The sequence below is a fragment of the Bacillus sp. MM2020_4 genome (assembly GCF_011250555.1).
GTDB lineage: Bacteria > Bacillota > Bacilli > Bacillales > Cytobacillaceae > Neobacillus.
The window spans coordinates 1-48,372 of sequence record NZ_JAANMZ010000035.1 but is presented as its reverse complement, the minus strand read 5'-3'; the positions used below and the strand labels follow the sequence as shown (position 1 = coordinate 48,372).

General features: G+C 41.3%; 48 protein-coding genes, 1 pseudogene and 1 riboswitch. Of the genes and pseudogenes, 42 read left to right on the top strand and 7 right to left on the bottom strand.

Annotated elements, in window-relative coordinates; genetic code table 11:
* Positions 1 to 117 precede the first annotated feature (117 nt).
* The 16 genes and pseudogenes from G6554_RS18670 (at position 118) to G6554_RS18595 (ending at position 13,860) form a co-directional block, all read left to right on the top strand.
* Positions 118 to 1,574 (top strand): annotated as a pseudogene (locus G6554_RS18670) (IS1182 family transposase).
* A 280-nt stretch (positions 1,575 to 1,854) separates the two neighbouring features.
* Positions 1,855 to 2,379 carry a CBO0543 family protein gene (locus G6554_RS18665; protein WP_166244604.1) on the top strand — a complete coding sequence of 175 codons (525 nt, stop codon included), beginning with the start codon at positions 1,855 to 1,857 and terminating at the stop codon, positions 2,377 to 2,379.
* 158 nt (positions 2,380 to 2,537) lie between these two features.
* Positions 2,538 to 3,008, top strand: a complete 471-nt coding sequence (locus tag G6554_RS18660) for a GyrI-like domain-containing protein (protein ID WP_166244602.1) — start codon at positions 2,538 to 2,540, stop codon at positions 3,006 to 3,008.
* A 52-nt stretch (positions 3,009 to 3,060) separates the two neighbouring features.
* A riboswitch (cobalamin riboswitch) is annotated at positions 3,061 to 3,254 on the top strand.
* 187 nt (positions 3,255 to 3,441) lie between these two features.
* The gene (locus tag G6554_RS18655; protein ID WP_166244600.1) at positions 3,442 to 4,407 is read left to right on the top strand and encodes an ABC transporter substrate-binding protein; all 966 of its coding nucleotides are present in this window, start codon (positions 3,442 to 3,444) and stop codon (positions 4,405 to 4,407) included.
* Positions 4,373 to 5,434: a FecCD family ABC transporter permease gene (locus G6554_RS18650; RefSeq protein WP_166244598.1), complete on the top strand. Its 1,062-nt coding sequence runs from the start codon at positions 4,373 to 4,375 to the stop codon at positions 5,432 to 5,434. The genes G6554_RS18655 and G6554_RS18650 overlap by 35 nt, the downstream gene beginning before the upstream one ends.
* 3 nt (positions 5,435 to 5,437) lie before the next feature.
* Positions 5,438 to 6,904 (top strand): adenosylcobinamide amidohydrolase, encoded by a 1,467-nt coding sequence (locus G6554_RS18645; protein WP_166244596.1) that lies wholly within the window; start codon positions 5,438 to 5,440, stop codon positions 6,902 to 6,904.
* Positions 6,901 to 7,866 (top strand): adenosylcobinamide-phosphate synthase CbiB, encoded by a 966-nt coding sequence (gene cbiB, locus G6554_RS18640; RefSeq protein ID WP_166244594.1) that lies wholly within the window; start codon positions 6,901 to 6,903, stop codon positions 7,864 to 7,866. The genes G6554_RS18645 and cbiB overlap by 4 nt, the downstream gene beginning before the upstream one ends.
* Positions 7,841 to 8,917, top strand: coding sequence for a threonine-phosphate decarboxylase CobD (gene cobD, locus G6554_RS18635; protein WP_166244592.1), 1,077 nt, complete (start codon positions 7,841 to 7,843; stop codon positions 8,915 to 8,917). The genes cbiB and cobD overlap by 26 nt, the downstream gene beginning before the upstream one ends.
* Positions 8,899 to 9,471, top strand: a complete 573-nt coding sequence (locus G6554_RS18630; protein ID WP_166244590.1) for a bifunctional adenosylcobinamide kinase/adenosylcobinamide-phosphate guanylyltransferase — start codon at positions 8,899 to 8,901, stop codon at positions 9,469 to 9,471. The genes cobD and G6554_RS18630 overlap by 19 nt, the downstream gene beginning before the upstream one ends.
* Positions 9,468 to 10,313: a cobyric acid synthase gene (locus G6554_RS18625; RefSeq protein ID WP_166244588.1), complete on the top strand. Its 846-nt coding sequence runs from the start codon at positions 9,468 to 9,470 to the stop codon at positions 10,311 to 10,313. Before G6554_RS18630 ends, G6554_RS18625 begins: the two co-directional genes overlap by 4 nt.
* Positions 10,310 to 11,101 carry an adenosylcobinamide-GDP ribazoletransferase gene (gene cobS / locus G6554_RS18620; RefSeq protein WP_166244586.1) on the top strand — a complete coding sequence of 264 codons (792 nt, stop codon included), beginning with the start codon at positions 10,310 to 10,312 and terminating at the stop codon, positions 11,099 to 11,101. Before G6554_RS18625 ends, cobS begins: the two co-directional genes overlap by 4 nt.
* Entirely contained in the window at positions 11,059 to 11,670 is a 612-nt protein-coding gene (locus tag G6554_RS18615; RefSeq protein WP_166244583.1) for a histidine phosphatase family protein, read from the top strand. The genes cobS and G6554_RS18615 overlap by 43 nt, the downstream gene beginning before the upstream one ends.
* A complete protein-coding gene (locus G6554_RS18610; RefSeq protein ID WP_166244581.1) occupies positions 11,622 to 12,056 on the top strand; it encodes a bifunctional adenosylcobinamide kinase/adenosylcobinamide-phosphate guanylyltransferase in 435 nt (144 codons plus the stop codon). The genes G6554_RS18615 and G6554_RS18610 overlap by 49 nt, the downstream gene beginning before the upstream one ends.
* 14 nt (positions 12,057 to 12,070) lie before the next feature.
* Complete coding sequence (locus tag G6554_RS18605; RefSeq protein WP_166244579.1) at positions 12,071 to 12,655, top strand: cob(I)yrinic acid a,c-diamide adenosyltransferase; 585 nt, start codon at positions 12,071 to 12,073, stop codon at positions 12,653 to 12,655.
* Positions 12,656 to 13,150: an ECF transporter S component gene (locus G6554_RS18600; RefSeq protein WP_166244577.1), complete on the top strand. Its 495-nt coding sequence runs from the start codon at positions 12,656 to 12,658 to the stop codon at positions 13,148 to 13,150. It abuts the gene before it with no gap.
* Positions 13,147 to 13,860 carry an ATP-binding protein gene (locus G6554_RS18595; protein WP_166244575.1) on the top strand — a complete coding sequence of 238 codons (714 nt, stop codon included), beginning with the start codon at positions 13,147 to 13,149 and terminating at the stop codon, positions 13,858 to 13,860. The genes G6554_RS18600 and G6554_RS18595 overlap by 4 nt, the downstream gene beginning before the upstream one ends.
* Before the next feature lie 17 nt (positions 13,861 to 13,877).
* Here the strand turns inward: G6554_RS18595 and G6554_RS18590 are convergent, their stop codons facing one another.
* Positions 13,878 to 15,980, bottom strand: coding sequence for a transglycosylase domain-containing protein (locus tag G6554_RS18590; RefSeq protein WP_166244573.1), 2,103 nt, complete (start codon positions 15,978 to 15,980; stop codon positions 13,878 to 13,880).
* 188 nt (positions 15,981 to 16,168) lie between these two features.
* On the opposite strand from G6554_RS18590, the gene G6554_RS18585 reads away from it, so the two are divergent.
* The 4 genes from G6554_RS18585 to G6554_RS18570 all read left to right on the top strand — a co-directional run bounded on the left by G6554_RS18585 (position 16,169) and on the right by G6554_RS18570 (position 18,993).
* Positions 16,169 to 16,858 (top strand): ABC transporter ATP-binding protein, encoded by a 690-nt coding sequence (locus G6554_RS18585; protein ID WP_166244571.1) that lies wholly within the window; start codon positions 16,169 to 16,171, stop codon positions 16,856 to 16,858.
* On the top strand, positions 16,855 to 18,204 hold the full coding sequence (locus G6554_RS18580) for an ABC transporter permease (protein ID WP_166244569.1): 1,350 nt from the start codon (positions 16,855 to 16,857) through the stop codon (positions 18,202 to 18,204). The genes G6554_RS18585 and G6554_RS18580 overlap by 4 nt, the downstream gene beginning before the upstream one ends.
* A 100-nt stretch (positions 18,205 to 18,304) precedes the next feature.
* Complete coding sequence (locus G6554_RS18575) at positions 18,305 to 18,571, top strand: phage holin (RefSeq protein ID WP_166244567.1); 267 nt, start codon at positions 18,305 to 18,307, stop codon at positions 18,569 to 18,571.
* A gap of 209 nt (positions 18,572 to 18,780) precedes the next feature.
* Positions 18,781 to 18,993 carry a hypothetical protein gene (locus tag G6554_RS18570; RefSeq protein ID WP_166244565.1) on the top strand — a complete coding sequence of 71 codons (213 nt, stop codon included), beginning with the start codon at positions 18,781 to 18,783 and terminating at the stop codon, positions 18,991 to 18,993.
* Positions 18,994 to 19,022: 29 nt separating this feature from the next.
* On the opposite strand, the gene G6554_RS18565 is transcribed toward G6554_RS18570, so the two are convergent.
* Entirely contained in the window at positions 19,023 to 19,259 is a 237-nt protein-coding gene (locus tag G6554_RS18565) for a YczF family membrane protein (protein WP_166244563.1), read from the bottom strand.
* A 161-nt stretch (positions 19,260 to 19,420) separates the two neighbouring features.
* On the opposite strand from G6554_RS18565, the gene G6554_RS18560 reads away from it, so the two are divergent.
* The 4 genes from G6554_RS18560 to G6554_RS18545 are packed head-to-tail and all read left to right on the top strand — an operon-like array spanning position 19,421 to position 24,514.
* Positions 19,421 to 21,010, top strand: a complete 1,590-nt coding sequence (locus G6554_RS18560; protein WP_166244608.1) for a spore germination protein — start codon at positions 19,421 to 19,423, stop codon at positions 21,008 to 21,010.
* Complete coding sequence (locus tag G6554_RS18555; RefSeq protein ID WP_166244561.1) at positions 21,007 to 22,215, top strand: Ger(x)C family spore germination protein; 1,209 nt, start codon at positions 21,007 to 21,009, stop codon at positions 22,213 to 22,215. The genes G6554_RS18560 and G6554_RS18555 overlap by 4 nt, the downstream gene beginning before the upstream one ends.
* Positions 22,216 to 22,238: 23 nt before the next feature.
* Entirely contained in the window at positions 22,239 to 23,345 is a 1,107-nt protein-coding gene (locus tag G6554_RS18550; RefSeq protein ID WP_166244559.1) for a GerAB/ArcD/ProY family transporter, read from the top strand.
* A gap of 59 nt (positions 23,346 to 23,404) precedes the next feature.
* Positions 23,405 to 24,514: a GerAB/ArcD/ProY family transporter gene (locus tag G6554_RS18545; protein WP_166244557.1), complete on the top strand. Its 1,110-nt coding sequence runs from the start codon at positions 23,405 to 23,407 to the stop codon at positions 24,512 to 24,514.
* Here G6554_RS18545 and G6554_RS18540 read toward each other — a convergent pair.
* The 3 genes from G6554_RS18540 to G6554_RS18530 form a co-directional block, all read right to left on the bottom strand.
* Entirely contained in the window at positions 24,509 to 26,176 is a 1,668-nt protein-coding gene (locus tag G6554_RS18540) for a PAS domain S-box protein (protein ID WP_166244555.1), read from the bottom strand. The two genes, G6554_RS18545 and G6554_RS18540, sit on opposite strands and share 6 nt — an antisense overlap.
* A 102-nt stretch (positions 26,177 to 26,278) precedes the next feature.
* A complete protein-coding gene (locus G6554_RS18535; protein WP_166244553.1) occupies positions 26,279 to 26,782 on the bottom strand; it encodes a GNAT family N-acetyltransferase in 504 nt (167 codons plus the stop codon).
* Between the two features lie 169 nt (positions 26,783 to 26,951).
* Positions 26,952 to 27,104, bottom strand: a complete 153-nt coding sequence (locus tag G6554_RS18530; RefSeq protein ID WP_166244551.1) for a YpzG family protein — start codon at positions 27,102 to 27,104, stop codon at positions 26,952 to 26,954.
* Positions 27,105 to 27,354: 250 nt separating this feature from the next.
* Between G6554_RS18530 and G6554_RS18525 the strand changes: the two genes are divergently transcribed.
* From G6554_RS18525 to G6554_RS18440, 18 genes are all read left to right on the top strand, one after another.
* The gene (locus tag G6554_RS18525) at positions 27,355 to 28,533 is read left to right on the top strand and encodes an acyl-CoA dehydrogenase family protein (protein ID WP_166244549.1); all 1,179 of its coding nucleotides are present in this window, start codon (positions 27,355 to 27,357) and stop codon (positions 28,531 to 28,533) included.
* 45 nt (positions 28,534 to 28,578) lie between these two features.
* A complete protein-coding gene (gene fabG / locus G6554_RS18520) occupies positions 28,579 to 29,343 on the top strand; it encodes a 3-oxoacyl-ACP reductase FabG (RefSeq protein WP_166244547.1) in 765 nt (254 codons plus the stop codon).
* Positions 29,344 to 29,365: 22 nt separating this feature from the next.
* Positions 29,366 to 29,815 (top strand): MaoC family dehydratase N-terminal domain-containing protein, encoded by a 450-nt coding sequence (locus G6554_RS18515; protein ID WP_166244545.1) that lies wholly within the window; start codon positions 29,366 to 29,368, stop codon positions 29,813 to 29,815.
* Entirely contained in the window at positions 29,812 to 30,213 is a 402-nt protein-coding gene (locus G6554_RS18510) for a MaoC family dehydratase (RefSeq protein ID WP_166244543.1), read from the top strand. Before G6554_RS18515 ends, G6554_RS18510 begins: the two co-directional genes overlap by 4 nt.
* Positions 30,214 to 30,334: 121 nt before the next feature.
* On the top strand, positions 30,335 to 31,540 hold the full coding sequence (locus tag G6554_RS18505) for an acyl-CoA dehydrogenase family protein (RefSeq protein ID WP_166244541.1): 1,206 nt from the start codon (positions 30,335 to 30,337) through the stop codon (positions 31,538 to 31,540).
* Between the two features lie 68 nt (positions 31,541 to 31,608).
* Positions 31,609 to 32,382 carry an SDR family oxidoreductase gene (locus tag G6554_RS18500; protein WP_166244539.1) on the top strand — a complete coding sequence of 258 codons (774 nt, stop codon included), beginning with the start codon at positions 31,609 to 31,611 and terminating at the stop codon, positions 32,380 to 32,382.
* Positions 32,383 to 32,415: 33 nt separating this feature from the next.
* Positions 32,416 to 33,585, top strand: coding sequence for a thiolase family protein (locus G6554_RS18495; protein ID WP_166244537.1), 1,170 nt, complete (start codon positions 32,416 to 32,418; stop codon positions 33,583 to 33,585).
* Between the two features lie 114 nt (positions 33,586 to 33,699).
* On the top strand, positions 33,700 to 35,373 hold the full coding sequence (locus G6554_RS18490) for a long-chain fatty acid--CoA ligase (RefSeq protein ID WP_207627682.1): 1,674 nt from the start codon (positions 33,700 to 33,702) through the stop codon (positions 35,371 to 35,373).
* A 114-nt stretch (positions 35,374 to 35,487) separates the two neighbouring features.
* On the top strand, positions 35,488 to 36,351 hold the full coding sequence (locus G6554_RS18485) for a branched-chain amino acid ABC transporter permease (protein WP_166244533.1): 864 nt from the start codon (positions 35,488 to 35,490) through the stop codon (positions 36,349 to 36,351).
* Complete coding sequence (locus tag G6554_RS18480) at positions 36,351 to 37,394, top strand: branched-chain amino acid ABC transporter permease (RefSeq protein WP_166244531.1); 1,044 nt, start codon at positions 36,351 to 36,353, stop codon at positions 37,392 to 37,394. The genes G6554_RS18485 and G6554_RS18480 overlap by 1 nt, the downstream gene beginning before the upstream one ends.
* Position 37,395: 1 nt before the next feature.
* The gene (locus tag G6554_RS18475; RefSeq protein ID WP_166244529.1) at positions 37,396 to 38,163 is read left to right on the top strand and encodes an ABC transporter ATP-binding protein; all 768 of its coding nucleotides are present in this window, start codon (positions 37,396 to 37,398) and stop codon (positions 38,161 to 38,163) included.
* Entirely contained in the window at positions 38,156 to 38,863 is a 708-nt protein-coding gene (locus tag G6554_RS18470) for an ABC transporter ATP-binding protein (RefSeq protein ID WP_166244527.1), read from the top strand. Before G6554_RS18475 ends, G6554_RS18470 begins: the two co-directional genes overlap by 8 nt.
* Before the next feature lie 98 nt (positions 38,864 to 38,961).
* The gene (locus G6554_RS18465) at positions 38,962 to 40,176 is read left to right on the top strand and encodes an ABC transporter substrate-binding protein (protein WP_166244525.1); all 1,215 of its coding nucleotides are present in this window, start codon (positions 38,962 to 38,964) and stop codon (positions 40,174 to 40,176) included.
* Positions 40,177 to 40,369: 193 nt separating this feature from the next.
* Positions 40,370 to 41,314 (top strand): MBL fold metallo-hydrolase, encoded by a 945-nt coding sequence (locus G6554_RS18460; RefSeq protein ID WP_166244522.1) that lies wholly within the window; start codon positions 40,370 to 40,372, stop codon positions 41,312 to 41,314.
* Between the two features lie 42 nt (positions 41,315 to 41,356).
* Entirely contained in the window at positions 41,357 to 42,877 is a 1,521-nt protein-coding gene (locus G6554_RS18455) for a long-chain-fatty-acid--CoA ligase (protein WP_166244520.1), read from the top strand.
* A gap of 24 nt (positions 42,878 to 42,901) precedes the next feature.
* Positions 42,902 to 43,795 (top strand): R2-like ligand-binding oxidase, encoded by an 894-nt coding sequence (locus G6554_RS18450; RefSeq protein WP_166244518.1) that lies wholly within the window; start codon positions 42,902 to 42,904, stop codon positions 43,793 to 43,795.
* 90 nt (positions 43,796 to 43,885) lie between these two features.
* Positions 43,886 to 45,409 carry an aldehyde dehydrogenase family protein gene (locus tag G6554_RS18445; RefSeq protein WP_166244606.1) on the top strand — a complete coding sequence of 508 codons (1,524 nt, stop codon included), beginning with the start codon at positions 43,886 to 43,888 and terminating at the stop codon, positions 45,407 to 45,409.
* Between the two features lie 19 nt (positions 45,410 to 45,428).
* Positions 45,429 to 46,637 (top strand): iron-containing alcohol dehydrogenase, encoded by a 1,209-nt coding sequence (locus G6554_RS18440; RefSeq protein ID WP_166244516.1) that lies wholly within the window; start codon positions 45,429 to 45,431, stop codon positions 46,635 to 46,637.
* A 46-nt stretch (positions 46,638 to 46,683) separates the two neighbouring features.
* Here G6554_RS18440 and G6554_RS18435 read toward each other — a convergent pair whose 3' ends face one another.
* Positions 46,684 to 47,439, bottom strand: a complete 756-nt coding sequence (locus G6554_RS18435; protein ID WP_166244514.1) for a flagellar motor protein MotB — start codon at positions 47,437 to 47,439, stop codon at positions 46,684 to 46,686.
* On the bottom strand, positions 47,423 to 48,220 hold the full coding sequence (gene motA, locus G6554_RS18430) for a flagellar motor stator protein MotA (RefSeq protein ID WP_166244512.1): 798 nt from the start codon (positions 48,218 to 48,220) through the stop codon (positions 47,423 to 47,425). Before motA ends, G6554_RS18435 begins: the two co-directional genes overlap by 17 nt.
* Positions 48,221 to 48,372: the final 152 nt, after the last annotated feature.

Sequence of the window (48,372 nt, the reverse complement as noted above, 5' to 3'; positions counted from 1 at the left end):
GAGGGCACTGAAAAAGTCCACCTAAAAAATGTAAAAAGGGTATAATACCTCATTCATTGAGGGAATTATACCTTTTTTGCTGTATAATTATAGTATCAATTTTAACGGGTGGGTATTATGATACAAAATCAACAATCAATGATTTTTAGTCCATATATGGGTATTTATGATTTAGTTGTTCCAGAGGATAATCTGTTACGCAGATTTAATAATTTGGTGGACTTCTCTTTTGTTTACGATGAACTTAAAGATAATTATTGCCAAGATAATGGTCGAAATTCTATCGATCCTATTCGTATGTTTAAATATTTATTTTTAAAGACTATATTTGACCTTTCTGATGTTGATATTGTTGAACGTTCTAAATATGACATGTCTTTTAAATATTTTCTTAATATGGCTCCGGAGGAGCCTGTAATCAACCCAAGCTCATTAACCAAGTTTAGAAAACTTCGTTTAATTGATATAAACCTGTTGGACATGCTTATCAATAAAACCGTTGAAATTGCTATTGAGAAAGAAATCATCAAAAGTAAATCCATTATCGTGGATGCCACACATACGAAAGCCCGATATAACCAAATGTCACCAAAGAAATACTTACAGACCGTTCTAAAAAACTAAGAAAAACTATTTATCAGATAGATGAATCTATGAAAAGTAAGTTTCCCGACAAAAATACAACCGATGTTTTGGAAGATGAAATCGAATATTGCCAGAAACTCATTGACGTAATTGAAAAGGAAGAAACTCTTATCCAGTACCCGAAAGTAAAGGAACAGTTAAACCTTCTAAAAGAAACAGTTACCGACGATATCGAACATTTGCAGAGCTCTGAAGATAAGGATGCAAAAGTGGGGCATAAAACTGCTGATTCATCGTTTTTTGGTTATAAGACTCACATTGCAATGAGCGAAGAAAGAATTATTACAGCCGCAACAGTTACTACAGGGGAAAAGAATGACGGAAAACAATTAGAAACATTAATTGATAAAAGTATCCAAGCCGGAATAGAAGTTGAAACAGTAATTGGCGATGCAGCTTATTCTGAAAAAGGAAATATCGAATATGCCAATAAAAATGAAATAAAATTGGTAGCTAAATTAAACCCTTCTGTTACTCAAGGTTTCCGTGCAAAAGAAGATGAATTTGAATTTAACAAAGATGCTGGAATGTATGTCTGTAAGGCTGGACATATGGCAGTTAGGAAAGCAAAACAAGGCAAAAAAGGTGAAGGTAGAAATCAAGTTCATACGTACTATTTTGATATAGAAAAATGTAAACACTGTCCTTTTAAAGAAGGATGTTATAAGGAAGGGGCTAAAAGTAAATCATATTCCGTAAGCATAAAATCAAACGAGCATACAGAACAGGCAAAATGTCAAGAAAGTGAGTATTTTAAAGAAAAGTCCAAAGAACGGTATATAATAGAGGCTAAAAATAGCGAATTAAAACACAGACACGGGTACGATGTTACAAAATCCTCGGGTCTAATTGGCATGGAATTACAAGGTGCTATGGCAATATTTACTGTGAATTTAAAAAGAATATTGAAATTAATAGATCAAAAATAGAGGCAAAATAGTCCCTTTGAAAAAGAAAGACGACTTAAAATTCAAATTTATGAATTTTAAAGTCGTCTTTTTTGTGTTGGGCTTTAGAAATTCTTGAAAAACCGAAGGTTTTTCAGTGCCCTCTGTAATGGGGTTTGTTTTTTTTGTGGAGAAAAATAAAAATTCCTCAGGCCATTACTTCATATTTTTGGAAGAACGGCCATTTTTCTAAATGTATATGTAAATAATTTACAGTTAAATGGAAATAATGAAGGTAAGAAGAATGTGAAGGAGACTGCTAGTGAGTCTGAATCTTATCTATGGAGCCATTTTTATTTTTTCTGGACTAAAATGGGGGGATTGGAAAAATTGGCATTCCTTTTACCCTACTTTCCTGTTCTTAATGGTGGGAGATCTCGTCTATCAATTTTTATTTTTTAAGCACAGTATGTGGGAATATGTTCCTGTGGGAAACGAAAAAAACTGGGCAACACACACTCACATTGCCATCCTGATCATGTTAATAAAATATCCTGTTACGATTAGTATCTTCCTAGGACATATGCCCAAGGCAACATGGAAAAAGATCATACATATTCTGGTATGGACATTGATTTATACGATCAATGAATTCATTGATTTGAAAATAGGATCGATGGTTCACAAAAATGGCTGGAATTTGGGATGGTCAACTTTTTTTAGTTTTGTCATGTTTTGTGTACTAGCTGTGCATTATAAGAAGCCTCTTTTAGCATGGATTCTTTCAGCAATCTATGCCACCTTCTTATGGAATGTCTTTGATATACCACAAAGTATATTAAAATAACGAAATGAAGGTATCCGCTTCTTGGGAATACCTTCCTTAATTGTGTAAAACTATTTGAAAATAGAAATTTCTCTTATTTCGTCGAATAATATTAGCAGGAATTTGAGGGATATTATTAGAATAATATAAATATGATGATAGAAAAAGGGGGGATTTGCTTGGGTATCCAAGTGGTTGAGAGAGAAGAAATAAAAGTGGTTGGTATTTCATGGAATGGTACATATTCTGAGTTAGGAATAATCCCTAATTTATTTGAAAAAATGATGGAACGGATGGAAGAGGTTTCCTATCAGACGAAAGAACCGTTTTTAATTGCACCGTTTCATAGCAGGGAAACGGAGGTTACCTATTATGTCACAAAGCCAGTTGAAAAAATTGATGAGATCCCAGAGGGCATGGTTGGCTTTACCATCCCTAGGAAAAACTATGTATTCACTGTCCATAAAGGCAGTCATGAGGACATTGAAAAAACATACCAGAAACTGTCTGTTTGGATGGCCGAATATGGGTATGAAAGGGACTATTCTGCATTAAGTCTGGAAATCTTTAAAGAAGAGAATAAATTGACTAACGCTATAGGCGATCTTCATTATGAAATTTATTTACCGGTAAAGGCCTATAAGGGATAGAAAAAAAATATATACAAATGATTTTTTTTATATGATAATAGATTTAAACAAAAAATAATATTTTGGAAAAGGTGCAAAAAAGTCAGTAGATAGACTTTTTGCTTAAAAGGGAAGTTGGTTAAAAACCAACGCGGTCCCGCCACTGTAAATGGGAGCAACCTATCGAATGTCACTGTCCAAATGGATGGGAAGACGTAGGGAGCGATGAACATGAGCCAGGAAACCTGCCTTTTTCTTTGCGCCAAAAACCTACGAGGATAGGAGGTGTGGAAGACTAGACTATATTTACTTTGTGTTAGTAATTAAATCTAATCATACCCGCATCCCCTTATAATAAGGGGATGTTTTTTGTGTTTTAGGTAGAGTCTAGTGTGGGGCGAGCAATTTTATCTTTTTGTTAGATAGTTAATTATTCAGAAAGCAGGGAAATGATATGAAGAGGATTTATTCACTATTGCTAATTGCCTTGTTAACATTAGGAGTATTAGCAGGCTGTGCAGAAAAGCAAGAGCAGGTTAAAGAGGATAATAAGGCGAATGTTGAAAATAAAACAGAGGCTGCCTTTCCGGTAACGATTAAAGATGCTAAAAGTAATGAGGTAGTCTTAGAAAAAAAACCTGAAAAAATCGTTTCACTGATCCCAAGTAATACGGAAATTGCCTACGCGTTAGGGCTTGAAAAAGAAGTAGTTGGTGTTTCCGATTTTGATAATTACCCTGAAGAGGTTAAGAAAAAAGAGAAAATAGGCGGTATGGAAGTTAATCTTGAAAAAATTATTTCATTACAACCCAATTTAGTATTAGCACATGCCTCTACAGCGGATAATTCTAAAGCTAGCCTGCAGCAGTTAAAAGATGCCGGCATTGCAGTTCTTGTTGTGAACGATGCTCAAAATTTTGACCAAGTGTACGATTCCATCAGTATGATTGGCAAAGCTACTGGAGAATCGAAGAAAGCGGACGAGCTTATTCAAGTGATGAAGGAAAAGTTGGCTGAAATTAAGGCACAGGCGAACGATATCAAAGAAAAGAAAAAGGTATTTATTGAAGTTTCACCTGCACCGGAAATTTTTACAACTGGGAATAATACGTTCATGAATGAAATGCTAACGATGATCAATGCCGAAAACCTAGCAGCCGATCAAGAGGGCTGGGTCCAGCTTGATCAAGAAGAGATCATAAAACGTAATCCGGATGTAATCATTACTACATATGGCGGCTATGAAAAGGAAAAACCGGCCCAGCAAGTAGTAAGCAGAAAAGGCTGGGAAAATGTCAATGCCGTAAAAAATAAGCTAGTAATCGATGTAGATTCTGATCGTGTGACACGTTCAGGCCCTCGAATTGTTGAAGGAGTAGAAGATCTTGCGAAGGCTGTTTATCCAGAAGTATTTAAATAATCCATATATGGCTTTTACCCTGGCAGGACTATTCCTGTTCATTTCCATACTTCTAGGAATCTCCATCGGAACTGTTTCGGTTCCGATGGGAACGATTATTCACATTATGATGGCTAAGCTTTTTGGATTACCATCACTAGATGTCATCGATTCAATGCAAACAAGTATTGTGCTGAATATTCGCTTGCCTAGGGTTCTATTAGCGGGTCTTGTTGGGGCGGCTCTTGCGATAGCGGGAGCGGCATTTCAAGGCCTGTTACGGAATCCATTAGCAGATCCATATACATTAGGGGTCTCATCCGGTGCTTCCGTTGGGGCTGTACTGACATTGTTCTTTCATTTATCCATCCCTTTTATTGGGATGTTCACATTGCCATTATTGAGTATTCTATTTTCATTTTTTACCATATTCCTTGTTCTTGCCTTTGCCAGGAAAATTGAACGATCAATGAGAGTCGAGACGATTATTTTAACAGGAATTATTTTCAGCTCTTTTTTAGGTGCATTTATTTCACTTATGATCGCTTTAACCGGTGATGAGTTACGGCAAATTATTGGCTGGCTCCTGGGCAGTGTGTCAATGAGGGGCTGGGAATACATAAAAATCATCTTACCGTTTTTTATTTTGGGTTCAGCGATCCTCCTTTTTAATGCAAAAGAATTAAATGCGATGTCATTTGGGGAAGAGCGTGCGCAGCACTTAGGTGTTAATGTCCAGAAAAGAAAGCTCATCATTCTTTCTGCTGGTTCTATATTAACGGGAGCAGCAGTTGCTGTATCAGGGACGATTGGTTTTGTTGGATTAGTTATACCCCATCTTTCAAGAATGTTATGGGGACCCGATCATCGCTACCTTCTTCCACTATCCATTTTAATCGGAAGTGGGTTCTTAATTCTCGCTGACCTCGTGTCCAGAACCATTATTTCTCCAACAGAATTACCGATTGGGGTTATTACTGCTTTAATTGGTGCACCAGTTTTTGCGCTGATTCTGCTCCAAAGAAAACGGATGGAAAGAAGTGGATAGAATATGCTTAGCGTTCAACACGTTTCGGGTGGTTATGCAGATGAATCCGTTTTAAAGGACATTTCATTTCAAGTAAAACGAGGGGAATTGTTCGGGATTTTAGGCCCAAATGGAAGCGGAAAAACGACCCTTTTAAAAATGATTAGTGGGATCTTACCGTTTAAACAAGGTGATATTTTCATAAATGGAAAAAGGCTTCAGGAATATGGAATCAAACAGCTAGCACAAATGGTCGCTGTGCTTTCGCAGCATTCTTCACAATCGTTTTCCTACACGGTTAAAGAGACCGTTTCACTTGGTAGATATGCTCATCAAAAAGGCTGGTTTCAAACATGGACCAAAGAGGACGAGGATGTTGTTCAACGAGTAATGGACCAAACTGGAATATCGTTATTTCAACAAAAAAACATTCAAGAGTTATCTGGTGGCGAAAAACAACGGGTATTCCTTGCGCAAGCATTGGCCCAGGAACCTGAAATTCTTCTATTAGATGAACCAACAAATCATTTGGATTTATCTTATCAGAAGGAACTTCTTGACCTTTTAACACACTGGACAATGGAGAAGGGGTTAACGGTCATCTCGATCTTCCATGATTTAAATCTAGCTGGTTTATATTGCGATCGATTGCTGCTGCTTGAAAAGGGAACCATCAATAGTAATCATATTCCGAATGAAGTCTTAAGAGAAGATAGAATTAGAGAGGTTTACCATACCAAGATTCAAAAACAACCCCATCCGAAGGTGGCAGCGCCGCAATTGGTGTTACTGCCGGAAGTGGAACGGAGAATGGAAAACTTTGATATTACTGAAGAAATGATACTGGTTTCAAATGAGTTCATTAAATTGCAATCCCCTGCACCGTTAAGAACCATGTCTTCAGGTGTGGTCGGGGCGGGAACAGGCTGGTATCAGACATTTGTTAATCGCCACGTCAGGAAGGACTATAATTGTGATGACCATCGAAGGGAAATGGCGGCCTTTTTAAAGGATAAGGGCTTTGAACCATCAGCGACTGTTGGGATGATGACAGCTGTGGTCCTTGAGGATGTTGCATACCAAAGGGTCAAACAGGACGACATCTCGGTTTTAGTTGTTGTCACAGCAGGGGTTGGAAATGCAATTGATGCCTCAAAAAGTGAAAGGCATGACCTCATTCAACTTCCAGGGACGATTAACACATGGATTTTCGTAAATGGTGAATTAACAGAGGAGGCCTTTATTCAAAGCATCATAACTGCTACGGAAGCAAAGGTAAAAGCGATGCATGATTTAAAGGTAATGGATAAGGTCACAGGAACGATTGCGACTGGAACGTCAACGGATAGTATTTTAATTGCGGCTACCCAATTTGGGAAGGAGCTAGAGTTTGCTGGAACGATTACCCCTTTAGGCAGGCTTATTAGTAAAGTTGTGTATCAATGTACAACAGAGGCGATTCAAAAGTCACAAAAAAGGAAGCACCAATGATTCTTTATCACTTAATTGCCATTTTGACTGCTTCTATCCTTGATTTGTTTGTAGGTGATCCACCCAATTGGCCGCATCCTGTAAAGTGGATTGGAAAATTGATTTCACATCTTGAAAAGCGTTGGAATTCCGGGGAGTTTAAAAAATGGAACGGTCTAGTCATGCTCCTTTTTGTTTTACTATTGGTCTTCACGATTGTATTGATGGTTGTTTTAATAGGATACAAGATTCACCCCCTTGTAGGAATCGCTGTGGAAAGTATAGTTATATCTACCACCATAGCCCAAAAAAGCTTGAAGGAAGCGGCTCTTGAAGTCTACCACCCATTAAAATCCGGGGATCTGATTGAAGCCAGAAAGAAACTTTCTTATATTGTGGGCCGCGATACGAATGACCTTGATGAAAGTGAAATTGCAAGAGGGGCGATAGAGACGGTTGCTGAAAATACAAGTGATGGTGTGACTGCCCCTTTGTTCTGGGCACTCATAGGTGGTGCCCCGTTAGCAATGGTCTACCGGGCAACCAATACATGTGATTCGATGGTGGGGCATTTGAATGATAGATACAAAGAGTTCGGCTGGGCATCTGCTAAATGGGATGATGTGATGAACTGGATTCCGAGTCGATTAACGGGGATGATCATGCTAATAGGAAAACTCCCATTCAGGAGTGATCATCGCAAAGCCTGGTCGATTTTAATTCGTGATGCCAAAAAGCACCCGAGCCCAAACAGCGGCTGGGGTGAGGCGGCAGTGGCTGCTATTCTAGGTATTCAATTGGGCGGTATCAATTATTACAAAGGAATGATTTCTAATCGTGCAAAAATGGGAGAGGCTCATTCTCCTATTCAAGCCGATCACATCTTAAAGGCGAATGACATTTTAGGGAGAACTGTTTTCTTATTTTTATTACTATTATCGATCGGAGGGATGCTTGTTGAATTGGCCGTCACATGGTTCTAATCCCCAATACCTATATAAAGCAATGGGGCAGCCACTCCCAGTGGATTATACTGATTTTAGCGCGAATATTAACCCACTTGGACCACCGTCTTCATTGAAAGAGAAGTGGCCGGAGTTTTATCAGGAAATTTTTGTTTACCCAGACCCGCATGCTATAAAATTAAAAAAGATAATTGCACAGAAAGAACGTATTCCTGATCAATCAATATTAATTGGGAATGGCGGGGCAGAGTTGATTTCCTTGATTGCGAGGTTGCTCACAGGAAAAAGGGTGTTGTTGATCCAGCCAACTTTTTCCGAATATGAAAATGCCTGCAAGGCAAACAATTGTGATGTAGTGTATCACCAACTAAGGGAGCCAGATTTTGATTTAAACCTTGATGAGTTGCATAAAAAAATAGAAATTGCTGATGCATTGTTCTTGTGTAACCCAAATAATCCAACAGGCATTCAGTATCCAAGTTCAACGATTATTTCATTAATTGAGAAATGTGAACAGCAAAAATGCTTGGTGATCTTAGATGAGGCATTTTTCGATTTCTTAGAAGAGTATGAATCATTTATTCCATACATAAATACATGTTCAAATTTAATTATTATTCGCTCAATGACCAAAATGTTTACAATCCCTGGAATTCGACTGGGATATTTAGTCGCACTGCCTGCGATTGTAGAGAGACTAAACTCCCTGCAAGCACATTGGAGTATTAATACTCTTGCATTGTTGGCAGGTGAACTGTGTTTACAAGATGAATCCTTTATTCAATTGACACGGGAATATATCTGTGAAGAACGGAAGAGGTTGTTTACTTTTTTTAAACAACACGGATTTGTCGTATCTTCATCCAAAGTGAATTTCTATTTATTGAAGGATCCACTGTTGGATGATCAGTTTCCTTTGTTCGAATTTCTACTTAACAAGGCTGTCATTCCACGGCATACCGTTAATTTTCCCGGTTTGGAGGGGAAATGGCTTCGATTTGCCATAAAAGGCAGGGAAGCAAATACTTCACTAATGGAGGTGTTGGCGGATTGGCACAATCATCATTAATCTTCATTACCGGCGGTGTTAGAAGTGGAAAAAGCAAAATGGCTGAAAAACTGGCAATCGAGATGGCTGGTAAAAATGGCGGCCGATTAACCTATCTGGCAACGGGGGTCCCATCAGATCAAGAAATGCAGCAACGAATTGACAGGCACAAGGGCGATCGGTCCGCTGGGAACTATTGTTGGCAAACCATTGAGCAGCCCGTTCAGATCGGAACACTGTCCGATTCTGTAGTAGAGAGTGATATCATTTTAGTAGATTGTGTGACAACTCTTTTGAATAATGAATTATTTTCTACCCAAAGAAGGTGGGACGAGTCTTTTTTTACATCTGTCAAAGATTCGATTATTACTGGAATTCTATCGCTAAAAAGGCGGGCAGAAGCCATAATTGTTGTAAGTAATGAGGTTTTAAACGAGCCACTAATCGGAACTGACCTTGTTTTTTTATATGGAAGATTATTGGGACAAATCCATCAAACATTAGTAAATGAAGCGGATCGGGCTCTATTAGTGGAGGCTGGGATCCCCATCGTAATGAAGGAAGTGGAACGATGAAAGGAATCATGATTCAAGGTACTGCTTCAGATGTCGGTAAAAGTTTAATTGTTACGGCATTATGCCGGATATTAGCAAACGAGGGTGTGAAAGTCGCACCCTTTAAATCGCAAAATATGTCAAATTACACCTACGTTATAGCAGGCGGAAAAGAGATTAGTAGAGCACAAGGAATTCAAGCAGAAGCGGCCAGATTAATAGCAACTGAATGGATGAATCCAATTGTATTAAAGCCACTTCCAAGCCAGAAATCTGAAGTGATTTATTTCGGAAGATCGATAGAATTACTTTCTGGAAGGGATTACCGAGAACACTTTTACGAAAAGGGTTTGGAGGCAATTAAGGAATCACTAGACCAATTAGAAACAGAATATGAGATGTTAGTGATTGAAGGGGCTGGCAGTCCAGTAGAAATAAATTTAACCGATCGCGAAATGGTCAATATGAGAGTGGCAGAAATGGCGGACGTTCCAGTAGTGCTTGTAGCTGATATTGATCGCGGCGGAGTCTTTGCCAGTATTGTTGGAACGCTCGAACTGCTAAACCCTGTCGAGAGGCAAAGAGTAAAGGGATTAATAATTAATAAATTCCAAGGGGATCTTACATTATTCGAGGATGGGATTCAGTGGCTGGAGGAAAAAACAGGCATTCCTGTAGTAGGTGTCTTGCCATTTATTGAAAATCATATGATAGAGGTTGAGGATTCGTTGTCAAAGGAAGTAGAGGTAACGGTTGAAAGAATTACTGCAGATGAAAGATATGAGAGCCTTGCTGCGGAGATGAAACGTCACCTTAAATGGGATCTTATTCAGGATATCATCCATCAATGGGGCGGAAGATGAAAGAAATTTTAAAAGGATTCATGATTAACCTGCAATTTTTTACGGCTATTCCCATTACGCGGGAATTACCAATGGACCAAGAACATCTGAGAAAAGCCGTGCAGACTTTTCCGCTAATTGGTTTATTTCAAGGAGTTTTTTATGCATGTCTATTTTTTGCTGTTCATCAATTTACTCCTTTTTCTCATTTAGCTACTGCCTTCATCCTTTGGCTGGCAACGATACTTCTAACGGGAGGAATACATCTAGATGGCTGGATGGATGCGAGTGATGCTTACTTTTCCTACCAGAATGTAGAGAAAAGACTTGAAATCATGAAGGATCCAAGGTCAGGTGCTTTTGGTGTCCTTTCGGTTATGGTGTTATTATCGTGCCGATTTTTATTTATCTATGAGAGTACGTTAAATCCTACTCCCTTACTATACATCTTTATCGCTGGAATCCCGTTTTTGAGTAAAAGTAACATGGGTGTCCTATTATTAACTGTTAAAACAGCAAAAAGTGAAGGTCTGGGTTTATTATTTCAAAGTGCAGCAAAACCACAGGTATTATGGATCTATCCTTTTTATCTTATTGGCTTTCTGTTTCTTGCCCTGTTTTGGTCTGACGGTGGCATTCTTATTAGCATGTTGATTTTAACCGCTACTGGTTGTTTATTTTTTTGCCGCCGTTATGCTGTGAAATGGTATGGTGGAATAACGGGAGATGTGCTGGGAGCTTCTGTGGAAGGGACTGAGTTAATCTTATGGATGACCGTGTGGTTATTGCATTATTTCGTCATGGAGTAACAGAAGAAAATAAGCGAAAGGCTTATTTAGGATGGAATGATTCCGAATTAACGGTTGAATCTGCCAAAATGTCGACCAATAAGAACTATGAATCCTATTTTTCTAGTGATTTGCAAAGATGTATCCGCACGGCAAAAATATTATTTCCCACAAGTATTCCATATCAAGTAAAAGAGTTACGGGAAATGAATTTCGGTGAATGGGAAGGGAAGACATACGACGATTTAAAGGAAGACCAGCACTATTGTCAATGGTTGTCAGACGTTGTGAGTGTCTGTCCACCTAGAGGTGAATCTTTTCATGAGTTTACTAGCAGGGTGCAGGCTGGCTGGAAAAGAATAATGGACGTTGTCCTTCTTCAACGGCTAAAGAGCTGTGCGATCATCACCCATGGCGGTGTGATTAGATATCTTTTAACTAAATATGCACCGGATGAGAAAGGCTTTTGGTGCTTTCAAGCACAGCATGATCAAGGGATTGAACTTGTTTTTTCGAAAGAAGCTTTAAAGGGGGATGGACGATGCACTTCATTACTGGAGGTGCCTTTAATGGTAAGAGAAAATGGGTAAAAAAGGAATATAATAGGAACCAGGAAAAGCAATGGCTATCTGCCTATAACAGTTTTCCGCTGCCCTTCACTATACCAGAAAACCACCTTGTTGAGGTAGTTCTTGAGGGAATAGAGGTATGGTTGAAGGAGTTGACGATGCAATATGATGCTGACCGTTGTCGCGAAATTTGGAACGGATGCTTAGAGGCGTGGATTTCATGGGAAAAGGAAAGGGCAGAGCGAAAATTGATTGTGATTGGGACTGATATTACAAAAGGAATTGTACCAGTCAAAGAAGAAAATAGACTATGGCGAGATGTAACGGGATGGGCCTATCAGGATGTAGCAGCTAAATCAGACAAAGTTGATGTCATATGGTATGGATTAAACAAAACAATTAAATAGAGGGGGAATTTGAAATGAGAATTTATACAAGAACAGGTGACAAAGGAAAAACAAGTATTATTGGCGGTAGGGTAGATAAAGATGATACAAGGGTTGAGGCATACGGAACAGTTGATGAAGTAAATTCCTTTGTAGGGCAGGCCATCCAGGAACTTGATCAGGAAATTTTCAAGGATGTTCTTGGTGATCTGGAAAAAATTCAACATGAATTATTCGATTGCGGGGGCGACCTGGCAAATGTTACGGAAAAACGGGAGTTAAAGCTTCAGCAAGAATCGATTGACTACCTGGAACAGAAAATTGACGAATATATTGCAGAGGCACCAGAACTGGAACGGTTTATTTTACCTGGTGGTACGAAGCCATCAGCCTCCATTCATATTGCTAGAACGGTTACAAGGAGAGCAGAAAGATTAGTGGTAAAACTAGTAAAAGCTGACCCGAAAACTCCCGAAATTGCCCTGCAATATCTAAATCGTTTATCAGATTATTTTTTTGCCTTAGCAAGAGTCATTAACTTCCGACTACATGTGGGTGACGTGGAATATGTTCGTAGTGCTAGAGTGTTTAGGGATGGGAAGCGCAAGGAGGAAAAGTAGATGAAAGGTAAAATAGTCAGCTGGCTCGCCATGTTTACTGCCTTGTCTGTTGTCGGCGCTGTCATTAAGATTCCCGCAATTATTGGTACTGTAGCATTGGATGCCTTCCCAGCGCTTTTGGCTGCAGTCTTACTGGGCAGTGGCGCGGGAGCCATTGTAGCTGTATTTGGGCATTTATTATCTGCCGTAGTAGGCGGGTTTCCATTAGGCCCTATGCACTTTTTAATCGCAGCGGAAATGGCTTTACTTGTGTGGCTTTTTGGATACCTTTATAAAAACAGCAAAAAGGTTTTAGCAAGTGTGCTTTTTATCCTTGGGAATGCCATTGTAGCACCGATCCCGTTTATTTTTATACTAAATAAAGGCTTTTATTTGGCGATTGTCCCATCCTTGCTGATCGGATCGATCATAAATAGTGGAATGGCATACATTGCCATTCCACGACTCTCGTCCCTGTTTTCAAATCCATTCATGAAGAATGAGGCAAACCAATGAGGGATATTTTAACCATTCCCATTCATGCGGAGGATTCACTTATTATCGCTTGTGATAATAGCGGAGGAATTGGGATGAAGGAACAAGACTTTGTTCAGGTTCCATACGAAACAGTTACCTATTACTCCTTTAGAGTTGCGGTCATGGAATGCATGGCAGCAGGGGGGCAGCCCCTATCTGTCGTTCTTAACAATTTTTGTGGAAATGAACCATGGGAAGAACTTTTACAGGGCGTCAAAAAAGGAGCAAATGAACTTGGGTTAAAAGATATTTCTATTACAGGGAGTACGGAAAGTAATTTTATGATGCTGCAATCGGCAGTTGGATTAATGGTCCTGGGACGGAAAGGTTTGAATAAAAAGTCTGAGTTGTTATTCTCTAGCAATTGGACTTTTGCCGTAATAGGCTTACCTTTAGTTGGTCCTGAAGTGATGGCACAGAATGATGAAATCGTTCCACTTTCAGTCTTTCAAGAGATCAATCAGCTAAATGAAGTGTTGATTTGGTCTGTTGGTTCGAAAGGCATATTATCCGAATTGAATCAGATATTTATCAATAAACAGTTTACCGCTGAAAAGATCGTCACAAATGTCGATCTTTTAAAATCATCAGGTCCGGCTACATGCTTTATCGTTGTTTATGATGCCGATCATGATGAACAGGTAAGGAGAATAGCCGGGGATTACTTCCATTCTTTAAAAATAAAATAGCACGCAGCGATTGCGTGCTATTCTTTCATTCCTTTCACTTTTTCCACTATTGAATCAATCCCTTTGCCAATCGTATAAAATGCCTTTTCCAAGCCATTCTTCCATCCTGGGGCTTGTTCTTTTATCACTGATCCTATTTTTTTGGCATTTTCATTTAATTCTTTGCCAATCTCTTTTGCCTGATCATGGATGCTTTTATCTGGGGCTGCCTCGCCGGCAAGCTGAGCATTAATCGATGTCACGTCAAAGCTTTCCTTTGGAAGGAGTGGCAATGTTTCCCTCATGATTTCTTTGAAAATCGGTACCACATTAGAAGAACTTGAACTTGGCAGATAATGTACTCGGTCTGTTTGATCGTAGCCAATCCAGATAGCGCCCACAATGTTTGGGGTATAGCCGACCATCCACTGATCCTTTGTTCCATTCACATCCCCAAATGGGAGCTGGGTTGATCCTGTTTTCCCGGCAATTTCCATATGTGGAATATGTGCATTCTTCCCTGTTCCAGATTCTACTACATTTAGCAGCATGGATGTCATTTCATCTGCCACCTTTTTAGAAGTAACATTGGTTGTTTTCGCTTCCCGTTCGGCGATGGTTTTCCCGGTTGGACCGACGATTTTAGTAATTAAGTGGTGATCCTGGCGTTTTCCTCCATTTGCAAAGGTCGAAAAAGCATTTGCCATTTGCAGCGGGGAAACTCCTTTACTCATGCCGCCAAGGGCAATGGCCAGATTTTTGTCTTCCTTCACTGTGGGAATGCCAAAACGTTTTAACGAATCTATGCCTTTATTCAAGCCTATTTCATTTAACAACCATACGGCCGGAACATTTAGCGACTCTTCAAGCGCTTTATAAAGTTGAACCTTTCCTTGAAATGTCTTCGTAAAATTCTCTGGTTTGTAATTTCCAAATGACGTTGGTTCATCGACAAGTTCGGAAGAATAGGTGTAGCCGTTTTCAAGGGCAGGCGTATAGACAGCAAGCGGTTTAATCGCTGACCCCGGCTGAGCCTGTAGCTGGGTCGCCCTGTTAAAACCGCGAAACACATGCTCACCCCTGCCGCCGACAAGTGCTCTAACACCGCCTGAGGCTGGATCCATTAGCACAGACCCGCTTTGGACTAAAGTATTTCCTTTTCCTCTTGGAAACAAGGAGTCATTACTATAGACTTTTTCAAGTTGTGCTTGCAGGTTTTGATCCATTTCTGTATAGATGCGATACCCTCTTGTTAAAATCTCTTCTTGGGTGAGTCCATATTTAGAAATAGCTTCGTTTAAAACAGCATCCACATAATAGGGATATTTTCGCTCCACAAAGCTGCCGCCGCCATCCTGCAGCCGAATTTTTTCTTTTTTCGCTGTGTTGTATTCTTGGGAAGAAATAAAGCCAAGCTCCTTCATTTTTCCTAAAACAACGTTGCGTCGTTTCATGGCTAGGTCATAGTTATTATAAGGATTAAGGTAATTTGGTGCATGCAGGAGTCCAGCTAACATCGCTGCCTCACTGATCGACACATCTTTAATGTCCTTATTAAAATATTTTTTTGAGGCACTACTGATACCCCAGGAGTTGCTGCCAAAATAAACCTGGTTGATATACATTTGTAAAATTTCCGCTTTGCTGTAAACCTTCTCGATTTTTACAGCTAAAAATAATTCTTCTGCTTTTCGCTTATAGGTGCGTTCAGGTGAAAGGAGGGCATTTTTGGTCAACTGCTGCGTTAACGTGCTGCCGCCCCCAGTAACCCTTCCGGCAAACAAATTGCTGAAAAAAGCACGGGCAATTCCCTTTACATCAAAACCGCTATGTTCATAAAAACGCTCGTCTTCAATTGCGACAACGGCATGTGGAACATATTTCGGCAACTCCTCGATTTTTACCCCTTTTGTCCGATTGGTGGCAACATTACTTGCCACCTTGCCAGTATGGTCATAGATAACTGTGGGCTGGCTAAGACCTTCTTTCAATGATTCTACATTCGCCCTTGTTGCCAGCCAGCCGAAATAGAGGATGGTACCTAATACAACAACAAGGAGTAGTAATAAGATAATTTGTGTTAGATGTCTTTTTTTCCAGAAACGAACGATCATGTCCCGAAAAGGGTGTAATTTCTCCATGTTATCTCCTGACTATTAAATAGAAATTTTCGCTTCATCTATTATAAATTTTCTGGTAGAAAAAGACCAATAAAACTGTTTTTTTTTCATCTATTGAAAAATGTTTTTGAGGGATTTAAAAAAACTGTAGGGGTCCAGGCAATTTGTTACGTCTAATAGTGTGAAGTGATTGGGAGCAGGAGGAAAAAATGATTACAATAAAAAACTTACGTCATGATTTTGTCATTGGAAAAAAGGGAAGACAAACGATTATTCCGGTACTAAGAGATATTTCTTTCACCGTTGAAAAGGGAGAAATTGTTACCATTGTTGGCAGAAGCGGGTCAGGAAAATCAACACTTCTAAATCTAGTAAGCGGTTTTATCCATCCAAAAGCGGGTGAAATTTGGATTAGGGGCGAAAAGGTAACGGATCTAAATGAAACGAAATTTGCAGATTTTCGGATAAAAAATCTGGGCTTTATTTTTCAAAGCTTTCAATTGATTCCAAGTATGACCGCCTTTCAAAATGTTGAACTCCCGTTGATCTTAAAAGGGGTTAACGAGATGGAAAGAAAAATACAAACTGAAATGATGCTGGCGAAAGTGGGGTTACTAGATTATCAGGATCATTACCCTGGAGAATTATCGGGTGGTCAGCAGCAGCGCGTCAGTATCGCACGTGCCTTAATTGTGAATCCACCGATTATTCTTGCCGATGAACCGACGGGGAGTCTTGATAGTGAAACAGAGGAAGAATTGCTAGACTTCATTCGGGAACTGAACCGGGATTTGGGTATTACATTTTTAATCATTACTCATGATGATAAGGTGGCAGATATCGGGAGCCGCAAGATTGAATTAAGGGATGGCCGCATTGTTGAGGAGGTGCTGGCATGAAGGTAAAAGACCAATTCCGTTTCGTCCGACAAAATATGAAGAAAAATAGAACGAGAGTGTTTATGACGATTCTCGCTACTGCAATGGGCTGTGCGTTCCTGATTGTTCTCGCCTCCGTCGGCTTTGGTTTACAGAAATCGGTAGTGAAGGAAATTACGGAGCGTAGGGTAATAACGCAAATTGATGTCCATGGCCAAGAATTAAATGATCAAGGCGGGTTTCGTCCTTTAAACGATAAGGATATCCGCAAATTTGAGAAGCTAAAGGATGTAAAAGCTGTTACCAGACGAAAAATGCTCCAGCAGGGCGGTACCTATACGATAGGGAATTATCAAGAACAAACGGAAACGTATGTAGCAAACTTTCCATCAGAGGTGAAAGCGGGGTTTGAACTATCAAAGGGACGTTTGCCCAAAAGTCAAGATGAAATCGTGGTTGGCTATAATTTCCCGCTTAATCTAGCTCAAAAAGATGCTCCGGATGATATGTATGATGAAAAGGGGGAAATAAAAGCGGAGTATCGTTATACGGGTAAGATAATTGGCGAAAAGATTGAATTAACGATCCTACAATATAAAGAAGGCAAACAACAGGAAAGAATAATTCCTTTGACAGTGGTCGGCATTTCAAAGAAGCCAACGAAGGTTTGGGCCGAGGATCGAAGTATCTTTATTTCCGAACAAACGTTAAAGGAGATTGAGGCTTTTACAGGGACGCCAAAAGGCTACCTGTTAGATGCGAATAGTGAAGTTCCGAAGGATTTAACTACGCAGAAGAATTCTTATGATGATGTCAAGATTTATGCGAAAAATATGGAGGCCGTGCAAAGTATTTCTGATCAACTAACAAAGGAAAAATATGCGACCTATTCCGTTGTGAATGAATTGAAGGAAGTGAATATGGTCTTTTTGATCGCAAAAGCCGGGCTGATTTTTATCGGAACGATTGCCATTCTCATTGCTTCAATTGGTATCTATAATACGATGACCATGGCAGTAACGGAACGGTCACCGGACATCGGCATCATGAAGGCAATAGGCGCTAGTCCCAAAACGATTAAACGGATTTTTCTACTTGAAAGCAGCTATATTGGCTTGATTGGCGCCGTTATCGGGACAATTGTGTCCTATGGTATCAGTTTCGCCGTCAATTTTGCCATTCCGCTAATTATTAAACAAGCATTTGGTCAAGAAACAGAAATGGATATCGTCTTTAGTGAAATTCCGCTTGTATTGCCAATCATCTGTGTAGTTATTTGTTTTGGTGTAACGATTCTTTCTGGATACCGTCCGGCACAACGAGCAACAAAGGTCGATGTATTAAAAGCGATGCGTAGAGAAGTGTAAATAAATAAGAAACCGAGATAATCATGGGCAATCCTGTTCCGGTCCAAGCATATGTTAGCAGAAAGACCTATAGCATATTGGGAAGGGAAGGGATGAACTTATGATTAACTGGAAAGTGCGGTTTAGAAATAAAAACTGGGTAATTGCTTTTGTGTCTCAAATTTTAATTGTCGCCCAGGTAGTGACAGCCTGTTTACATTCTTTAGGTTTAGTCGATTTTCAAATCACCGATGCAATCCAAAATTCCATTTTAACATTTGTAAATGCCGTATTTGTCCTGTTGTCCATGTTAGGAATTGTTCAGGATCCAACCACGAAGGGTTACGGTGATAGTGAACGGGCCTTAACATATAAGGATCCGAATTAAAAAAGAGGCGCTAGCACCCAGGTCGGCGGCATATGCCCTGGAGCTGGGCAAATCTCAAAAAGTCAGGTTCAAGCGTGAACCTGACCTTTTTCGTGAAATAGATTCCATATTCTCAAATGAGACAGAAAATTCCGAGCCCGATTTAACCACAATTTGGTAATTGTTTGATACAATAGGATAAACAATCCTTTTGAAAAGGGGACCTTCTCATGTGGACTTCTATTATTGTGATTGCCGGATTTTTCAGCCTATTAATGGTGTTGGAGGAATCCATCTATTATTTTTGGAATCGCTATGTGTACGGCCCAAATGTGGAAAGGAAAAGAAAGTGGAACAATAGACTAAAAGCAGTTTGGCGTTTTTTCAAGAGGAAACAAGTTGTAGAAATTCATGAAATGAATAAGGAAAAGAGCTCGCAATAGGCATTGAGCTCTTTTTTTGTGGCTCATTTTTAATTAGATGGCGGGCTACTTTGGCGTTTCTTCTTTATAAAAGACAATAACGCCTGAAGAAGGAAGAAGAGAATAAACAAAATCACAATAATATATTCCGCCGGCTCCATGACCCGGAATGGATTTATGGTTTTCCAGATGACACCGTTTGGTGTGACCCCCATTTTAAGATCTAAAAATATCATGAGGAAAAACATACCAAATGCTAACAAAGTGGCAACAAAAAATTGCTTCATTTATTTCACCTTCAATCCACATTACTCTTATATTTTCACTTAATGAATTCTTTATACTCGAAAGTATTATGGTAAAAATGGATAAACATATGCAGCTTGGGGAAAATACCCAATATGGATTTAGTTGAAGTGGGGTGGAGCTTGTGTCGATTTTATCAAGTATGTTGAAAAAGAAGCAAAAAAAGCGGCAGAACGATAATTATCGCCAAAAGCAAGATCCACAAAAACCGGAAGAATTATCGATCCTGACGGATTATCAAGAAAATATTACGCGCATAAAGGAGGAGTTTGGCAATAGCACGGATATAGTCTTCCGTGAATTTAAATTTGATCGTAAAAAAGGAAATTGTGTCTATGTTGATGGGTTAGCTAACGAGCAATTGGTTAGTGAGTATTTCATGGAGTCTTTAACAGAAGAAGAATTAACACATAACCTTTTCGATTCTTTTCAATTATTGGCAGAAAGGTCAGTAAGCCTGGGAACTATTCAGATTATCACAAACTGGAATCAGGTATATGACATGCTCCTGTCAGGAAATACTTTATTTTTCTTAGATAGCTATAACAGGGCCATTAGCGTGGAAACAAAGGGATGGGAGAAGCGCTCCATTACGGAACCTTCCACCCAATTGGCCATACGCGGTCCTAAGGACTCTTTTACAGAAACATTCAGAACCAATACTGCTTTAATCAGACGAAGAATTAAAAGCCCAAATTTATGGTTGGAATCCATGAAAATTGGCAGGGTATCTCAAACAGATGTCGGAATTATGTATTTGAAAGGGATCGCAAATGAAAAAATTGTCGAAGAGATTAAGGAGCGTTTAAAAAGAATCGACATCGATTCGATCCAGGCGTCGGGATATGTGGAACAATTGATTGAGGATCAGGCATGGACAACCTTTCCGACAACGTATCATTCCGAAAGACCGGATGTCGTTACATCACATATACTTGAAGGCAGGATTGCCGTGATTGTGGATGGGACACCTTTTGTGGTAACTGCTCCCGCCATTTTTATACAATTTTTCCAGGCTCCAGATGACTATTATTCACGATTTGATATTTCAACCGGTATTCGTATTTTAAGGATTTTATCCTTCTTTATTGCTTTAATTGGACCAGCCGCTTATATTGCGATAACAACCTTCCATCAGGAGATGATTCCAACATCAATGGCGATTGCGATTGCGGCACAAAGAGAAAATGTACCCTTTCCTGCCTTTATCGAGGCATTAATCATGGAAATTCTCTTTGAAATCTTAAGAGAGGCTGGATTAAGGCTGCCAAGAGCTGTTGGTCAAGCAGTTTCTATCGTTGGGGCCTTGGTCATTGGCCAGGCAGCAGTCCAAGCCGGGATTGTGTCAGCTGTTATGGTGATCGTGGTTTCTTTGACAGCTATCGCCAATTTTTCCACGCCAAGTTTCGCCATGGCGATTGCTGCCAGGCTTATTCGTTTTATTCTGATGGGCTTAGCAACCGTTTTGGGTCTTTACGGGATCATGTTGGGTTTGATGTTTATGGCTATCCATTTATGTTCACTACGTTCATTTGGCATCCCATACATGATGCCTTTAGCACCTTTCAGCATCAAAAATCAACAAGATGTCTTTGTTCGTTTTCCTGTATGGGCAATGAAAAATCGGCCAATGTTTATCAGTAAGGGGAATACCGTAAGGACGGGAGAACATCAAAAACCAGAACCGCCAAATCAAGATGACAATAATCAAACATCAAATGGTGAATCATGATGAAAAAGATCATTTCCATATCAGTACTAGTGTTACTATTATTACCTACTCTAAGCGGATGCTGGAATCAAAAGGAATTGACTGATTTAGCCTTCGTCATGGCAATGGGAATCGACAAGGGTGAAAATAAAAAATTTGATGTTTCGTTTCAAATTGTGAATCCTGGGAATGTGTCTTCGGGTCAAAATGGCGGGGGACAAGGCCTGCCCATTGCTGTTTATAAAAGCTCCGGGGATACCTTAACAGAGGCAGCAAGAAAAGCGACAAAGAAAATATCGCGGCGCTTATATTATGCACATACAAATTTAATTGCTGTAAGCGAAGAAGTAGCCAGGAATGGACTCCTTGATATTATGGATGCATTGGACAGGGATCCGGAATTTAGAACGACAACAGAGCTAGTGATTATGAGAGATACTTCCGCAGAATTATTAGTATCTGCACTGGCGAACCTTGATAAAATGCCAGTAAATAAGATTACGAAAGAGATTAAAGCGACAGAAGCGATGTTTGGTGAAAATATGAGTATTAATATCGATGACTTCCTAAACGGGCTTATTAGTAAAGGGAAGGATCCGATTGTGAATGGTTTTAGAATAACCGGCGACAAGGAAATGGTAGGGAAGGCAAAAGAATTAGAGACTACAAAAGCAATGTCTGTCCTTGCCGCTCATGGATTAGCCGTTTTTAATAAAGGGAAATTAATCGGCTGGATTGATCATGAAAAGGCCCGCGGCGTGATTTGGATTTTGGATCGGGTTAAAAGCACTTCTGTGAATGTCGATTGGAATGGCAAAAAAAATGCGATCACAATGGCCGTTTTACGAACCAAAACAAAGGTTTCAGTTAAGATTAGAAATGAAAAGCCAGTTATCCAAATTGCCATTGAAGATGAAGGCTGGATTAGCGAAGCGAATACGGATGTAGACTTAACGAATCCAACCGAAATAGAGAAAATAGACAAGTTGGTTGAAAAGGAGATAAAACAGCAAATCGAAGCCACCGTAAAAAAAGCGCAAAAAATGAAGAGTGATATTTTTGGATTTGGGGAAAGCGTTCATCGGAAAAACCCGAAATTATGGAACAAATTAAAAGCTAATTGGGGAGATCATTTTGCGAATCTTGAAGTAAACGTGAAAGTTGATTCCTATATTCGCCGTGAAGGAATTCGGACTAAGCCGTTTTGGTCAGATTTTAATAAATGACCCTTAGAAAAGGGGAAGCCGCAATGGAAAAGGCAAAAATAAAAGGGTCACAACTGTTTATATTAGTGGTCCTCTTTGAAATGGGGAGTGCGATTCTTATTGTTCCGGGAGTTTCGGCAAAACAAGATGCATGGATCGCTATCTTGATAGGACTAGCTTGCGGCTTGCTACTATTTCTTATTTATTACCAGCTTTATTCTTTTTACCCTGGGTTGCCATTAACGAGTTATGTTCAAAAGATTACTGGGAAATGGATGGGAAGGGGGATCGGCCTGTTATATATCATCTATTTTATGTACTTCGCGACAAGAGTATTGCGTGATTTCGGAGAATTATTAACGACTACTATTTATTTTAATACTCCGCTCATTGTGATTAACTCGTTAATGATGCTAACGATTATATATGGTGTCCATAAGGGGATTGAAGTAATGGCAAGGGTCGGAGAGTTGTTTTTCGGAGTTATATACTTTATGGCATTGGCTGGGTTCGTCTTCATTTTATTCTCGGGGATTCTTCATCTTGAAAATCTTCAACCCGTGTTAGAGTATGGATGGAAGCCTGTGTTTATCACCTTTCTTCAAGAAACGAACTTGCGCCCGTTTGGAGAAATGATTGTATTTACCATGCTGCTACCCTATTTAAATGAGAAAAAAAAAGCAAAGTCGGCTTGTATGTTCGGGATGGTTTTAGCGGGAATTAATGTTACTATCACTGCTGTTATTAATGTGGCCACGCTAGGTGTAGATCTATTTGTACGCTCGAATTTCCCTTTGCTAACGACTATTGGCAAAATTCAGTTGGCTAATTTTTTTGAACGACTTGATGTCTTATTTATGCTTTATTTAGTGATCGGTGGTTTTTTTAAAATCTCTATATTTTTCTATGCGGCGGTAGTGGGAGCAACAGACCTATTTCAATTTAAAAACCATCAGAAGCTCAGTTTCCCTATTGGATTAATTATCCTGTTAGCATCTGTCACGGTATCCGCTAATTATGCGGAACATATTAAGGAGGGGATAAAAATGATACCCATCTATCTACAATGGCCATTTCAAATTATCATTCCCTCTATTTTGCTGGTCGTTGCCTTTCTTCGAACCCGAAAGGAAAATTCAATAGGCTCTTAAGGTTGTTTGGTTTCATAACTACTATTTAATTAAAAACCCTTAGAAAAGGGGCTAACGCAATGGAAAAGGCAAAAATCAAGGCATCCCAGATGTTTATCTTGGTAGTTTTGTTTGAAATGGGCAGTGCGATTCTTGTGGGTCTTGGAGCTTCCGCAAAACAAGATGCGTGGATATCGATGTTATTGGGCTTAGCTGGTGGTTTATTGCTATTTCTTGTTTATTATCAACTATATAAATATTATCCTACACTGCCATTAACGAGTTATGTGCAAAAAATTATGGGGAAATGGATAGGACGGCTGCTTGGCTTGTTGTATATTATCTATTTCATCTATTGTTCGACACGGGTATTGCGTGATTTTGGTGAATTACTCACAACCACTATTTATTTTAATACCCCGCTCATTGTTATTAACGCCTTGATGATGCTGACCATTATTTATGCGATTCATAAAGGGATTGAAGTGATTGCACGAGTGGGGGAACTATTTTTTGGTGTCATCTACCTGATGGCAACTGCTGGCTTCCTTCTCATTCTCTTTTCTGGGCTAATTCATTTGGAATATCTTCAGCCAGTTTTAGAATATGGCTGGAAGCCAGTGTTTATCACATTTATTAGGGGCACGATTACCTTTCCATTTGGGGAAATGGTTGTTTTCACCATGTTGCTTCCCTATTTGAATGATCATAAAAAAGTAAAACTTGCCTGTATGGGTGGGATGATTCTGGCTGGAATTAACGTAACGATAACGTGTGCTATAAATGTAGCTACGTTAGGGGTAGACCTTTTTCAGCGCTCGAATTTCCCGCTGCTCACTACGATAGGGAAAATTCAGTTGGCTAATTTTATTGAACGACTGGATGTTCTATTTATGCTTTATTTGATGATTGGCTGTTTCTTTAAAATCTCGATCTTTTTCTATGCCGCGGTGATCGGTGCAGCAGAATTATTCAAGTTTAAAAACCATCAGAAGTTAAGTTTTCCCATTGGTTTAATTATTTTAATAGCCTCTGTAACGATTTCCTCTTCATATGCGGAACATATTCAAGAAGGGTTAAAAGTGGTACCTGTTTATTTACATTGGCCATTTCAAATCATTATTCCCCCCATATTACTTATCATTGCGTTTAGTCGGAATCGAAAGAAAAAAACAACAAGCTCGTCATGAAAGGGCTTGTTGTTTTTTCTGTTTCCTATCGTTACCATGAATGGCTGGGAGGGTTATATGAACGGATGTTCCTTGATTTATCTGACTGTCAAAGCGAATGGTGCCACTATGTGATTGAACAATTTTGAAGCTGACCGTAAGTCCTAAACCTGTTCCTTTTTCCTTAGAAGAATAGAAGGGCTCACCGATTTTCTCTAATCGCCCCTTGGAAATCCCGCAGCCATTGTCCTTTACTGTAATAACAACCAGATCCTTTTCAAGTAGTTCTAATCCGATTGAAACGGTTCCACCATTGATTGATGCTTCAATAGCATTTTTTATGATATTGATAAACAATTGTTTTAGCTGGTTTGGCTCACAATCAATGTATATTTCTTGTTCCGGAAAAACAGACACGATTTGAACATTATAATAAGACGCTTCGGTTCGGAGTAACGAGATGACATCATTCAAAAGCTTTTGAATTTCAGCCTTAGTAAATTTAAGATGCTGCGGCTTAGCTAATAGCAACAGTTCTCCAACGATGTGATTGATTCGATCTAATTCATCCGACATAATTTGGTAATAAAGTTGATGCTTCTCGTCCTCCACTTGCAACAGCTGGACAAACCCCTTCAAGGAAGTAAGCGGATTGCGGATTTCATGGGCAACACTAGCTGATAATTCCCCGACAACAGAAAGTTTCTCTGTTCTTCGTAGGCGCTCCTCCGTTTTTCTCAAGATGGTAACATCTTTGCCATACCCAATAATTCCCGTAATGTTGCCATTGATAATGATGGGAAGAGACGTACATTGTAAGGTAATCGGCTTTCCATTCTTATGTTGGATTTGAATCTCATACATAACCGGCTTTACTTCCTCTACAACAGCGGAAATAAAGCGGCTTAGGAATGGTTTGTATTTTTTGGCCAATATGGTTTTGACACTTTTTCCAATCATTTCATTCCGATTGAAACCAGTGATAACGTCAAAATGGGGGTTGAGATTCGTAATATTTCCATCCAAATCCAACATATAAACGATATCCGGACTGTACTCAAATAAGGATTTATATTGCTGTTGGCTTTCTGCCAATTGTCTGGCCATTTCTTTTTTTTCGGTAATATCCCGACCTATAATGACTAATCCCTGCCTTGAGCCGTCGGAATGAAAAAGCGGGACTTTGATGGTATCAAAAGTTTTCGTTGAACCATCAGGAACAGGGAGAACTTCCTCAATCCGGGTGATTTTTCTATTTTCCCATGTCTCCTCATCAGAAATCTCACAAAACTTAAGGGCATCACCATAAAAGTCTGTATATTCGGCTAGTTCCGAGTCCTTCTTCCCACGATAATCTACGTTTTCAAGCTGGAACAACTGTAAACCAAAATCATTCGCTTCAATCCATCTTCCTTCACCATCTTTGAAGTTAACAAAGTCAACCATGGAATTGATTAACGTGGATAAACGATTTTGACCTTCTTTAGAAACAGTTAATTCCTGCTTCTTATGAAGGAAAAAGTAAATGAATCCGCCCGTTACGGTAATATATAGTATTTCCTTCGATCTCTCAACCATAGGAATATAGGAGGAAGGCACTAGCTGATGGATGATAAAATTCGATACATTTATCCAAATTAAACTAGTAATAAAGTAAAGGAAAACTAGCTTTTTTTTGCTCATAAAATCTCCAGTTCTTTAAAGTTGGTACGTTTCCCACCGTGTATAAATAGTTTTTCTACTATTGTATATCATACTAGATATCGGGTTGTTTTGGAATGAATTTTAGACGATTCTTTTCCCAAGGATCAGTAAGTCTCTCTCGATTCCATCAAGTTCTGCCACATTTGGCAAGTGTGCCCACTTTTCAAAACCAAAGCGATGAAAAAGGTGAATACTAGGTTCATTATGACCAAAGATAAAACCAAGCAAAGTCTTGATTTCGAGCTTAGGACAGGCATCAATGGCTTTTTGGATAAGAAATTTGCCCAGTTTTTTTCCACGGAAATCTTGATCAATATAAATACTAATTTCTGCAGTAGCATGATAAGCAGGTCTGCCGTAGAACGATTGAAAGCTTACCCAGCCACACAACCTACCATCCATCTCTACCACCCATAAAGGACGAAAAGTTGGAGAATGTTCCTTAAACCAATTCATCCGGCTTTCTACTGATACGGGCTCTAAATCTGCCGTTACCATTCTGCTAGCGATGGTTGAATTGTATATGTCGATAATTTTTGGCATATCATGTAATTCCGCGTCCCTGATAGTGAAATTTGCAAACATAATCGTTCTCCATTCAAGTTTAATTTGATGTAATTAATGATATAGTTCTGAACAAGCATTTTCAATATGAAGTTGTTTCGGAATAAAGGTAAATTTTTTGACAAAAAAAGACCCTTTCCCGTTTTACCGAGAAAAGGCTTTTTCATTTTCGTTTCGAATACCTTAGCCACTACCAGCGATGGGCCTTGGCATTGCTCCTTAAGATGATTGTGTTTTGCGTCATTTGCGTTTGTCCATTCACCTGTGACTTTTGGCGTTTCGGCCTCGTAAAGGTGTGGTGAAATAACTCCGAGTGCGGATCTAAATGATCTTTGTAGCTCATCTAAAATCACCTCATCATAGGATACTTTGAAACGATGATATTCTATCTGAATATCAAACATATTATTTGTAAAAAAACAGGCAAATATCCAAGAAAGATAAATTTAATTAAATTTAGCCTTGTATTATCCGAAATTTCAGAATAAAATAAAACTAACATACCAACCGGTAGGTATGTATCCGGTGATTTTTGCATATTCTTTTTTTAGGGGTAAAAGCTAGATTTCAAGATTAAGAATGGAGTGATTGGTGTGTATTTACGTTTGACGGATGAACAAAAAATGGTCCAGAAAACAATTAGAAGATTCGTAGAAAAAGAGCTCATTCCACTTGAAAACGATGTACTGAGAAATGAAAGAGAAGGGAAGCCAAGTCTCCCAGCCGGAAAACTAAAAGAATTGCAATTAAAAGCTAAGGAAGCGGGTTTTTGGGGAATTAATACACCTGAAGAATACGGCGGCGCTAACCTTGGGCAAATGATGATGGCCATTGTTTTAATGGAGGTATCCAAAACATTTGTCCCTTTTCAGTTTGGCGGTTCTGCAGATAATATTCTTTATTACGGAAATGAAGAACAAAAGAAAAAATATTTACTTCCTACAATTAATGGTGAGAAGAAGTCATGCTTCGCGATGACCGAGCCTGGTGCAGGATCTGATACAAGAAATATTAAAATGACCGCTGTGAAGGATGGAAATGACTGGGTGTTAAATGGAGAAAAGACCTTTATCACCGGTGGAAATGAAGCGGACTTTGTCATGGCGATTGCCATCACAGATAAAAAATTGCATCAATCAACAAATGGCCGGGAAGGCGTCACTTGCTTTATTGTCGATCGTGCGATGGGCTGGAAATCCGAGTATATACATACAATGGGAGAATGGGGCCCAGCCGGATTAGTATTTGAAAATGTCCGTGTTCCGGAGGAAAACATTCTCGGTGAATTACACAAGGGCTACAATCTTGGACTCGAATGGATTGGCTTTGCCAGATGGGTGGTAGGGGCAAGAGCAGTCGGTTCTGCAGAGCGCCTATTACAAATGGCGATTGATTATGCGAAAGAACGGGTTACCTTTGGAAAACCAATTGCAGAACGGCAGGCCATCCAGTGGCAGATTGCGGATTCAGCGGTTGAAATTGAAGCAGCTAAATGGCTGGTTTTAAACGCTGCCTTTACGCTTGATAACGGGGAAGACAATCGTCACTTAGCTTCGATGGCAAAATTATACGGTGCCAATATGGGGAACAATGTCGTCGACCGTGTTCTGCAAATTCATGGCGGCATGGGTTACACAAGGGAATTGCCGATTGAGCGCTGGTACCGTGAAGCAAGGCTATGGAGAATCTACGATGGTACGGATGAAATCCAGAAGATGATTATTGCACGTAATCTTATCAAGGGTCATGTAAAGGTTGGGCAATACGTTTAAATCTTTACTGTAAGCGTTATCTATTTAATTTTAGGGGGAAGAAAAATGACAGGCAGATTTGCAGGTAGAGTGGCATTGGTAACAGGCGGAAGCCGAGGTATTGGGAAAGGGATTGTTGAACTTTTTGCACAGGAAGGCGCTAAGGTTGCCTTTATCGATTTAAATGAAGAGGCATTGAGCGCGACAACGAGTGAATTAAAAGAAAAAGGCTATGATGTCTATTCAAAGGTTGCGAATGTTGTTGATGCGGAGCAAGTGGAAGCCGCCGTTAAGGAAGTTTATGAGGCGTTTGGTTCCGTTGATATTTTGGTCAATAATGCTGGAGTTATTCGCGATAATCTGTTATTTAAAATGACAGAGTCCGATTGGCAAACGGTAATGGATGTGCATTTAAAGGGATCCTTCAATGCCGCTCGTGCGGTTCAAAAATACATGGTGGAACAAAAATATGGGCGGATTATCAATATTTCTTCTACTTCAGCTCTTGGTAATCGCGGTCAGGCCAATTATGCCGCAGCTAAGGCAGGCTTGCAGGGCTTTACGAAAACGCTGGCAATTGAGTTGGGTAGATTTGGGATTACAGCAAACTCTGTTGCACCTGGATTTATTGAAACCGAAATGACGAAAGAAACAGCAGCAAGAATTGGGATTCCATTTGAGCAGTTAATTCAAGCAAGTGTGGCTGCCATCCCTGTCGGTCGAAGCGGGAAGCCGGCAGATATCGCTAATGCTGTTGCCTTTTTTGCTGATGAGCCATCATCCTTCGTTAATGGTCAAGTGATTTATGTTGCTGGCGGTCCGAAAAATTAATTTGTTGTGAGGTGGAGTTGAATTGTTTAAAGACCAGATAGGCAAGATTTCAAACAAAGTTAAGAATGTCGTTGAAAGAGGGGCTGTTAAGAACTTTGCAGTAGCCATTGGCGACCCTCACCCTATCTATGTTGATGAGGAAACTGGCAGACGTTCCAGATATAAAAACAATATTGCCCCGCCAACCTTCCCGAGGGTATTTGATTATGGGGTCATTGAAGGATTAAATCTACCAAATAAAGGCTTGATTCATGGGGAGCAAACCTTTCACTATGTCCGGCCATTATTGGTTGGGGAAGAAATTTACTGCTATTCGATTGTGAAAAAATATTTTGAGAAAAAAGGGAATTTTGGCGAGATGGGATTCCTCGTACTTGAGAGCTTTGGTGAAGATTTGACTGGGAATACCATTTTTAGTTCAACCTCGACGGTTGTCATATCGGAAGCTGTGAGGAAGGTGTTGGTGAAATGAGTACACTTTTAGAATTACAGGTTGGTGAAGCAGTAAATGAAATTCAACTGGCGCCTGTTTCAAGGATGGACCTCATTAAATATTCCGGTGCTTCAGGGGATTTTAACCCGATTCATACGATTGACGAAGAGGCTAAAAAGGCAGGTTTACCAGGAATCATTGCCCATGGGATGTGGACAATGGGCAATTTGGCGAAACTGTTCACTTCCTTTTATGAGGAAGGGTTTGTTCGCGATTACTCGATCCGTTTTAAAGGAATGGTGTTTTTAAACGATGTGATTACACTCAAAGCAACAGTCAAGGAAAAGCAGGAAAAGACGCTGCGCTTTGCTGTCCAAGCTGTTAACCAACAAGGGAAAGATGTTTTGCAGGGTGAGGTTGTGTTTCAACAATATTAATGAATGAATGATGACATTACAAAATTGTCCCAGCACCAATAAGGTATCCTTTTGCTGCTGGGTTTATTTTTGTAAGGCCGGGGCAGGGCTCTGCTTAAAGAATGAAGAAGGAGGAGTTAAGGTGAATTTCAGCTATTCTGACAAGGTAATCGAGTTACAAAAAAGACTAACAGTATTTATGGATGAGTATATTTATCCAAATGAAAAGCTTTATGAAGAACAAATTGATAAAAAAGATCCGTTTTCCAAGATTCCGCCAATCATGGAGGAATTAAAAGATAAGGCAAAACAAGCGGGGCTATGGAATTTGTTTTTACCAGAAAGTGAATATGGGGCCGGCTTGACTAATACAGAATATGCGCCGCTTTGTGAAATTATGGGCCGGTCAGCGATTGCTCCAGAGGTATTCAATTGCGCTGCCCCTGACACCGGGAATATGGAAGTCCTCGTCCGCTACGGAACTGAAGAACAAAAGGAAAAATGGCTTAAGCCTTTATTAGACGGGGAGATTCGTTCATGTTTTTCGATGACGGAGCCGGATGTGGCGTCATCGGATGCAACGAATATTCAGGCTAGTATTATCCGAGATGGGGACGAATATGTCATTAATGGAACGAAATGGTGGTCATCAGGTGCAGGAGACCCACGCTGTAAAATTGCGATTGTGATGGGGAAAAATGATCCAGACGCTCCAACCCATGAACAGCAATCGATGATTCTTGTCCCGCTTGATGCTCCGGGGGTAACGATGAAGAGAATTTTACCTGTTTTCGGTTATGATCATGCCCCGCATGGCCATGCCGAAATTGAATATAACAATGTCCGGGTACCTGCTGCCAATATGCTATGGGGTGAAGGGAAAGGCTTTGCCATCGCCCAGGGTCGATTAGGGCCGGGAAGAATCCATCACTGCATGCGATCAATTGGTGCAGCCGAACGGGCATTGGAAGAATTATGTAAGCGTGTACAGAGCCGAACGGCCTTTAGGAAAAAGCTTTCTGAGCAGGGTGTGATTCAGGAATGGATTGCCGATTCGCGCATTGAAATCGAACAGGCCAGGTTGCTCACGCTGAAAGCTGCGTACATGATGGATACCGTTGGAAATAAAGAGGCGAAGGCGGAGATTGCGATGATTAAAGTAGTTGCCCCAAATATGGCCTTAAAGGTAATTGATCGGGCGATTCAAGCCTTTGGAGCTGCAGGTGTCAGCGAGGATACACCACTTGCGGCAAGCTGGGCGAATATACGTACTTTAAGGTTGGCGGACGGACCGGATGAGGTTCATCGCAGAGCGGTCGCTAGACAGGAACTTAAGAAATACCGTTAAATTTCTTTAAATATAAGAAACGCCGCTGACCAGGGCGCCTACGCTTTTCTAAATAGGGGGAATGATTCATGCATGTGAAACAGCTGTTTGATTTAACCGGTAAAGTTGCGATAGTAACAGGTGGAGGCAGGGGCCTCGGACAGCAAATCGCCGAAGGCTTTGCTGAAGCGGGGGCGAACGTGGTGGTCTGTTCAAGGCATGTTGAAGCCTGCGAAGAAGTTAGTGAAGGCTTGAAAAAGCTTGGGGTTGAGAGTCTTGCCCTAAAATGTGATGTCACCAATCCGGAGGACGTAATAAATGTCGTTGAACGGACGATGGAGAAGTTCGGACGGATCGATATCCTCGTTAATAACAGTGGGGCTTCTTGGGGGGCTCCTGTTGAGGAAATGCCGCTTGCGGCATGGCAAAAGGTCATGAATGTGAATGTAACAGGCACCTTTTTAATGTCCCAAGCGGCTGGAAAAGTGATGCTTGAACAAAAGTCAGGAAAAATCATCAATATTGCCTCGGTTGCCGGATTAAAAGGCAGCAATCCTAAATATATGAATGCTATTGGCTATAACTCTAGCAAAGGTGCGGTTATCACTTTTACTAAGGATTTAGCTGTGAAATGGGGCCCGGAAGGAATTTATGTGAATGCAATCGCCCCGGGCTTTTTCCCGACAAAAATGTCTAAAGGGTTGCTCGATCAGGGTGGTGAGGCGATCCTTGAAGGGACGCCATTGCGAAAGTTTGGCTCGGATACGGATCTTAAAGGGGTTGCCTTATTTCTAGCATCGCCCGCATCAGACTTCGTGACCGGGGATGTGGTCGTTGTCGATGGCGGGGCACATGCGATGTAGATTCATCAATTTTACCAGGAGGGATCCGGCGTAATGAAAAGAGATGCTGTAATCGTTTCAGCTGTTAGAACAGCTATTGGCAGGCAGGGGGGAGCCCTTGCGAGTGTCCCAGCACACATATTGGGAGCAGAGGTAATCAAAGAAGCCGTGAGACGGGCGAATAGTAAACCGGAAATGATTGATGATGTCATTTTTGGAAATGTCTTATCCGGCGGAGGCAACATTGCTAGATTAACAGCATTACAGACAGGGCTATCACTAGACTTACCAGGATTAACAGTCGACAGACAGTGCGGTTCCGGAATTAATGCAATCAATTTAGCAGCCCAGGCGATTCGGGCAGGAGATGGTGATATTTTTATCGCCGGAGGGACAGAAAGCATGAGCCGGGCTCCGTATTTAATGGACCGCCCTGAAAAACCGTATAGTCCAATGCCACCCAGCTTTAGAAAATCTCAACTGTCGCCAAAAGAAATTGGCGACCCACCAATGGGAATAACAGCTGAAAATCTCGCGGAAAAATATCAGATTACAAGAGCAGAACAAGATGAATTTGCACTACGGAGCCAACAACGCATGGCCGTAGCAATGGAAGAGGGGCGTTTCGATGAACAAATCGTCCCAATCACCATCCCTGTTAGAAAAGGGGAGCCGGTTGTTTTTAAAACGGATGAGCATCCTAGGCCGCAGACGACTCTCGAAGCACTTTCAAAGCTGCCACCGGCGTTTCTAAAGAATGGAACAGTTACAGCAGGCAGCAGTTCGGGACTAAATGATGCTGCTTCGGCGCTGGTGATTATGTCAAGAGAGAAAGCGGAAGAATTAAATCTCACCCCATTGGCGGTAATTCGTCAATACGCCGTTGCCGGTGTGGACCCGAACATTATGGGAATTGGTCCGGTACCTGCCGTTCGCAAAGTACTGGAAAAATCCGGTCTATCCCTAGGAGAGATGGATCTCATAGAAATCAATGAGGCTTTTGCCGCCCAGGTGCTTGCTTGTAATCGTGAACTTGAGATGGATCTCGGCAAAGTAAACGTTAACGGTGGTGCCATTGCTCATGGACACCCACTAGGCGCAACGGGGGCAATTCTTGCCACCAAAGCAGTCTATGAGCTAAAGCGGAGCGGCGGAAAATATGCCCTCATTACCGCATGCATCGGCGGCGGGCAGGGAATCGCCACCATCCTAGAACGCGAATAATTTGGGTGCCTGACACCAATAACTGCTATCACAGCGTAAATAAGCTGCAAAGAGGGGGAAGGGTGACAGGCACCATAAAAAGGCCCTATTTACCACTTTATTATAAAAGGAGCGATGTCTGTGTTAACTTTGCATTATGATTATTGGCCGAAAATCTCTAAATCCCTTAAGGTTCCTTCTACTTCTCTTTATGACAACCTCAAAGTTAGTGCAACTCGTTATCCGGATCAAGATGCCATCTTTTATTATGGGAACAAATTAACCTACGAACAGCTAGATGCGGAAGTAAATGCAATGGCTGGATATTTGCAGCATAAATTAGGCGTTCAGACAGGTGAAAAGGTGTTACTTTTCATGCAGAACTCCCCGCAATTTGTGATTGGCTATTACGCGATTGTGCGAGCCAACGCCGTGGTGGTCCCCATTAACCCGATGCTGGGCGCCGATGAATTGGAGTTTTACGTGCGCGATTGTGAAATTAAGACGGCAATAGCTGGCCAAGAATTATATACCCAAATTCGTCCATTGTTGGGGAAAACCTCATTGGAAAACATGGTTATCACAGCCTATTCAGATTATGTGGGAAATGGTTTTGAAGGTATTCTTCCTAAGGAGGTAGAAGCCGAAAGAGTTCATTTCACGGAGGTGGGACATTATCTTTGGAGTGAGGCCATTCAGGCGAACTTGAAGCCATCTGAACATACATCAAAGGGTGATGACATTGTTTGCCTTCCCTATACATCAGGAACAACGGGGCTTCCAAAAGGTTGTATGCACACAAACAGGACGATTAATGCAAACACGGTGGGCGCCTATCATTGGACACCCATTTCAACGAATTCCATTCATTTAATGTCGCTCCCGCTCTTCCATGTGACAGGAATGGTCCATAGTATGCATATGCCGATCTTTAGCGGAGGGACCATCGTCATCATGACGCGATGGAATAGAGATACAGCAGTGGAATTAATTAAAACCTTGGGTTGTACCCACTGGGTGACCATTGCCACCATGATTGTTGATTTCCTTGCCAATCCAAATCTGAAAAAAGACGATATATCCTCGTTAACTGCCATATCCGGTGGGGGCGCAGCCTTACCAGAAGCCGTTGGCGAAAAATTATTCAAGCTATCAGGATTGCGGTTTGTAGAAGGCTATGGATTGTCAGAAACCATTGCCCAGACACATTTCAATCCAGTTGACCGGCCGAAGATGCAGTGCTTGGGGATCCCGTCATTTGATGTCGATGCGAGAATCATTGAACCAGCAACAGGTAAAGAACTTGGTGTTGGGGAAGTTGGTGAAATCATTGTGAACGGCCCACAGGTGATGGTCGGTTATTACAACCGCGATGATGAAAATCGAGGTTCTTTTATTGAACTGGAAGGGAAAAAGTTTTTCCGAACAGGTGATATTGGCCGGTATGATGAGGATGGATATTTCTTCATGGTTGATCGTGTGAAACGGATGATCAATGCCTCAGGTTATAAAGTGTGGCCGACGGAAGTAGAGTCCTATCTTTATAAGCATCCGGCCATCCAACAGGCCTGTGTTGTCGGCGTACCAGATGAACGTAGAGGTGAGACCGTTAAAGCATTTGTGATAGTAAATGATGGCTTTGAAGGAAAAATCAGCCCAGAGGAAATTATCGAATGGTCCAAACAACATATGGCCGCGTATAAATACCCAAGGCAGATTGAATTTAGAAAACAATTCCCTATGACATCAAGCGGGAAGATTTTATGGCGTACCTTACAAGAAGAGGAAAAGGAAAAGGCCTTACGGTAATCTAATGAAAAAAACTGAGGGGCTGGCGCAGAATAAAAAGCTCCTCAGAAAAAAGTTATAAAGCTAGTAACCTATTTTTTCAATACCGATAATGACCATAAAAAGGGGGCCGCTATGGAAATTTTGATCCAGCAGCTATTTAACGGTCTAACAATTGGAAGCGTTTACGCGCTTGTTGCGTTAGGCTTAACGCTCGTTTATGGTATCCTCCACATCCCGAATTTTGCCCATGGGGCGTTATACATGATGGGTGGATACGTCACCTTAACAATGATGACTAAATTCGGGCTCCATTATTGGCTCGCCATTTTCGTATCGATCATGATTGTTGGACTGATCGGGGTTTTAATGGAAAGGTTTGTCTTTCATCCGCTTAGAGAGGCTCCGCCCATCCATGATAAAATAGCAGCCATTGGAATTCTCTTGTTTTTGGAAGCTTTCGCCCAAGTGTTTTGGGGAGCTGAATACCAAAGCATGCCCACACCATACGGGCAGGTTGTTCAAATCATGGGATTGACGTTTACCATGCAGCGAATCCTTATCGTTGTAGCGGCACTCGTCGTGATGATTCTCCTCTATTTATTCTTAAAAAAAACATTCACAGGTGCCACGATCATTGCGATGTCACAAAATCGTGAAGGAGCCAACCTAGTCGGTATTAATACGAACAAGGTGGCCATGCTCACTTTTATGATCTCAGGCGGTCTTGCTGCAATTGCCGCTTCCCTTTCAGCACCTATTAATCTCGTATTCCCCGGGATGGGACAGCTTGTCATCCTTAAGGCATTTGTCATTATAATTCTCGGGGGAATGGGAAGTATCCCTGGGGCAATCGTTGGCGGCTATATTTTAGGTTTCAGTGAGAGCTTGGGTGCAACCTACATTTCTAACGACTACAAGGACATTATTGCCTTCGTCCTCCTAGTCATCATTCTAACGGTGAAACCAACTGGCCTTTTTTCAAAGGGGGGTCATTGATGGGAAAGGTAGTTAACAAACGAAATATCATTATTGCGTTAATCCTATTCGCGGTTGTCTTCCCGCTACTCACGGAGAACAATTATCTGATTCACATTATGACGAGTTCCTTTATTTGGATGATTGGTGTCTATGGCCTAAATTTACTTGCAGGCTATACAGGCTACCTTTCTTTGGCGCATGCCGGCTTTTTTGCAATTGGCGCCTATGCATTAGGGATCTTAACGGTAAAAGCTCAGATGAATTTCTGGCTTGCCTTCCTTTTATCATTGGTCATTACCGGTTTAATCGGGCTTCTGGTAGGACTAATTGCGTTACGGACGAAAGAACACTTTTTCGCTATTTATACCTTATGCCTAGGCTACATTATCTATCTCGTCATCGATAAATGGGAAGGCCTAACAGAGGGGGTTCGTGGGCTGATTGGAATACCGGCACCGGCAGGAATTGGCCCCATCCAATTTGAAACAGAGGTTTCCCATTACTATCTTGTCCTGTTTTTCTTAGTCCTTGTCGTTCTGATCATGTATCGAATTGTCCACTCACTATCCGGCAGAACCTATATTGCGATTCGTAATAGTGAGGAGTTAGCGCAGACCATTGGCATCTCAACCATGCAAAACAAATTAACGGTATTTGTTTTATCCACCCTTTTTGCCGGTCTAGCAGGGGCCCTATATGCATCATTTGTTCGTTTTATCGGCCCAGATATTGGCTCTATTTCGATTACTTTTGATTTATTAACCTATTTACTAGTTGGCGGGATCGGTACACTTAGCGGTCCGCTGGTTGGCACGCTACTCATCGTGTGGCTTTCACAATACCTGCAGGATTTTCAGGAAAACAGAATGCTTATTTTTGGCCCGGTGTTAACCTTACTGGTTATTTTTTATCCACGAGGACTTGTGGGCGCGGTTTCAGCCTGGAATACCAAACGCATTGGTAAAAAAGAACAGCGGCAATCAAATAATCGGACTCGTATAAAGGGAGAACCATTTATCGAAAGTGAAATCGTTCCCGACAAGAAAGTAAAGGAGGGTTAGGATGAATTTTTTGGAAACAAGGAATTTAACGAAAAGATTTGGCGGATTAGTAGCGGTAAACAATGTTGATTTTTCTATCGAACAAGGAAAAATCAATGCGATCATTGGCCCAAATGGTGCCGGAAAATCTACGTTTTTTAACTTAATAAGCGGATTTCATCGTCCAAGTTCTGGTCAGGTGATTTTTAAAGGACAGGATATTTCCACGTTACCTTCCAATAAAATAGCCGTGCTGGGTGTGGCGCGGACATTTCAAACCACCAATTTATTTGAGCAATCGACGGTCTTGGACAATGTTATTGTCGGGCATCGATTGCGGACAAGATCTAATCTGGTGGATGCGATCTTTCGCACACCTCGGCTGAAAAGAGAAGAAGCAGAGTGCCGGGAAAAAGCGATGGAGGTTCTCGAATTTGTTGAATTAAACAAGGTAGCAGAAAAACTGGTCGGCAGTTTAACGCAGGAAGAGAAAAAACGAACTGCCTTTGCATTGGCCCTTGCTACTGACCCGGAAATTGTCTTCCTTGATGAACCGGCAGCGGGCGTGAACCCTGATGAAACAGATGGGTTGGCAGAATTAATGAACAAGATGGTGGATAAAGGGATCACCGTTTGTTTAATCGAACACAAAATGCAAATGATTATGAAAATAGCCGATAAAATTATGGTGCTAAACTACGGCGAAAAGATTGCGGAAGGAAGACCGGAAGAAATTCAAAATAATGAAACGGTTATTAAGGCGTATTTGGGAGGGAGTGCCATTGCTTAGTCTAAAAAATGTCTCTGTCAAGTACGGAAGTTTTACAGCTGTCCACGATGTGAATGTTGAGGTAAACCAAGGGGAGATCGTTGTCTTATTAGGGTCCAATGGTGCTGGAAAAAGCACAATCTTCCGGTCGATAAGTGGTTTAAGCAAGCCCTCCATCGGTGAAATCCACTTTGAAGGGAAGAAGATAAATAGAAGATCAGCGGATCAAATTGTCCACTTGGGCATTGGTCAATGCCCGGAAGGAAGAAAACTTTTCCCGGCTATGTCTGTTCAGGAAAACCTTAGAATGGGTGCCTACGTTCTGCGCCGGAAGAAGGATGAAATCAAACATATTCTTGACCATGTTTATGAATTATTTCCGATTTTAAACGAAAAGCGAAATGATGCCGCAGGTTCCCTTAGTGGCGGGCAGCAGCAAATGCTCGCTATAGGCAGGGCATTAATGTCTAAGCCCAAACTGATGCTGCTTGATGAACCATCAGTAGGCCTTGCCCCCTTAATTGTGGAGCAAATGTTTGCGGTCATCCAAAAAATTAATCGGGAGGGAACGACCATCCTGCTAGCAGAACAAAATGCCAATGCCGCCCTAAAAATCGCGGATAAAGGCTATGTTTTTGAAAATGGTTCGATTGTTCTTGAAGGAACATCGAAGGAGTTATTTGCTAATGATGAAGTCAGAAAGGCCTATATTGGTGCGTAATTAGGTACGAATCACCAGCTTAAGGGGGGTGATAAGTAGCGGATCTCTCATTACTTATTATGTCTGAAAATTGGAAAAATGATTAAGGGGGAAAATGAATGAAAAGAATGAAGTCTCTTTTAATGTTGAGTTTGATCTTTGTTATTATTTTCAGTTTGGCAGCATGTAACAGTACAGAGAAAAAACCTGCTAACACGAAGCCTGCCGCAAGCGGCGGGGAGAGTAAAACGGAAGAAGCCGGGACAGTGAACATTGGATACACCGGGCCATTAAGCGGGCCAGCTGCATTTTACGGTGAGCGTACGTTAAATGGTGTTAAGATGGCTGCGGAGGAGATTAACGGTGAAGGCGGGTTTGAAGTTGGCGGAAAAAAATTCAAACTAAATATCGTTTCATTGGACGATAAATATTTACCGAACGAGGCCGGGGCTAATGCAAAGAGACTCATTCAGGAAAATAAAACCCCCATTATTTTCACACCACACTCGGGCGGTGTTTTCGCCTTGCAGGTGTTCAATCAACAGGATAAATTTCTGATAGGTGCCTATACGAGTGAACCAAAGGTTTCGGAGGTTGGGAATGACTTAACCGTTCGAATTCCTCCTCGTTATGATGGGTATTTGAAGCCATTTACAGACTATGAAATGGAGATGTTCGGAAAGAAAATTGCCTTTCTACCAACCTCTTCGCAATATGGTAAGGATTGGTCTGACAAACTAAAAGCGCACTGGGAAAAGGAAGGTGGTAAGGTTGTCTACAATTCTTCCATCGACTTTGCCAAAGAGACAGATTTCTTCACAATCGTTACCAATGCCTTAAAAGAAAAGCCGGATGTGTTATTTATCGGCGGCGCCTCAGAACCAACTGCAAAAGTAGCAAAACAAGCACGTGAACTTGGATTTAAAGGCGGTTTCATTGTTATGGACCAAGCAAAGCTTGATGAGATGAAAGCCGTTACGGGTTCATATGATTTATTGAACGGGGCAATTGGTGTTATGCCTCTAATTGAATCCAGCAGCCCAGCCATTCCTGATTTTGCGAAAAAGTATAAAGAAAAATATGGCGAGAGCCCTGGATCAGAAGCAGGCTTAAATTATATTGCCATGTATATTTTCGTTGAAGCAATGAAAGCAGCAGGATCAGTAGACGATGCTGCAAAAATTCAAGCTAAAATGCAGGATGGAGTAAGTAATATACCTGAAAATGTGAAAATTTATCAATTTGATAAGTTTACTGGTGGCGGCTTCGATGGTGAGATAGAAGTGGCAGCGATTGAAGATGGAAAGGTAGTACCAATTAAAGTAACTAAATAGTAGCGTTTTGTTTTCCTAACCCCCTTGTAGAAATTTACGAAACCTTCAAATCGTGATCACCACAAGGGGGCATAAATATATCAAAATTAATGAAAACAACCATTCATAATCCTAGCTTGCTAGAAATATAGTTTTTAAGTGGACTGGTCATTCATTTAGTAAAACGTTTTTTTTAGAAAGGAGGGGCCGTATTTTGTTTAGAATTGTTCCCCTTGAATTAGAAACACACTTTGCTGAAGGCACCGTGAACGCTTTTTTAGTGATGGGCGAATCCGTTACCTTAGTCGATACAGGTAACCCTGGCAAGGAATCCTTTCAACAGCTTAAGGAAAAATTACATATAAACGACGTTACGGTTAATGATCTAGACAAAATAGTCCTTACCCATATTCACATTGACCATGCTGGAGCTATTTCACACTTACAGCATGAAACGGATGTCCCTATTTTTGTCCATGAACAAGCACGGGGTTCCATTAATGCCGGAATCCACCAGTTTGAAAGAGAGCAGCAATTTTTTCAGCAATTTTTAAAGGAATGTGGTGCGGATCCAGCAAAGCATATTATCAAGCGTCGCTACATGGAAGAAAAATGGCGAAATGTTTCGTTTGTAAAAGAAGGTGACGTTCTTCCCATTGGTGGAGTAGGGTTTGAGGTCGTGCATGTTCCGGGTCATAGCCAATGTGATATTTTACTGTGGAATCGTGAAACCGGGGATGCGATTGCAGGGGATCACCTTTTAAAGGCATTTTCTGTCAATGCCTTTATTGAACCGCCCCCACAAGGGCAGACTGATCGACCCAAGCCGTTACTACAATACCGCGGGTCCCTTGAAAAAGTGAGCAAATTGCCATTGAAGAACATCTACCCCGGCCACGGGGAGCCCTTTGGTGATCATTTGTCATTGATTCATAAAAGATTTCTAGAACAAGAAAGGCGCTGTGATCAGATTCTGCAACTCCTTGCAAATGGGGAAATGTCTATTTTCGAGATTTGTGGAAAAATGTATCCGCATTTGCAGGGGAAGACAGTATTTTTGGGGCTATCGCAAATACAAGGGCATTTGGATTTACTAGAACAACGACAACTAGTCTGCTTTGAAAAAAGAGATTCATTGATGCTTTATCATGCCAAATAATGGCACGCTAGTATTCTTTATCTATATGAAGGAGTGGATTTTATGAAGCTGAAGTATCTACTTGAAACGAATATCGCAGAATTTGGTGAGTATCCGCTACTCTTTTTCAAAGAAAAGACGTATACGAATGTGGAAACGAAAAAGGTTGCCGATCAATTTGCCGGCGGTTTGAGAAAGGTGGGGATTGCAAAAGGTGACAGGGTGATGGTCTGTATGCCTAATTGTCCCGAAGTCCTTTTTGCCTACCAAGGAATTACGAGAGCAGGGGCGATTATCGTTCCGGTTATGTTTACCCTTCATCCCAAAGAACTTCATTATATTATCCTCAATTCCGGTGTAAAAGCTATCATCACCACATCATATGCCCTACAGAATGTTGAAAAATCACTAGAAGGAATACCTATAAGGCCAGCGATAATTGTTGTGGATCAACCGACAAACGAGAACACCCTTCACTTTTACGATGTGATGGTTGAAAACGCTGATATCTTGGACGATGGTGTCAACGCTGAAGACACAGCAGTTATCCTGTATACTTCCGGAACGACTGGAAAGCCAAAAGGGGTTCTATTAACACATAAAAACCTTTTTTCCAATGCCAAAAATTCCGCACAGCATAATGAGACGGAACGGGGGACAACCCTGGGTGTGCTGCCGCTCGCCCATGTTTATGGTCTTACCGTATCCAATATTTGTTTTATCACTGGAAGCGCTATCGTTGTTTTTTCCAGCTTTGATGTAAAAGAGGTTTTTAAGGCAATTGAGACCTACCAAGTGAGAACATTTTCGGCTGTACCAGCGATGATCCATGCGATGTTGTCCTATCCAGATGCCAATCATTATGATACCTCAAGCCTTGAATCGATTGGTTCGGGTTCCGCCCCGCTGCCCGTTGCCTTGCTGCATGCATTTGAACAAAAATTTGCGGCAAAGGTGTTAGAGGGATACGGATTGTCGGAAGCAGCACCAGTTGTTACTGCACATACGAAGCGAATCGAGATTAAGCCAGGATCTGTTGGCGTTCCGATTCCTGGGGTGGAAATAAAGATTGTGAATGACGAAGGGGAGGAAGTTCCGACAGGTGTGGTAGGCGAACTACTGGTCCGTGGTGAAAATGTGACGTCAGGCTATTATCAGAATCCCGAGGAATCCAGTCGTGTGTTGAAGGATTCCTGGCTATGTACCGGTGATATGGCCCGAGCTGACGATGAAGGCTATTTATATATTGTCGATCGGAAAAAGGACCTGATTATCCGCGGTGGGTTTAATCTGTATCCACGTGATGTTGAAGAAGTGTTAAATACCCATGAAGGAGTCTTCGAGGCAGCAGTTGTGGGGATTCCGGATGAACGGATGGGGGAAGAAATGGTTGCTTGTGTTGTACAGAAACCAGGGGTGGTGGTAATGGAGGAAGAATTAATCCGTTATTGTCAGGAACACTTAGCGAAGAATAAAACACCTAGGAGAATTATTTTTCTTGAGGGACTTCCTCGTAATGGTGTAGGAAAAATATTAAAAACACATCTGCGCAAGACGGCAACAGACATTGTCATCAAACGATAATGATAAAAAAGGAGGATCATTTATATGGAAAAAAGGACCATTTTAACAACGAGTAAACGAGGGTTACTTGAGGATTCCTTCCCATATCGTCTCTATCAAAAAGCGAAGCGGCTCGGAACATGGAACCCGGCAGATCTTGATTTCAGTCAGGACCAAAAAGATTGGAAATCACTTAATGCAGAGCAAAAGGAAGATATTTTACGGTTAATCTCACAATTTCAAGCCGGTGAGGAAGCAGTTACATTGGATCTTTTGCCATTGATTATGGCGATCGCCAAAGAAGGTCGACTGGAAGAAGAAATGTTTTTAACCACCTTTTTATTTGAGGAAGCAAAGCACACAGAGTTTTTCCGGCTTGTTTTAAATGCTATTGGCGAGAGAGGGGATTTGTCTCACTTTCATACGGAAACCTATCAAAAGATATTCTATGAAATTCTCCCTGCAGCGATGAATCGACTTGTGACTGACCAGTCACCGGAAGCAATCGCTGAAGCATCTGTGGTTTACAACATGTTCGTCGAAGGTGTTTTGGCGGAAACCGGGTATTTTTCCTTCTATGCGGCACTGGAAACGGCGGGAATAATGCCAGCACTTCTTGAAGGGGTCGGTCATTTAAAAAAGGATGAGTCGAGACATATTGGCTATGGCACCTTCCTTCTACAACGATTGATTTGTGAACACCCACATCTTTTTGATTTTGTTGCCGAGAAAATGGCAGAGCTAACCCCATTAGCCATCAGGCTGAACCAAGAGGGAATCGCGGGAAGGGAGGTTAGTTCATTCGGAGGAAATCCAGATGACATCATGAACTTTACCCTAAAACAACTCTCTGTCCGAATGGAAATTTTAGCGCGGGCCAAGGGCAAAAAAATCGAAGAGATTTATAGATACACAGACAGTGAGTTAGGAGTTTTGTAATGTAGAAAATGAATAGTGCCCGAGGGAGGAAAAGTCGAAGTCTCTCGGTCACAAAAAAAGTAATTGCGCTTAGAAGAGGAGGATTTAATGATGACAGTTAAGGTAGATGTGCAAACATTTCCCCACTTTATCAATGGAAAGTGGGAGCCTGCCAGCAGTCAGGAAACATTTGAAGTGTATAACCCTGCAAATGGTGAGCTTGTGGCAAAAGTAGCGAAGGGAACAGAGGCAGATGTCGACCGTGCCGTAAAGGCAGCTCGCGCGGCGTTTGATCAGGGGAACTGGAAGGGCATGAAGCCGAAGGAGCGGGCAAAGGTTTTATATGCCATCTCCTATAAAATAGCCGAGCATGCTGAGGAACTAGCATACTTGGAGGCAATCAGTTCCGGTGGTACGGTACGCAGGATTGGCAACAGCGATATTTTACAAATGGTCGATTTGTTCCAGACTTTAGCAAACTTTACATTAGAATATCCATTTTCAGAAACGCTTCCAGTACCACCATTTCCGGGCCCTGCGCATAATTTCATTTGGAGGGAGCCAATTGGTGTTTGTGCTGCGATTACACCATGGAATTTACCAATGGTCATCGCAACTTGGAAGATTGCTCCGGCACTGGCCATGGGGAACACCATCGTCATCAAGCCTGCCAGCTATACACCGCTTTCCACTTTGAAACTAGCAGAAATTATTTCTTCCGAAGTGCCTCCAGGAGTCATCAATGTGGTGGCTGGTCCTGGTGCTGAAGTAGGCGAAGCATTAGTAAACCACCCGCAGGTCGACAAGGTTGCATTCACCGGTTCAACAGAAGTCGGCAGAAAAATAATGGGACTTGCCGCCGGCACTATTAAAAATACGACGCTAGAACTTGGCGGCAAATCGCCCAATATCATTTTAGAAGATGCTGACTTAAACATTGCCCTGCCTGGAAGCCTATTCGGGGTATTCCTCCATTCCGGCCAATTATGTGAATCCGGCACGAGGCTTTTTGTTCCGGATAAGCTTTACGATCAAGTGGTGGCGGGACTAGTGGCCCTAGCCTCCAAACTAAAATTAGGGAATCCGCTTGATCCAGTAACAGATGTTGGACCTGTTATTTCTAAAAAGCAAAAAGAAACTATCCTTTCATATATTGAAGCAGGCAAACAGGAGGGGGCAACACTTGTCTGTGGTGGTAAGGAAGTAAAGGTTCCAGGCTGCGAGGAAGGTCATTTTATCGAGCCCACTATTTTCACAAACGTAACGAATGATATGAAAATTGCCCAAGAGGAAATTTTCGGGCCAGTCTTGTGTGTGATCCGATATTCAGAAATAGAGGAAGCCATTCAGATGGCCAATGATACAATATATGGTTTAGCTGCAGGCGTCTGGACTAAAGATGTAAATAAAGCGTATGAGGTTGCACGGAAGCTTCAGGCGGGTGTGGTTTGGATCAATGATTGGCATATGCTTCGCAGTGATGCACCGTTTGGCGGCTATAAGCAAAGCGGCATCGGTCGTGAAATGGGGCAGCATTCTCTTGATGCTTATACACAGGTTAAACATGTCCACACGTCGATGTCACCTGAGCTTGAAAGACGTAATTGGTACGGAATTCTGTTTGGTCAAAACTAATAATGAGGTGAAGAAACGAATGAAAACAACCTTATCACAGTTTATGTTGCGTACGGGTATTTATAGCGGTTCAAATGCACGGGCAATGGTTCCAAGTTTATTTGCCGGTCTTGGTGCAAAGCGGGTGCTCTTACTTAGTGACCGCGGTTTAGAAAAAGCGGGTGTAGTTGAAAAGATAGCCTCCATTTTTGAACTGACGGGTAATGGCTCAGGCCCTCAATTAGTTGGAACCTATCTCGATATTGCCCAAGACGCAGAAAGCCGATGTATTAATGATGCCGTTCGCTATGCCAAGGAGGTTGGAGCAGACGCCCTGTTAGCAGTTGGCGGCGGCAGTGTTCTTGATACCGTAAAAGGGGTAAAATATGCCCTCCACAAAGGCTTATCAGATATTAAAGAGGCGATTCCGGGCGGACTATTATACGAACAGTTCCCAAAAGCAAACTATATGCCGATCCCGCATATTGCGATTCCAACAACTGCAGGAACAGGTTCAGAGGTTTCCCCGATTTGCGTTGTTTTTAATGAAGAAATTCAAATGAAGACAAATATCATCAATCCATTTATTAGCGCGGATATGGCCATTTTGGATCCCGATTTAACAGTCGGACTGCCGCCGCTGATTACAGCATTTACTGGATTTGATGCGTTAACCCATGCGATTGAAGCACTTGTCTCGCCAACGGCCACAGGTCTGACGGATGCATATGCCCTCCATGCAATCCGTTTGATTGAGAAAAATCTACCTGTGGCAGTGGAGGATGGCGGGAATCTTGATGCCCGGATGGATTTGCTCCAAGCAAGTCTCATGGGGATTACCGCCTTTAGTTTCGCCTTAAACGCGATTCCGGTTCACAATTTAGCTCATGCTTATGGTGCCTTGTTCCGCATCCCGCACGGCTTGGCCAATGCCGTCTTTTTACCAGTGGTGATGGAAATGGTTCCACAGTTATATTTACCGAAAGTGATTGAATTAGCGCAAGCGTTAGATGTGGATGTGAAGGATGAGACACCGGATGGCGGTTTGATAAAAATTGTGGAAAAGATTCGTTTACTGCAGCATAAAGTGGGACTGCCGTCAGATTTTAAAGAGTTCACTATAAGCGAAGAAGATCTGGCATTGACAATTCCAGCTGTTATGAAGGACCCTGCCGCTTTAAGCTTTCCAATGCCAAAAGAATTGATTGCGGCGATTGGCCAAAAGGTAGTACCGCTGACAGTAAAATAGAAAAGGAAGACCCGACAAGAATATGAAAATCTTGTTGGGTCTTCCTTTAGATGTTTCGTAAAATAACAATATTTACTCTGCGGTTTGCTTGTTTATGTTCTGCGGTATCATTCGGATAAAGGGGCTTATATTCCCCGTATCCGATAAATTGGAGCCGTTCTCTTGCAATATTTTTTCCTTCAAAATAATGAAGAACACTTACCGCTCTTGACGAAGAGAGTTCCCAGTTAGAAGGATATCTTGAACTTCGAATCGGAACATTATCGGTATGTCCCTCAATACTGACTGGATTTGGAACCGTATTGATTAATCCTATAATGGCATCTAAGGTATGATAGGAGCTTTCCTTAAGATCTGCTCTTCCCGGATCAAAAAGGATGACTTCCTTAAAGGTTATTTCAACCCCGCGCTTCGTCTCTTGCAGTGAAACATCAGCTTGGAGCTGATTATCAGCAATATATTTTTCAATTCGACTCTTCAAATCTAAAAGCTCTTGATCTTCTTTAGGTTCCTCTGCAGCCGCTGGTGCCTGCTGTTGTTCCTTGGCGGCTTGATCCGATTTTGCCACATCAGATGGTTTTACCGATAATCCTGTATTGGTACTCTCAATTTTCGTCCCTGTTAGTTCAGACTTAAAAGATTCCATGATAGACATGAATTTTTGTTTATCCACAACACTTGAGGCAAACAAAACAATAAATAGGGCTAATAATAACGTCAAAATATCTGCGTATGGAATTAGCCATGATTCATCAATATGCTCTTCATGCTCTTCTTCTAAATGCCTACGCCGATTTTTCATAGGATTTTTCCTCTGCCGAATTACCTAATTTTTTCCGGTCCTTAGGTGCAAGGTGTGCGGATAATTTCTTTTCGATTGCACTAGGTGAAAGTCCTCGAGAGATTGCAAGTAATCCCTCTAAGATAAGCATTTTAAGGTCTTGCTCTTGCTTCGAAATGCGTTTTAATTTATTTGCAAGCGGATGCCATAGTACATAGCCGGTAAAAATCCCAAGCAATGTTGCAATAAATGCAGCCGAAATCGAATGTCCTAGTTTTTCAACATCATTTAAATTCCCTAACGAGGCAATCAGACCGACAACAGCGCCTAGAACCCCTAGGGTCGGAGCGTAGGTGCCTGCTTGTGTGAAAATAAGCGCCCCTGTTTTGTGGCGCTTTTCAATGGCTCCAAGTTCATCGAATAAAACTTCTTCAATGAATTCAGTATCATAGCCATCGATAATGAGTTCAAGTCCTTTTTTAAAGAAAGGATCCTTTGTATTGGCTGCCGTTTCTTCAAGTGCCAGAATTCCCTCCCTTTTTGCAATTCCTGCACATTCCACAAATGTAGAAATTTGCTCTGCCTTCGAAGGTTGTTTTGGCTCAAAAAATGCGATCTTAAAAAGACTCCCGACCTTTTTCAATTCACTAAAAGGAAAGGCAATCATGACGGCAGCGATGGTTCCACCAAAAATAATTAATAATGCCGCAGGGTTGTTTAATGCTGAAAGGGAGGCTCCTTTTAAGACCATTCCTACACCTATGGCGACTAATGCTAACAAAATCCCAAAAATACTGGACATCTTCTTCTCCTTCAAATCGAAAATAGTATATTGTCATTTTACGTCAAACAACATCATTCGACAATAAACATTTTTATAAGTCCATAGTTTGAATGGAATGATAAAAATAAAAAAATTGAATAAATTCGATGTAAAGTAGTTTGCAATAAAGT

Bases quoted from the DNA above. Each gene is read 5' to 3' on its own strand.
- G6554_RS18500 (WP_166244539.1), top strand. From the start codon at position 31,609: ATGCATGTGAAACAGCTGTTTGATTTAACCGGTAAAGTTGCGATAGTA.
- G6554_RS18570 (WP_166244565.1), top strand. From the start codon at position 18,781: ATGTGGACTTCTATTATTGTGATTGCCGGATTTTTCAGCCTATTAATG.
- G6554_RS18610 (WP_166244581.1), top strand. From the start codon at position 11,622: ATGCACTTCATTACTGGAGGTGCCTTTAATGGTAAGAGAAAATGGGTA.
- G6554_RS18595 (WP_166244575.1), top strand. From the start codon at position 13,147: ATGAGGGATATTTTAACCATTCCCATTCATGCGGAGGATTCACTTATT.
- G6554_RS18600 (WP_166244577.1), top strand. From the start codon at position 12,656: ATGAAAGGTAAAATAGTCAGCTGGCTCGCCATGTTTACTGCCTTGTCT.
- G6554_RS18480 (WP_166244531.1), top strand. From the start codon at position 36,351: ATGGGAAAGGTAGTTAACAAACGAAATATCATTATTGCGTTAATCCTA.
- G6554_RS18535 (WP_166244553.1), bottom strand. From the start codon at position 26,782: ATGTTTGCAAATTTCACTATCAGGGACGCGGAATTACATGATATGCCA.
- G6554_RS18555 (WP_166244561.1), top strand. From the start codon at position 21,007: ATGATGAAAAAGATCATTTCCATATCAGTACTAGTGTTACTATTATTA.
- G6554_RS18445 (WP_166244606.1), top strand. From the start codon at position 43,886: ATGACAGTTAAGGTAGATGTGCAAACATTTCCCCACTTTATCAATGGA.
- G6554_RS18550 (WP_166244559.1), top strand. From the start codon at position 22,239: ATGGAAAAGGCAAAAATAAAAGGGTCACAACTGTTTATATTAGTGGTC.
- G6554_RS18530 (WP_166244551.1), bottom strand. From the start codon at position 27,104: ATGAGCTACAAAGATCATTTAGATCCGCACTCGGAGTTATTTCACCAC.
- G6554_RS18560 (WP_166244608.1), top strand. From the start codon at position 19,421: ATGTTGAAAAAGAAGCAAAAAAAGCGGCAGAACGATAATTATCGCCAA.
- G6554_RS18645 (WP_166244596.1), top strand. From the start codon at position 5,438: ATGCTTAGCGTTCAACACGTTTCGGGTGGTTATGCAGATGAATCCGTT.
- G6554_RS18545 (WP_166244557.1), top strand. From the start codon at position 23,405: ATGGAAAAGGCAAAAATCAAGGCATCCCAGATGTTTATCTTGGTAGTT.
- G6554_RS18485 (WP_166244533.1), top strand. From the start codon at position 35,488: ATGGAAATTTTGATCCAGCAGCTATTTAACGGTCTAACAATTGGAAGC.
- G6554_RS18655 (WP_166244600.1), top strand. From the start codon at position 3,442: ATGAAGAGGATTTATTCACTATTGCTAATTGCCTTGTTAACATTAGGA.
- G6554_RS18580 (WP_166244569.1), top strand. From the start codon at position 16,855: ATGAAGGTAAAAGACCAATTCCGTTTCGTCCGACAAAATATGAAGAAA.
- G6554_RS18455 (WP_166244520.1), top strand. From the start codon at position 41,357: ATGAAGCTGAAGTATCTACTTGAAACGAATATCGCAGAATTTGGTGAG.
- G6554_RS18575 (WP_166244567.1), top strand. From the start codon at position 18,305: ATGATTAACTGGAAAGTGCGGTTTAGAAATAAAAACTGGGTAATTGCT.
- G6554_RS18450 (WP_166244518.1), top strand. From the start codon at position 42,902: ATGGAAAAAAGGACCATTTTAACAACGAGTAAACGAGGGTTACTTGAG.
- G6554_RS18490 (WP_207627682.1), top strand. From the start codon at position 33,700: ATGTCTGTGTTAACTTTGCATTATGATTATTGGCCGAAAATCTCTAAA.
- cobS (WP_166244586.1), top strand. From the start codon at position 10,310: ATGAAAGAAATTTTAAAAGGATTCATGATTAACCTGCAATTTTTTACG.
- G6554_RS18605 (WP_166244579.1), top strand. From the start codon at position 12,071: ATGAGAATTTATACAAGAACAGGTGACAAAGGAAAAACAAGTATTATT.
- G6554_RS18540 (WP_166244555.1), bottom strand. From the start codon at position 26,176: ATGAGCAAAAAAAAGCTAGTTTTCCTTTACTTTATTACTAGTTTAATT.
- G6554_RS18625 (WP_166244588.1), top strand. From the start codon at position 9,468: ATGAAAGGAATCATGATTCAAGGTACTGCTTCAGATGTCGGTAAAAGT.
- G6554_RS18510 (WP_166244543.1), top strand. From the start codon at position 29,812: ATGAGTACACTTTTAGAATTACAGGTTGGTGAAGCAGTAAATGAAATT.
- G6554_RS18440 (WP_166244516.1), top strand. From the start codon at position 45,429: ATGAAAACAACCTTATCACAGTTTATGTTGCGTACGGGTATTTATAGC.
- motA (WP_166244512.1), bottom strand. From the start codon at position 48,220: ATGTCCAGTATTTTTGGGATTTTGTTAGCATTAGTCGCCATAGGTGTA.
- fabG (WP_166244547.1), top strand. From the start codon at position 28,579: ATGACAGGCAGATTTGCAGGTAGAGTGGCATTGGTAACAGGCGGAAGC.
- G6554_RS18585 (WP_166244571.1), top strand. From the start codon at position 16,169: ATGATTACAATAAAAAACTTACGTCATGATTTTGTCATTGGAAAAAAG.
- G6554_RS18495 (WP_166244537.1), top strand. From the start codon at position 32,416: ATGAAAAGAGATGCTGTAATCGTTTCAGCTGTTAGAACAGCTATTGGC.
- G6554_RS18475 (WP_166244529.1), top strand. From the start codon at position 37,396: ATGAATTTTTTGGAAACAAGGAATTTAACGAAAAGATTTGGCGGATTA.
- G6554_RS18465 (WP_166244525.1), top strand. From the start codon at position 38,962: ATGAAAAGAATGAAGTCTCTTTTAATGTTGAGTTTGATCTTTGTTATT.
- cbiB (WP_166244594.1), top strand. From the start codon at position 6,901: ATGATTCTTTATCACTTAATTGCCATTTTGACTGCTTCTATCCTTGAT.
- G6554_RS18565 (WP_166244563.1), bottom strand. From the start codon at position 19,259: ATGAAGCAATTTTTTGTTGCCACTTTGTTAGCATTTGGTATGTTTTTC.
- G6554_RS18435 (WP_166244514.1), bottom strand. From the start codon at position 47,439: ATGAAAAATCGGCGTAGGCATTTAGAAGAAGAGCATGAAGAGCATATT.
- G6554_RS18615 (WP_166244583.1), top strand. From the start codon at position 11,059: ATGGATGACCGTGTGGTTATTGCATTATTTCGTCATGGAGTAACAGAA.
- G6554_RS18590 (WP_166244573.1), bottom strand. From the start codon at position 15,980: ATGGAGAAATTACACCCTTTTCGGGACATGATCGTTCGTTTCTGGAAA.